Here is a 54920-nt window from a genome sequence, read left to right as displayed (position 1 = left end):
TCATGCTCTTCCTCTACGGGCCGACCATCACCATCGGCATCCTCAGCTTCCAGGGCGAGGGCGGCGGGCTGACCTTTCCGATGCGCGGCGTCTCGCTCTACTGGTTCCACGACCTCTTCCAGGAGCAGGCGGTTGGCGACATCTGGGGCGCCTTCCGGCGGTCCTTCGCGCTGGGGCTGATGGTCATGGTCACGACCGTCGTGGTCTCGGTGATGGGCGGGCTGGCCTTCCGCAAGCGCTTTGCCGGGTCGGGGATGCTGTTCTACCTGATCATCGCCTCGCTGGTGATCCCCTCGATCCTGATCTCCCTGGGGGTCGGGCTGATCTTCAACCAGTTCGGGCTGAAGATCCACTGGGCGACCAGCGGCTTCGGGGCGCAGCTGACCTGGACGCTGCCCTTCGGGCTCCTGATCATGTTCGCGGTCTTCAACCGCTTCGACAAGAGCTACGAGGAGGCGGCGCGCGACCAGGGCGCCACGGCCTGGCAGACCATCGCCCATGTCGTGCTGCCGATCATCGCGCCCTCGCTGATCGGGGTCGGGCTGTTCGGCTTCACGCTGAGCTATGACGAATTCGCCCGGACGCTCCTGACCGCGGGCAGCTACAACACGCTGCCGCTGGAAATCTACGGCATGACGACCAATGTGACGACGCCGGTGATCTATGCGCTGGGGACGCTGACGACGATCTTCTCCTTCGGGATCATCGGGGTCTTCATCCTGACGGTCTGGATCATGGGCAAGCGGCGGGCGCGGCTGGGCTCGGATGCGGGGAAGGGCGTCTGAGGTGCGCATCCTCTACCTGAACCCGAATTCCACAGCGGCGATGACCGAGTCGATGGTGGCCGAGGCCGCCTTGGCCGTGCCCGGGCACGAGGTCATCGGCTGGACCAACGCGGCCGGGCCGGCGGCGATCCAGGGGGCCGAGGACGGCGCCGTGGTGGTGCCGCAGCTGCTGTCGCTGCTGCCCGCGGCGGAAGAGGCCGGGGCCGAGGCGATCGTCATCGGCTGCTTCGACGATACCGGCCTCGAGGAGCTGCGCGCCGCCGCGCATTGCCCGGTCATCGGCGTGGGGCAGGCGGCCTATCACATGGCCGCCCTGCGCTGCGGGCGCTTTGCCGTGGTCACGACGCTGGAGGTGTCGGTGCCGGTGATCGAGAGCAACCTGCGCGCGCAGGGCTTTGCCGCGGCCTGCAGCGGGGTGATCGCCAGCGGCATTCCGGTGCTCGAGGTCGAGGAGGGCAGCCCGCGGGTGCTCGACCGGCTGGCGGCCTGCATGACCGGATCGGGGGCGCCCTCGGTGGTGCTGGGCTGCGCGGGGATGGCGCGCCATGCGGGCGTGCTGGCGGCGCGGACCGGGATGGTGCTGGTCGACGGCGTCGCCGCCGCGGCGCGGCTGTCGGTGGCGCTGGCCTAGGGCGCCAGCGCCAGACGGGCCGCCTCGCGCTCTGCCAGCCCCTCTTCGGTGCCGTGGACGAAGACCGCGACGGTCGCGGGCGGCGAGGCCTCGGGATAGTGGTAGACCGCATTCGTCGAGAACGGCCCGCCGCCGGAATGGCCGAAGGCGCGGCCCGCCGCTCCGGCCTGCCCGGTCATCATCCCCAGCCCGTAGCCATGCTCCGTCCAGGGACGCCCCGGCAGCGCGCCGCCAAGCCGGTGCATCCGCGCCATCTCGGCCACCCGCGCGGGCGGCAGCAGCCGGCCCCGGACCAGCGCCTCGAGCAGATGCGCCGCGTCCCCGGCCGTACCCACGAGGCAGCCGTGATAGACCCAGCCGGGATGGTAGCGCCGCGCCTCGGGCCAGAGGATGGCGCCGAAATCCGCGCGGGTCTCCGCCAGCCGCAGCGAGGCGAGGCCGAGCGGCCGGGCCAGCGTTTCCGCGACGAGCGCGGCGAAGGACAGGCCCGCCGCCGCCTCCACCGCCTGCCGCGCCAGCATGTAGCCGGTGTTCGAATAGGCCCAGCCCGCGCCCGGCGCGAAGAGCGGCCCCAGCGCCAGGACGCGCGCCAGCAGCTCGTCCTCGGGCCAGGGCGTCCCGTCCGCCTCGACGGCGCGGCGATAGGCGGCGAGCCCCGGATAGTCCGCCAGCCCCGAGCGGTTGGCCAGCAGCTGGCGCAGCGTGAAGTCCCGCCCGGGCAGGGCCGCATCCAGATCGAGCGCGCCGGCCTCCGCCAGGCGCAGCGCGGAAAGCGCGATCACCGTCTTGGTGAAGCTCCACCAGGGAAACAGCGCCTGCGGATCGCCCTCCTGCCGGATCCCGGCGGCGGTGATCCGGCAGGCATGGATCACGCCGCGGCGATCAGCGCCTCGAGCTCGGCCATCGAGCCGAGCTTGCGCGCGCCCGCCGGGGCCTCGACCTCGCTATAGGGAACGATCAGCACCTGCATCCCCGCGGCCAGCCCGGCCCGGGCGCCGGTGCCCGAATCCTCCATCACCACCGCCTCGGAGGGTTCGACCCCCAGGAGGTAGGCGGCGCGCAGGTAGATCTCGGGATCGGGCTTGCCCGTGCGCACGTCATTGCGGCTGACCGTGGCCATGCCGGGGGAGATCAGCCCCATATGGCCCAGATTGGCCTCGACGATGATCCGGTCGGAATTCGAGGCCACCGCCTGCTTCATCCCGGCCGCCTCGGCGGCCTGCCAGGCCTCGACCGCGCCTGGCATCGCCTTCAGCATGCCGACGCCCTTCATGTAATGGCCGTACTTGATGCGGATCCACTCGTCGAAGGGCAGCGACAGGCCGGCCTCGGCGCAGAGCCACTCGTAGACCGCATCCGCCGCCATCCCCAGCACCTTGTCGTGCATGTCCGGATCCGGCGCGATGCCGAGCGATTTCAGCGCTTCCGCCAGCGCATGTTCGTGCAGGGGCTCGCTATCGATCAGCGTGCCGTCCATGTCCCAGAGAAGCGCTTTCATGCTCGTCACCTTTCGGCCTTCGTTGCGGCTGTTACCGCTGACACCAAAGCCGAAAGCGCGGCGGAAGGAAATGCGGCCTTTGATCTGGGCGTTTTGCCGGTGGACGCGGCGGGGGGCTTGGCTAACATCGGGCCGACCCTGCTAGAAGGACCTCCGCGATGACCGATCCCGCTGCCGACCGCGCGCTCCTGACCCGCCTCTTCGAGGCCGCCGTCGCGGCCGCCGACCCGGCGCAGATCCTGCCGCGGCACCTGCCGCCGAAGCCCGCCGGGCGCACCGTGGTGATCGGCGCGGGCAAGGGCGCGGCGCAGCTCGCCGCCGCTTTCGAGGCCGTCTGGGACGGGCCGCTCGAGGGCGTGGTCGTTACCCGCTACGGCTATGCCGTCCCCTGCGAGCGCATCCGCGTGATGGAGGCCGCCCATCCCGTGCCCGATGCCGCCGGGCTGGCGGCGGCCGGGGCGCTCTTCGCCCAGCTCGAGGGGCTGACGGAGGACGACCTGGTCGTCGCGCTGATCTGCGGCGGCGGCTCGGCGCTCCTGCCCGCGCCGCCCGAAGGGCTCGATCTCGAGGACGAGGCGGCGCTGAACAAGGCGCTTCTCGCCTCCGGCGCGCCGATCTCGGCGATGAACGCGATCCGCAAGCATCTCAGCCGGATCAAGGGCGGGCGGCTGGCCGCGGCGGCGCATCCGGCGAAGGTGGTCAGCCTGATCGTCTCGGACGTGCCGGGCGACGATCCCGCCCAGGTCGCCTCCGGCCCGACCGTGCCCGACGCGGTCAGCCTGGCCGATGCGCTGGCGCTGGTCGAGCGCTACCGCATCGCGCTGCCAGACCGGGTGGCGGCGGCGCTGGCGCAGGCGGAGCCCGCGCCGCATCCCGGCGATCCGGTCTTCGCCGGGCACGAGGTGCATGTGATCGCCTCCGCCGGCCTGTCGCTGCGCGCCGCGGCCGATGCGGCCGCCGCCGAGGGCCTGCCCGCCGCGATCCTCTCGGACGCGCTCGAGGGCGAGGCGCGCGAGGCCGGGCGCTTCCATGCCGCGCTGGCTGCCCATGCCGCCCGCGAGGGCGCGCCCTTCGGCCCGCCGGTGGTGATCCTCTCGGGCGGCGAGACCACCGTCACCCTGACCGGAGAGCCGGGCCGGGGCGGGCGCAACACCGAATTCCTGCTTTCCGCCGCGCTCGATCTCGACGGGGTCGAGGGCGTCACCGCGCTGGCCGCCGACACGGACGGGATCGACGGCTCGGAGGAGAATGCCGGCGCCTTCGCCGACGGCACGACGGTCGCGCGGATGCGCGCGGCCGGGATCGACCCGGCGGCGCATCTGACGGGCCATGACGCCTGGAGCGCCTTTGACGCGATCGGCGATCTCTTCGCGCCCGGCCCGACCGGGACCAATGTCAACGACTTCCGCGCCTTCGTGCTGCGCGGGCGGGGCTGAGCCATGGAGGCGACGCTGGCGCTCGGCACTTTCGGGCCGGAGCATCTCCCCGCCGCCTGCGCGCTCTCCCGCGCCGAGGGCTGGCCGCATCGCGAGGCCGACTGGGCGCTGATCCTCGGACTTTCGGAAGGGCTCGCGATCACCTCGGGCGGCAGGCTCCTCGGCTGCGGCATGCTCACCCGCTATGGCGGGGCGGGGCGGCTCTCGATGATCCTCGTGGCGCCGGAGGCCCGCGGCCGCGGGCTCGGCCGCCGCCTCCTTGCCGCGCTGCTTGATCTGGCCGGGGACCTGCCGCTTTCGCTCTGTGCCACGGAAGCGGGCGCGCCGCTCTATGCCAAGGCGGGTTTCCGCGCGAGCGGCGTGGTGGAGCAGTGGCAGGGTGAAGTGCCTGCCGCGGCCGCCGCGCCGGATCCCGCGCCGGGCGATCCCGCGGCGGCGCTGGCGCTCGACCGGCGCGCCACGGGCTGCGACCGGCAGGCGCTTCTCGCCGCGCTCGGGCGCGAGGGCCGGCTGCTCGGCGCACCCGGCGGCTACGCGCTGCTGCGGGCCTTCGGCCATGGCCATATGCTGGGCCCGGTGGTGGCGCCGGACGCGGCGGCGGCGCTGGATCTGGTGCGCCGGGGCGCTGCTCTCGCGGCGGGCGGCTTCCTGCGGACGGACCTGATGGCGGGCCATGTGCCGGCCGCCGCGCTGACGGCGCTCGGCCTGTCGCTGCGGGACCGCGGAACGGTCATGGCGCGGGGCGATCTGCCCCCCGCCGAGGGCGTATTCGGGCTGGCATCGCAAGGCTTTGGCTAAGTTCAAGAGGCCATGCGCCGGCTGCAAACCGGGATGGCGGATCCGGCATTGGTGTTTTCACAGTGCACGACTTATGTGCATCCCGAAGGCAGGAATGGCCCTCATTTCTGCACTGTGAAAACTCTCGGAGACATCCAATGACCACCGCTACCCTTGCCGCGCGCAAGCCGTCCTACACGCTGCGCATCTATGACACCCTCGCCGCCGGCTTTGCCCGCGCTGCCCGCATCGAGAAGACCCGCCGCGCCCTGAACGCGCTGTCCGACGAGACGCTGCGCGACATCGGCCTGTCCCGCGACGAAATCGACAGCGCCGCCGCACGCGCCGTCCGCTGAGACCGCGCTTTGCGCCGGCCGGCGCAAGGCATCCGGTAAGATGTTCCCGCAGCGTCGCTGCGGATGCCAATGGCGGCCCCTTCGGGCCGCCTTTCTCGTTTCCGCCGCCCCGTGCCGCCGCCGGGCCCTGCAGGCTGGCCCGATCCGGCCGGCCTCGGGCCTCCGGGCGCAAGGGCAGCCGGGTCGGGCCTTGCTCCGCTCTGCCCCCGCGATATGCTCGCCGGGACAGCCGAGGCGGAGACCGAGATGACCCCGGACCAGGACCCCATCGTCACCCTTGCCAGCGGCGCCCTGCGCGGCCGGATCCGCGACGGCGTGGCCGCCTGGAAGGGCATTCCCTTCGCCGCCCCGCCGCTGGGTCCGCTGCGCTGGCGCGCGCCGCAGCCCGCCGCGCCCTGGAGCGGGCTGCGCGAGGCCGCGGAGTACGGGCCCGACTGCATGCAGGTTCCGGTCGATATCGATGCCGCGCCGCTCGGCGCCCGGGTCGACGAGGACTGCCTCTACGCCAATATCTGGCGACCGGCCGCGCCCGCCGACGGCCCGCTGCCGGTGCTCGTCTGGATCCATGGCGGCGCCTTCGTCAATGGCGGCGCCTCGCCCGCGGTCTATTCCGGCGCGCCGCTCGCGTCGCAGGGCATCGTCTTCGCCAGCTTCAACTACCGGCTCGGCCGGTTCGGCACTTTCGCCCATCCCGCGCTGACCCGCGCGGATGAAGAGGACGGGCTCCTCGGCAATTACGGACTGCTCGACCAGATCGCCGCGCTGGACTGGATCCGCGCCAATATCGCGGCTTTCGGCGGCGATCCGGAGAATGTCACCCTGATGGGCGAAAGCGCCGGCGGCGCCTCGGTGCATTTCCTCGCCACCTCGCCGCGCGCGCAGGGGCTCTTCCACCGCGCGGTGATCCTCTCGGGCACGGCGGGCACCCGTCCGGGCAGTGCCACCCTGGCGGAAATGGAAACCGTCGGCGCCGAATTTGCCAGCCGCCACGGCATCGCGGGCGACGGGCCCGAGGCGCTGGCGGCGCTGCGCGACCTGCCCGCCGAGGCGGTCTGCGGCGGGCTCAACTGGATGACCATGGGTCCCGAGGCGGGGCGCAGCTGGGCCGGGCCCTTCGTCGACGGCCGCATCCTCGCCGATCCCGGGGCCGCCTATGCGGCAGGGGACTGCGCCCATGTGCCGGTGATGATCGGCGCGACCGATGACGATCTGGGCGGGCGGCTCGGCTACATGATCGCCGGCGCGCGCCATGCGGCGCGGCGCTTCGCCCGGCTCGGCCTGCCGGTCTGGCACTACCGGTTCGGCTATGTGCCCTCCTCGGTGACCGCGGCCGGGGCGGGCCATGCCTCGGACATCCCCTTCTTCCTGGCCACCCAGGCCGCGCGGCTCGGCAGGGCCGAAACCGCCCGCGACCGCCAGGCCGCCCGGCAGATCAGCGGCGCGCTGCTGCGCTTCGTCAAGACCGGCGATCCGAACGGGCCGGGGCTGGCGGAGTGGCCGTGCTTTGCCGAGGGGCAGGACTGGATGATGGACTTCGCCCGCGACGGTAGCGCCACGGCCGGGCCCGACCCCTGGGGGGCGGAGATCGACGCCGCGCCGCCGCCGGACAATCCCGATCCGGTCGCAGCGCGGCGCTGAGCCGGGCTCAGCGGTTCAGGCCGAGCGCGGCGAAATCGCCGCCCGTCGCCGCATAGAGATCCTCGGTGGAATCGTAGAGCAGCTCCAGCGCGTAATGCGGATTGTGGACATGGATGCCGTGATCGGCATTCACCACCTTCCAGTTATAGGCGGCCTTCAGCATCCGCGGCGTCCAGGCATTGTAGCGGACCGGCTTGCCAGCGGCCTGGTCGACCAGACCGTCGCCATTGGCGTCGGCGAAGAAATACGGGTGATGCGCGCCGTCATAGACCACCGGAACCCCGGCCACGCCGGCGGCATAGGCCTCGATCGCGGACATCAGCACGGCGGAATTGGCCTTGATGTCCTCGTAGATCCCCTTGCTGGTATCGCCGCTGCCGTCATAGCTCTGGCGCGAGATGCGGATCGCCTTGTCGTCGCCGGTCTGGTGGCAGATCAGGCAGGTGTCCTGGGTGACTTCCAGGCTGTGCGGGTCATGGCAGCTCAGGCAGCCCGAGACCGGCTTGGCATGCAGGAAGCGCCCGGTGTAGTCCTTGCCGTCGTACTGGTAGCCGAGCTTGCCGTAGCTGCCGAAATTCGACGCTGCCGCCCCGGCGTAATGCGGATTGACGAAGCCCAGATCGGCGCCCACCTCGTCCTCGCCCAGATCGCCGGCCGCCTTGGTGACGCTGGCGCCCGAGCTGCGCGCCTGGTGGCAGGTGACGCAGGCTGCCTCGGCCGAGGAGGTCACCGGATGCATCACCCCCGAGGGCAGCGCGACTTCGGTGATCCGTCCCAGCCCGGGATCGTGGCAGGTGCCGCAATCGACCACCCCGCCGGTCGGCACCGGCGCCTCGGGCAGGCCCGGGGCCGAGCCGTCGAGCCCGTGATAGCTGCGGAAGCCCGCGCCCGAATGGCAGACCGAGCAGTTCGGCGGGATCGCGCCATCCTCGTCCCAGTGCACGAAGGCCTCGGAGGAGGCGTCGGAATGGCCCGACCGGATCCAGGCGGCAATAGCGCGGGCATTCGGGATCTCGATCCGGTCCGGGGAATAGGGGCCGCTGCGCGGCATCACGAAGGTCGAGACGCTGCCGCCGCCCGTCTCCGGGGCGGCCTCCTGGGCAAGGGCGGCTGAGGAAACAAACAGCCCGGCAAGGGCGATGAAAAGGGCGGAAAAACGTGTCCGTATCGGCATGGCAATATCGCTTGACGACTTTCGGTTAGGAGTTGTTAACATGCTGGCATCGGTCGGGAGTCGTTTCAAGATGTATCTAAGATACGGATTTGAAATGGAATTCGCAGGCCTCAACTGTTGCCGTATCCTTGGGAGAGGGCTGTGCCGGGTTTCTGGTCAAAGGGTTTGACGGTCGGGCCGCGAGGTCCCGGCTTTGTTGCGCAACCGGAGACGGTCCTGACCGACGAGGCCTCGCTCCTGGCGGAGCTTTCCGAGGATCTGCGGGTCGAGCCGCTGGCCGGGGAGGATGACCTGGTCGCGCAGGGCGCGCCGCTCCTGCGGCTGCGCAATCCCGCCGGAACGGTGCTGGCCGCGCCGATGGCCGGGCGGGTCGGGCATCTGGATCTGGGCCCGGGCAACCGGCTGCGGCGGATCACGCTCTTTGCCGAGGCGGCGGGCGGGCGGCACCGCCACGCGCTGCCCGGCGAGGGCGATGCGGCCGCGCTGCGCGGGCTCCTGCAGGGGGCGGGGCTCTGGGGCGGCTTCCGCTCGCGCCCCTTCGGCCGGATGCCGGGCACCGAGGAGGCCCCGGCGGCGATCTTCGTCATGGCGCTCGACAGCCGTCCCGGCGCGCCCGACCCGCGCGAGGCGATCCGCGGCGCCGAGGAGGCCTTTGCCCGCGGGCTCGCCGCGCTGAAGCTGCTGGCGCCGGGCCATGTCTTCCTCTGCCGCGGCGAGGGGCCTTTCCTGGCCGGGGAGGACGATCCGGAGCTGCGCGTTCTCGAATGCCGCAGCCTGCATCCGTGGGGGCTCGCGGGCTTCCAGATCCACCATCACTTCCCCGCCGCGATCGGCCGCCCGGTCTGGGACATCGCCGCCGAGGAGGTCGCCGCGATCGGCGAGCTTCTGGCCACCGGCCTGCTCCGGCCGACCCGGCTGGTCTCGGTCACCGGCGACGGGCTGCGCGACCCGCGGCTGCTGCGCTGCCAGCCCTGGGCGGATCTGCGCGGGCTGGCCCAGGGCCATCTGCGCCCGGGGCAGAGCGTCATCCTCTCGGGCTCCGTGCTCGAGGGGCGGGAGTCGCGCTGGCTGCGCCCCGGCGACCGGCAGGCGACGGTGGCCCGGCCCGCGCTGCCTGCGGCGCGCAGCCACTGGTTCCTGCGCGCGCTAAAGGGCGCCTCGCGGCCGCTGCCCTTGATCCCGACCGCCGCGGTGGAGCATGCGCTTGGCGGCGCGCTGCCCGCGATGGCCTTCCTGCGCGCGCTCTCGGCGGGCGACAGCGAGGCGGCGGCCAGGCTCGGCGCGCTCTCCTTCCTGGCCGAGGACATGGCGCTGGCCGACTATGTCACCTGCGCCGAGCCGCGGCTCTCGGCGCTGCTCGGCGGGCTCCTGGCGCGGATCGAGGCGGAGGAGGCGGCATGACGGCGCGCGGCATGTGGCATCGCGAGACGGTGGCGGAGCTCCTGCTGGCGTCGCTCCTGCCGGTGGCGCTGGTCTGGCTCGGCCTGGCGGGGGGCGCGGGGCTCCTGCGGCTGGCGGTCTTCCTCGTCGTGGCGGGCATCTGGCACGTGATCTGGATGCTGGCCCGGGCGCAGCCGCCTTCGCTGGCCGGGACGGTCACCGCGCTGGCCCTTGCCGTGCTGGCGCCGGGCGATCTGGGCCTGCTGGCGCTGATCCTCTCCACCAGCTTCGGCGTGGTGGTGGCGGAGCTCGCCTTCGGCGGCTGGGGGCGCAACGTGCTGAACCCGGCCACGGTGGCGCTGGCCTTCATGGGCTTCGGCTTCCCGGCCGCGCCCTGGCCCGAGCTGCCGGTGCAGATCGGCTGGGCGGCGCTGCCGGCGCTGGCGATCGGGCTCGGCACCGGGATCATGGCGCCGGGGCTGGTCCTCGGCGCGCTCCTCGCGCTCGGCGCGGGCTGGGCGGCCGGGCTGCCGGTGGCGGCGGTCTTCCCGGCGGCGGCCGGCGTTCTGGCGCTTCTCGTCGCCGATCCGGTGGCCTCGGCCTCGACCCGGCTCGGGCGCTGGCTGAACGGGCTGCTCTATGGCGGGCTCGTCTCGCTCTTCCTCGCGCTCTGGACCGGCGCGGCGGCGGTGCAGCTCGCGGTCTATGCCGCGCTCTTCGTCTCGCTCGCCGCGCCGCTCTGCGACGAGATCGCGATCACGCTCTGGCTCCTGCAAAGGAAACGGCGACATGGCTGACCTGAACCCGATCCGCGCCTGGCAGCGCCTGCTGGCGCAGCCCAATGACAGCCGCGGCAAGACCGTGCTGGTGGCGGTGCTGACCGCGCTTTTCTGCACGCTGCTGGTCTCGGGCGCGACGGTGGTCCTGCGCCCGGTCCAGACCGCCAACCGCGCGGCCGAGACCCAGGCGCGGCTGGAGGCGCTGCTGGCCGCGATCCCCGGCATGTCCGAGATCCTCGAAGCCTCCGAGGACGCGGTGCTGGGCACGGTGGTCGTCGATCTCGACCGCGGCCGCGCGGCTCAGGGGATCACGCCCGGGACGCTGGAGACCGCGCTGGCCGACACCGCCAACTGGACCGCGCTGAGCCCCGAGGAGGATGTTGCGGGCATCGGCTCGCGGCCCGATTTCGCCCAGATCTACCTCCTGCGCGAGGGCGGGGCGGTGGCGCTGATGATCCTGCCGATCTCGGGGGCGGGGTTCAACGGCGCGATCGACGCGATGCTGGCGGTCAATGGCGACATGGAGACCATCGCCGGGATCGCCATCCTGTCGCAATCCGAGACCCCGGGGCTCGGCGCGCGGATCGAGGAACCGGCCTGGCAGGCGAGCTTCGCCGGCACGCGCTGGCAGGACGCCTCGGGCGAGATGCGCTTCGAGGTCGCCCGCGGCCGCGCCGCCTCGGAATTCGAGGTCGACGGCATCACCGGCGCCACCCGCACCAGCTCTGCGATGGAGCGGATCGTGCGGTTCTGGCTGGGGCCGAAGGGCTACGGGCCGCTGATCGCGGCGGTGAAACGGGGGGAATTCTGATGGCGCTGCCACGGCTTTTGACCCTGCCCCTGATCGGGCGCAACCCGGTGACGGTGCAGATCCTCGGCATCTGCTCCTCGCTGGCCGTGACCACCTCGCTGGAGACGGCGGCGACCATGGCTGTGTCGCTGACCGTGGTGCTGGTCCTCTCGTCGCTGATCATCAGCCTGATCCGCCGCCACCTGCCGAACTCGATCCGGCTGATCGTGCAGATCGTCATTGTCGCCTCGCTGGTGATCGTCATCGACCAGATCCTGCAGGCCTACCTTTTCGCGATCAGCCAGCGGCTGTCGGTCTTCGTCGGGCTGATCACCACGAACTGCCTGGTGCTCGGCCGGACCGAGGGCTTCGCCCGGTCGAACCCGCCGGGCCCGGCGATGCTCGACGCGCTCGGCAACGGGCTGGGCTATTCCCTGATCCTGGTCGCCGTCGGCGCGGTGCGCGAGCTCTTCGGCCAGGGCACGCTGATGGGGCTGACGGTGCTGCCGACGGTCGACCAGGGCGGATGGTTCACGCCGCTCTCGCTGATGCTGCTGGCGCCCTCGGCCTTCTTCCTGCTCGGCTTCGTGGTCTGGGGGCTGCGCAGCCTCTATCCCGAGCAGCAGGAGGCGCCCGAGACCGAGCCCCCCTCCGTGGCGGAGGCGCGGACATGAGCGGATATGCCGATATCTTCCTCAAGGCGATGTTCGTCGAGAACATGCCGCTGGCCTTCTTCCTGGGGCTCTGCACCTTCCTGGCGCTGTCGAAGCGGCCGGGCACGGCGGTCGGGCTCGGCATCGCGATGATCGGGGTGATGGGGATCACCGTGCCGCTGAGCCAGATCATCTACACCGCCGTCCTGGCGCCGGGCGCCTGGGCCTGGGCGGGGCTGCCCGAGGTCGATCTGAGCTACCTGTCGCTCCTGTGCTTCATCGGGCTGATCGCGGCGGCCGTGCAGATGCTCGAGATGCTGCTCGAGCGCTTCGCCCCCGCGATCCACGCCGCCTTCGGGGTGTTCCTGCCGCTGCTGACCGTGCAATGCGCGATCCTGGCGGCGAGCCTCTTCATGGTCGAGCGGCGCTACACGCTGCCTGAATCCTTCGTCTTCGGCATCGGCAGCGGCGCGGGCTTCGCGCTGGCCGTGGTGATGCTCTCGGCGGTGCGGGCGCGGCTGGCCTATGCCGACCTGCCGGGCGGGCTGCGCGGGCTGGGCGTGACCTTCATGCTGGCCGGAATGATGTCGCTGGGCTTCTCGGCCTTCGGCCAGATGGTGGCGCCATGACCGAGATCCTGCTGGGCCTCCTGGTCGTCCTCGGCCTGCTCCTGCTGCTGACGCTGGTGCTCCTGGGCGCGCGCGAGCGGCTGCTGCCCGGCGGGGGGGCGACGGTGACGGTCAATGGCGGGACCCCGGTCGAGGCGCGCCAGGGCGACACGCTGCTTCTGACGCTGCAGAATGCGGGCTTCGGCATTCCGGCGGGCTGCGGCGGCAAGGGCAGCTGCGGGCTGTGCCGGGTGACGGCGCAGGGGCCGGGCGCGGGCGAGCCGGGCGCCACCGAGAAGGGCATGCTCTCGGCCCGCGAACGGCGCGACCATGTGCGGCTGGCCTGCCAGGTCTCGGTCAAGGGCCCCTTGGAGGTCGAGCTGCCCGCGGGCCTTCTCGGCGCCGAGACCCGCGCCTGCCGCGTGGTCTCGAACCGGATGCTGGCGCCGCTGATCCGCGAGCTGGTGTTGGAGCTGCCGGGCGAGGAGGATCTGCAGTTCCGCGCGGGCAGCTTCATGCAGCTCTCGGTGCCGGGCTACCGGCTGCCCTTCTCGCAGATCGAGATCCCCGAGGCCTTCCGCGAGACCTGGGAGGATGCCGGCTGGCGCGGCCTGGTCGCCTCGTCGCCGGGGCCTGCGACCCGGGCCTATTCCATCGCCAACCGGCCGCAGGACCGCGGCCGCGCGGTGTTCAACATCCGCCTGGCCGTGCCGCCGCCCGGGCGGGAGGAGAGCGTGCCGCCGGGGCTGGTCTCGAGCTACCTCTTCGGGCTGAAGCCCGGCGATCCGATGGAGCTTTCGGGGCCCTATGGCGATTTCCATGCCCAGCCGACCGGCCGCGAGATGGTCTTCGTCGGCGGCGGGGTCGGCATGGCGCCGCTGCGCGCGCTGATCCACGAGCAGGTGGCGGCGGGCGCGCCGCGCAAGATGACCTATTTCTACGGCGCGCGCTCGGCCATCGACCTGTTCTACACTGCGGAATTCGACGCGATCGCGGCGGCGCATCCGGGATTCTCCTGGGTTCCCGCGCTCTCGGACCCGGCGCCCGGAGACCGCTGGACCGGGCCGACGGGCTTCATCCACAACACGCTGGCGGGCTTCCTGCGGGAGCATCCGGCGCCGGAGGACTGCGAATACTATCTCTGCGGCCCGCCCCTGATGATCGCCGCGGTGCGCCGCACGCTCGACCAGGCCGGGGTGGAGCCGGAGCGGATCTTCAGCGACGATTTCGGGGGGTGAGCGATGGCCGGGGGTGACGAGACGATTGCCGCGGTGATGCGGCGGGATTTCCTGGCGCTGCGCCCGGATCTGCCGATGCGCGAGGCGGTGGCGCAGCTGGTGGCGGCGCGGGCCTCGGCGGCGCCGGTGATCGGGCCCGCGGGGCAGCTGGCGGGGATCCTGACGCAGAAGGACTGCTTCGGCCCGGCGCTGAGCGCGGCCTACTACCAGCGCTGGTCCGACACGGTGGCGCAGCACATGAGCCGCGAGGTGGCGGTACTCGATGCCGGAACCGAGATCGTGGCGGCGGCCGAGCAGTTCCGCGACCTGCCCTACCGCGCCTTTCCGGTGATCGAGAACGGCCAGGTGGCGGGGATGCTGAGCCGGTCCGACCTGCTGGCAGCGCTGCTGGCGCGCGGCTGAGCCATCTGGTGGCGGCGGCGAGGACCGCCTGACCGGGCTGGCGGTCGGGCAATGGGCCCGGCCCTGCAGGCTGGCTCGGATCGCATCTCGCCCTGCTGCCCGGGGGGCTTGTTCCTTCGGCGGACCGCTCGTTTCGCACGGGCTGGCCAATGCGGCGAGGCGCGACGGCAGCGGTTCGCGTGGCCGGCGCGCCGGGACGCCGGGATGTCGCGCATGTCCCGGCTTCGCCGGTCGATTTCGCGCTCCGGGACCGGGCCGCCTGGCTGCGGCCGGGGCCCGACCCGGCTACCGGCAGCGCGCCGCCCCGGCCGGTCGCGGTCGGGCCAGCACGTTCGCCTGCGCGGGGGTGCCGCCTGGCCGGCCGGGTCAGGTGCCGAGCGCGGCCGAGATCTCGCCGCGCAGGACGGCGAGCGGCACCGGCTTGCCCAGCACCTTCGCATCGGCGAAGCCCGGCGGCCGCGCCGCCTGCTCGCCATGGCCGGAGAAGAAGATCAGGGGCAGGCCGGGGCGCCGCGCGGCGATCTCGGCGGCCAGGGCGAAGCCGTCCATCTCCCGCGTCAGGCCGATATCGGTCAGGACCAGGCCGATCTCGGGGTGGGCGTCGATCTGCTGCAGTGCCTCCGCCCCTGTGGCGGCCTTGACGGCGGCGAAGCCCGAGGCGGTGCAGGCCATGGCGAGCATGTCGAGCAGCATCAGCTCGTCATCGACGAGGAGCACGGATCTGGCAGCGGTGGACATGCGGGTTCCCCTCTTGCGGCGGGCGCGCAGAGCGCCGGCCCGGGGAGGCTACCGGAAAACCCGTCGCCAAAGGCTTAATGCGGGGCGGCCGGGCGGCCGCCCCGCCCGGATCAGAGCAGGTCCTCGATCATCACGGGGAAGCGCCGGGCGCGGCGGCCGGTGGCGTGCCAGACCGCGTTGGCGATCGCCCCGACCGTGCCGGTGATGCCCAGCTCGCCCACGCCCTTGACGCCGAGCGCGTTGACGAACGGGTCCTCCTCGGGGACGGTCAGCGCCTCGATTGATGCCAGATCGGCATTGACCGGGACGTGGTAGCCCGCGAGATCGCCATTCACCAGCCGCCCGCTGCGGCGGTCATGCACGGCCTCTTCCTGGAGCGCGAAGCCCAGCCCCCAGACCATCCCGCCGAAAAGCTGGCTCTCGGCGAGCCGCGGGTTGATGATCCGCCCGGCGGCGAAGGCGCCGACCAGCCGGGTGACGCGGATCTGGAAGAGATCCGGATCGACCGCCACCTCGGCGAAGACCGCGCCATGCGAGAACATCGCATGCGCCCCGGCGGCCTCGGGGCTGCGCGCGCCGCGGCCATTGCCGGCGAGCGTCTCGAGCCCGGCGCGGGCGAGCACCGCGGCATAGCTTTCCGAGCGCGAGGGATCGCCCTCGAGCATCAGCCGCCCGCCCTGGGCGCGCACCGCCTGGTTGCCCGCGCCATGAAGCGGCGAGGCCGGGTCCTCCACCGCCAGCCGGACGAGCTGGGCGACGGCGTCCTGCCCGGCGGAGAAAAGCGCGCTGCCCGCGGTCGCGGTATGGCCCGACCCGCCGGCCACGCCGCCATCGGGCAGCTCGGAATCGCCCGAGCGGAACTCCACCTGCGCCAGGTCGAGCCCGAGCCCGTCCGCCGCGATCTGCGCCAGCGCGGTCCAGGCGCCCTGGCCCATGTCGGCGGCGGCGGTCTCCACCAGCGCGCTGCCGTCAGCGCGCAGCGTCGCGCGCGCCAGCGCCTGGGACATCGGCGCGGGGAAGAGCGACGTGCCCATCCCCCAGCCGAGCAGCCGCCCTTTGGCGTCGCGCATCTGCCCTGGCGCCATCGGCCGGCCGGCCCAGCCGAAGCGCTCCGCCCCGAGCCGGTAGCATTCGCGCAGCGCCTTCGAGGAGAACGCCCGGCCGGTCGCGGGATCGGTCTCGGCATAGTTGCGCAGCCGGAACTCCAGCGGGTCGAGCCCGGCCGCCTCCGCGGCCTCGTCCATCGCGCATTCGAGCGCGGCGGAGCCGGTGGCCTCGCCCGGGGCCCGCATCGGCCCCGGCGTGCCGATATCCCAGCGGCTGCCGGAATGGCTCGCCGAGATCGCCGGGCTGGCATAGGTGTTCAGCGAGGCATTGGCCGCCGGTTCCAGGAAGTCGTCGAAGCTGCTGGTGGCGGAGACCGAGTGATGCGCCAGGGCGGTCAGCCGCCCCTCGGCATCGGTGCCCAGCCGCAGGGTCTGGCGGGTGGCGCCGCGATGGCCGACGGGGCCGTACATCTGCGCCCGGCTGAGCACCAGCTTGACCGGCCGGCCCGTCTCCCTGGCGGCGAGGCAGGCGAGGATCTGCGGGCCGTTCAGGATCGCCTTGGAGCCGAAGCCGCCCCCCAGATAGGGGCTGCGGATATGGACGTCCTCGGGGGCGATGCCGAAATACTCGGCAAAGAGCGGGCGGGACATGACGATCGCCTGGTTCGGCGTGTCGATGACCAGACGGCCGTCCTGCCACTGGGCGACGATGGCATGGGGCTCCATCGCGTTGTGGTACTGGGGCGGGGTCTCGATCTCGACCTCGGTGATCCGTTCGGCGGCGGCGAAGCCGGCCTCCAGATCGCCGACCGAGGTGGCGGGATTGGCGCCGATGCCGACCGTGGCCGCCTCGAAGGGCTCGCCGTCATCAAAGCCGATCCGGACGGGAAGGGGCTCCACCTCGGGCGCGAGGAGCCGCGCGCCCTCGGTCGCCGCCTCCAGCGTCTCGGCCAGCACCAGCGCGACCGGCGCGCCGGCATAGCGGATGGTTTCGCTCTGCAGGATGTCGATCTTCCAGGCGAAGACATGCGCCCTTGCATCGGGGTCCTGCTGCAGCTCGGCGCGGTTCTGCGGCGTGATCACATGGACGACGCCGGGATGGGCGAGCGCCGCGCCGGTATCGAGCGAGGCCACGCGGCCGCGCCCGGCCGGGGCGCCGGCATAGACCGCCCAGAGCATCCCCTCCGGGGCATTGTCGGCGGCATAGGTCGCCTGGCCGGTGATCTTGGCGAGCCCGTCGAGCCGGGTCTGCGGCTGGCCGGAATTCGATCCCAGGCGGACATGGGAAGCGGGGGCGAAATCGTCAGGCATGGGCAGCCTCCGTGTCGCTGTCATCGAGGACGGAGCCCGGCAGGGCGGGCATCCGGGCGGGGGTTCCGGCCGCTGCGGCGGCCAGGGCGCGGGCGAGGATGCGGCCCGCCAGCGCGATCTTGAAGCCGTTGGCGCCCGAGGGCGCGGCCTCGGCCAGCGCCGCCTCGGCGGCGGCGGCGAAGGTCTCGGGCGCGGGGCGCGCGCCGGCCAGCAGGGTCTCGGCCGCCGTGGCGCGCCAGGGCCGGGCGGCGACGCCGCCGAGGGCCAGCCGCGCTTCGCGGATCACGCCGTCTTCGAGCCGCAGCGCCGCCGCCGCCGAGACGATGGCGAAGGCGTAGGAATTGCGCTCGCGCAGCTTGAGATAGCGGGCATGGCCCGCGAAATCCGCCGCGCCGGGCGGCAGGCGCAGCGCCAGGACGATCTCGCCGGGGGCAAGCTGCGTGGTCAGATGCGCCTCCTCGCCGGGCAGCAGGTGGAACTCGGCCAGCGGCAGCTCGCGCAGGCCGTCCGGGCCCGCGATCTCCACGATCGCGCCGAGCGCCGCGAGCGGCACGCAGAAATCCGACGGATGGGTGGCAATGCAGGCCGGGCTCCAGCCGAGGATGGCGTGATTGCGGTTGGCGCCGTCCTTCGCGTCGCAGCCCGTGCCGGGGGCGCGGCGGTTGCAGGCGGCGAACGGGTCCTGGAAATAGGCGCAGCGGGTTGCCTGCATCAGGTTGCCGCCCACCGTGGCGGCGTTCCGCAGCTGGCCCGACGCGCCCGAGAGCAGCGCCTCGGCCACCATCGGGAAGGCGGCGGCGAAGCCCGGATCGCGGGGCAGGGCGGCATTGCGCACCAGCGCGCCGATCCGCACCGTGCCGTCGGGCAGGGTCTCGATCCGGTCGAGCCCGGGCAGCCGGGTCAGGTCGACGATCTTCGACGGACCCGCGACGCCCAGCTTCATCAGGTCGAGCAGGTTGGTGCCGCCGCCAAGCGCCGCGGCATCGGGATCCGACAGCGCAGCGAGCGCCTCGTCAAGGGTGTCGGGGCGGAGATAGTCGAAGGATTTCATGCGCCTGCCTCCGTCTTCGCCTTGCGCGCGGCCTCGGCCACGGCCAGGGAGATGCCGCGATAGGCGCCGCAGCGGCAGATATTGCCGCTCATCCCCTCGCGGATGCGTTCGATATCGGCGCCGTCCTCGCCTTCGGCGATCAGCCCGGCGGCGCTCATGATCTGCCCGGGGGTGCAGTAGCCGCACTGGAAGGCGTCATGCTCCAGGAAGGCGGCCTGGACGGGGTGCAGCCCGTCCGCGGGGGCGAGCCCCTCGATGGTGACGATCTCGGCCCCGTCCTGCTGGACGGCCAGCGCGAGGCAGGCATTGAGCCTCTGGCCGTTGACCAGCACGGTGCAGGCGCCGCACTGGCCGCGGTCGCAGCCCTTCTTGGTTCCGGTCAGGCCCAGACGGTCCCGGAGCAGGTCCAGGAGCGTGACCCGCATGTCATCCAGCGCCAGGTGATGTGGCGTCCCGTTGACGGTCAGCGTGATGGAGAAGGTCATGGAACCTCCTTGATCTAGCGATTTCTGGGAGCCGCGCTATGTTCATTGTAAGGCAGTCAGGGCTAGATTGGCCATGGATGCGCGGCAGCCCGAATATACGGAGGCTGCCTCCGTTTTGCAAGTGCGGAAGATGACGAAAGGGAAGAATGGGCCAGGAGGGCGCGAAAACCGGCCGAAAGCCGCGGGCTGACGGGCTGAGGAACCGCGAGACGCTGATGGCTGCGGCGCGCGAGGTGTTCTCGGCGGGCGGTCCGGATGCCAGCCTCGAGGCGGTCGCGCGGCGCGCCGGTCTGGGGATCGGCACGCTCTACCGGCATTTCCCGACGCGCGAGGCGCTGTTCCAGGCGGTCTACCTGCGCGAGGTCGACCAGATGGTCGCCCTGGCGGACGAGCTGGAGCGGCTGGAGCCCGAGGCGGCGCTGCGCGCCTGGGTGCGGGCGTCGATCGGCATGGTGGCGACCAAGAAGGGCATGCTGACGGCGCTGTCGCCGAGTTTCGACGGGAACTGCCAGACCTTCGCCGAGGCGGCCGACCGGATGCGCGCCGCTGCCGGGCAGCTGATGGCGCGCGCGGCGGCCGCGGGGAGGATCCGCGATGACGTCACCGGCGAGGAGCTGATGCGCGCCCTCGTCGGCATCTGCTACACCCGCGACACGCCCGACTGGCAGGAGGTGGTGACGCGGCTCCTCGACATCTTCATCGACGGGCTCAGCTGCCCGTCGCGGCGGGACTGAGCTCCGCGCCGCCTTCCGTCCCGGTCCGCCCGCCTGCCACCGAGGCGGCCAGCAGCGAACGGGTATAGGCATGCTCCGCCTCGCCGCGGCGCAGCTGCTCCACCTCCAGCATCTCGACGATCCGGCCCGACTGCATCACCGCCAGCCGCTGGCAGAGATGGCCGACCACGGCGAGATCGTGCGAGACCATCACGTAGGTCAGGCCGCGCTCGGCGCGCAGATCGGCGAGCAGGTTGAGGATCTCGGCCTGGACCGAGACATCGAGCGCCGAGGTCGGCTCGTCGAGCAGCAGGAGCCGCGGCTCGCCCGCCAGCGCCCGGGCGATGGCGACGCGCTGGCGCTGCCCGCCCGACAGCTGGTGGGGATAGCGGAAGCGGAACTTCGCCCCCAGCCCGACATCGTCGAGCAGCTTCGGCACCCGCCATTCGATCCGGTCCATGCCGTGCAGCTTCAGCGTCTCGCTGAGCACCCGGTCGACCGAATGGCGCGGATGCAGCGAGGCATAGGGATCCTGGAAGACCATCTGCACGGTCTTGTAGAAGTCCCGGTCGCGGCGGTCGCGGTAGATCGTGCGGCCGTCGACATCGACCCGGCCCGACCAGTCGGGCGCCAGCCCGGTGATCGCCCGCAGGATCGTCGACTTGCCCGAGCCGCTTTCGCCGACCAGGCCGAAGCTCTCGCCGGTCTCGACATAGAAGCTCGCCCGCTGCACCGCGTTCACCCGGTTCGCGGGGGCGCCGAACCAGACGTTCAATCCGTCGACATCGAGCATCAGGCATCTCCTCCGGCCCAGGCGGGATCGCGGGCCAGCACCTCCAGCCGGTCCTGCGGCTGGTCGAGCCGCGGCAGCGAATTCAGCAGCCCGCGGGTATAGGGATGGCGCGCCTCGTGCAGCCGCGCGGCCTCGCAGGTCTCGACGATCCGCCCGGCATACATGATCAGCACCCGGTCGCAGAATTCCGACACCAGGTTCAGGTCGTGGCTGATGAAGATCAGCCCCATGCCGCGTTCGCGCACCAGGGTGTCCATGATCGACAGCACCCGGCGCTGCACCGAGACGTCGAGCGCCGAGGTCGGCTCGTCGGCGATCAGGATGCGCGGATCGGGGATCAGCATCATCGCGATCATGATCCGCTGCCCCATCCCGCCCGAGACCTCGTGCGGATAGGCCTTCATCACCCGCTCGGGGTCGCGGATGGCGACCGCCTCCAGCATCTCCAGCGCCTTGCGGCGGGCGGCGCGGCGGCTGTCGCGGGCATGCAGCAGATAGGCCTCCATGATCTGCTCGCCCACGGTCATCACCGGGTTGAGCGAGAATTTCGGGTCCTGCATCACCATCGAGATCCGCCGCCCGCGCACCTTGCGCATCTGGCGTTCGGACAGGCTCTGCAGCTCCTCGCCCTCCAGCGCCATGCGGTCGGCCTCCACCCGGCCGGGCGGGCGGATCAGGCGCAGGATCGCGCGGCCGGTCATCGACTTGCCCGAGCCGCTCTCGCCGACGATGCCCAGGCGTTCCTGCCCGAGCGTGAAGGAGATGCCGCGCACCGCCTCCACCACGCCCTGGCGGGTGTCGAAGGAGACGCGCAGGTTCTCCACGTCCAGAAGGCTCATTGCGATCCCCCCGTTTTCGGGTCGAGCACGTCGCGCAGCCCGTCGCCCAGAAGGTTGAAGGCCAGCGACACGGTGAAGATGGCGAGGCCCGGGACCGTGGCCACCCACCAGTGGTCGAGGATGAAGCGGCGCCCCTCGGAGATCATCGCGCCCCATTCCGGCGAGGGCGGCTGCGCGCCGAGCCCGAGGAAGCCCAGCCCGGCGGCGGCGAGGATGATCCCCGCCATGTCGAGCGTGACGCGGACGATCAGCGAGCTGAGGCAGAGCGGCCAGATATGCTGGGTGATGATCTGCACCGGCCCCGCGCCCTGCAGGCGGATGGCGCTGATGAAGTCGGAATTGCGGATGGTCAGCGTCTCGGCCCGGGCGAGGCGGGCATAGGGCGGCCAGGCGGTGAGGCTGATCGCCAGCACCGCGTTCTCGATCCCGGCGCCGAGCGCGGCGACGAAGGCCAGCGCCAGGACCAGCCGCGGGAAGGCGAGGAAGATGTCGGTGATCCGCATCAGCACCGCGTCCCAGGCGCCCCCGGCATAGCCCGCCACCGTGCCGACGAGCAGGCCCGCGACCGGCGCGATCAGCGCCACCAGCGTGACGATGTAGAGCGTGATCCGTGACCCGAAGATCAGCCGCGAGAGGATGTCGCGCCCCAGGCTGTCGGTCCCGAGCAGATGCCCCGGCGTGCCGAGCGGCTTCAGCCGCATCGCCAGATCCTGGGCATAGGGATCATGCGGCGCGATCCAGGGCGCCAGCGCGGCGCAGAGCAGAAGCGCCACGAGGATGCCGAGGCCGACCATCGCCAGCGTGTTCTCGCGGAAGGTCAGCCAGCCCGCATAGAGCCGGCCCAGCCGCGCCTGCCGCCGCGAGGCGGGACTGTCGGACAGAAGCCACTCCCTCATCGCGCCCTCGGGTCGAAGACCTTGTAGAGCAGGTCGCTGAGCATGTTGAGGATGATGAAGATCGTCCCCACCACGACCGTCCCGCCCAGCACCGCGTTCATGTCGGCGGCAAGCAGCGCGTTGGTGATGTAGAAGCCGATGCCCGGCCAGGAGAAGATGATCTCGGTCAGCACCGATCCCTCCAGGAGGTTGGCGTAGCTCAGCACGATCACGGTCAGGAGCTGCACGCGGATATTGCGGAAGGCATGGACCCAGACCACGCGCCATTCGCTCATGCCCTTGACGCGGGCGGTGGTGATGTACTCGGCCGACAGCGCCTCCAGCATGAAGCTGCGGGTCATGCGGCTGATATAGGCCAGCGAGAAATAGCCCAGCAGCGAGGCGGGCAGGATGATGTGCGACAGCGCGTTTCCGAAGACCATCCAGTCGCCCGCCAGCGCGGAATCGACCAGGATCATGCCGGTCACGCTGGGCACCAGCCCGTCATAGAAGACGTCGAGCCGCCCGGGTCCGCCGACCCAGCCGAGGATGCCGTAGAAGACCAGGAGCCCGATCAGCCCCAGCCAGAAGATCGGCATCGAATAGCCGACAAGCGCCACCAGCCGCGCGACCTGGTCGATCCAGCGGCCGCGGTTGATCGCCGCCAGCACGCCGAGCGGCACGCCGAAGAGCACGCCGATCAGGACGCCTAGCGTCGCCAGCTCCAGCGTCGCGGGGAAGACCCGGGCGATGTCGTCGACGACCGGCCGTGCGGTCAGCAGGCTGGTGCCGAAATCGCCCTGGGCGACCTCGCGCAGGTAGTACCAGAACTGCACCGGCAGCGGCTCGTCGAGCCCCAGCGCCTCGCGGGCGGCGGCATAGACCTCGGGCGAGCCGCGCTCGCCGACCACGGCGAGGACCGGGTCGATCGGCATCACCCGGCCGATGATGAAGGTGACGAAGAGCAGCCCCAGCACGGTGACGGCGAGCGAGCCCGCCGTTGCCAGCGCGCGGCCGAGAAAGCCTGCAAGGGGCGCCGGCAGGCGCCCCCCCGTTGTCGCGGTGCGCGGCATTACTTGGTGACGGGCCAGTAGGCCGCGGAGCTGATCGCGTCGCCGAGATTGAGGTTCTCGACATTGTCGCGCACCGCCGTCTGCCGCGCCTGCTGGAACAGGATGGCGAAGGGCGAGGTGTCGCGGAATTCGGCCTGGATCTCGTGGTACATCTCGACCCGCTTCTCGGTGTCGTTCTCGATCACCGCGGCATCGACCTGCGCGGTCAGCGCGCCCGGATCCCAGGCGTTGCGCCAGGCCAGGATGCCGGTCGCCCCGGCTTCCACCGAATTGTCGGGGTTCCAGGCGAAGGTGGAGGCGTTGGTATGCGGGTCGGGATAGTCCGGGCCCCAGGTGCCGACATAGACATCGAGGTCGCGCGCCCGGTAGCGGCCGAGGATCTGCGCCGCGGTGCCGACGGTGATGTCGAGCTTGATGCCGACCTGGGCCAGCGCGTTCTGGAAGCTCTGGGCGATCTCGATGCGCTCCTGCGCCTCGCGCACGCCGGCTTCGATGGTGAAGCCCTCGGGCACGCCCGCCTCGGCCAGCAGCGCCTTGGCCTTCTCGATGTCGAGGCTGAACGGGTTCTCGTCGACCGCGCCGAGGAAGGTCAGCGGCAGGAAGTTCTGCTGCACCGCCCACTGGCCCTTGAGGAAGGAGTCCGCCATCCCGGCATAGTCGATCAGGTACTTCATCGCCTCGCGCACTTCGGGCTTGGCGAGTTCGGGATTGTCCTGGTTGAAGGACAGGTACATCAGCTGGCCGCCCAGCTCCTCGTCGATGCGGATGCCCTCTTCGCCCGAGATGCCCGCGATGTCCTCGGGGTTGAGGTTGCGTGCCACGTCAATGTCGCCGCGCTCCAGCATCAGCCGCTGGCTGGCGCTTTCCTGGACATGGCGGACGATCACCCGCTTCATCGCCGGCTCGCCCTTGTAGAAGCCGGGATTGGCGTTCAGCGTGACGTTTTCGTTCGGCTGCCAGGCGGCCAGGGTATAGGCGCCGCCGCCGGCCGAGTTGGTCTTCAGCCAGGTGTTGCCCATGTCGCCGTCGGCCTCGTGCTCCATCACCAGCTTGCTGTCGACGATGGCGCCGATCGTGGCGGTCAGGCAGTTCAGCACGAAGGAGATCGCATAGGGCTTGTCGGTGGTGATCGAGACCGTGCCGTCCGCGCCGGTGATCGTCTCCTCGACATTCTCGGCGGTGAAGCCGAACTGGGTCAGGATGAAGCTCGGCGTCTTGTTCAGCAGGACCGCGCGGCGCAGGCTGTAGACCACGTCATCGGCGGTCACCGGATTGCCCGAGGCGAAGCTCAGGCCGCTGCGGATATTGAAGGTGACGGTCCTGCCGTCCTCGGAGACGTCCCAGCTTTCCGCGATCTCCGGCTGGTAGCCCGCGGACATGTCCATCGGGTCGAGATTGACCAGCTTCAGGTACATGTTGCGGATCACGTCGGCGCCCGAGAATTCGAAGCTCTCCGCCGGGTCGAGCGAGGTGATGTCGTCGATCCGGTTGGCGATCACCAGCATGTTTGGCGGCGTCTCCGCCATCGCGGCGGGAAGCCCGGCCGCGAGGACCGCGGCCCCCAGGGCGGCGCTTGCCATAAGGCGGCTGAAAGCACTCATCAAATTTCCTCTCTGTCGCTCCGGGGCGGCGTCGCGCGGGTCATGCCCCCCAGGTTTTTTCCAGCACCCGCAGCCAGTTTCCTTGGCAGAGCTTCTCGGTCAGCTCCGCGCCGTATCCGTGATCGGCCATCGCCTGGCGCAGCACCGGCAGATCGGCCAGCGTCGTCAGCGCCTCGGGCACCACCGCCCCGTCATAGTCCGAGCCGATGCCCACCCGGTCCTCGCCGAGGATCCCCATCAGGTGGTCGAGATGGCGCAGGCAGGTCTCCACCGGCACATCGGCGATCATCTTGCCGTCCTCGCGCAGGAAGGCGGCGGCCAGGTTCAGCCCGACCATGCCGTCGCTTTCCGCGATCATCTTCAGCTGGTCGTCGGTCAGGTTGCGGCTGTGCGGGCAGATCGCATGGGCGTTCGAATGGCTGGCGACCAGCGGCGCGTCCGAGATCCGCGCGACATCCTCGACGCCCTTCGCGTTGAGATGCGACAGGTCGATCATGATGCCCAGCTCGTTGCAGCGGCGGACCAGCCGCGCGCCCGCTTCGGTCAGCCCCTCGCCGGTATCGGGCGAGGAGGGGAAGCGGAACGGCACGCCATGGCCGAAGATCGTCGGGCGGCTCCAGACCGGGCCGAGCGAGCGCAGCCCGCGGGCGTAGAGCGCGTCGAGCTCCTCCAGATCCGGGCCGATCGCCTCGGCGCCCTCGATATGGAAGATCGCGGCGATCTTTCCCGCTGCCATGGCCGCGCGGATCTCGGCCACGCTGCGGCAGATCGCCAGCGTGCCAGCGGCCTCCAGCGCCTCCAGCACGGCGATCTCGGCCTCGGCGGCGGGGACGGCGTGGTCGTAGGGCACCGGGGCGGGCAGCGGCATCGCATAGCTGTCGCGCGTCATCTGGTCGAATTTCAGCGCCGGATCCGAGGGCGAGGCGATCCAGATGGCGAAGAATCCGCCGCCGAACCCGCCGGCCTGCGCCTTTGGCAGGTCGATGGCGCCCTCGCAGCCCTGGGCAAAGCGCTCTGCGGCAAGCGCGGGGCCATAGGGGAGCAGCTTGGTCAGAACATCGTTGTGACCGTCGAAAACGGGGGGAAGGAGGGATTGCAAGGGAGCTCCGTCGGCAGTGTCCCCGGAAGGCTAGCAGAGCCGAATCCGCGGGGGGAAGGAAAATGTTGACGTGTGAACGACTTGCCCCGACGGCGCGCCGAAAATGCAGGCACAGTGCGAACGCCGGCAGGGCCGTGCCGCCCCGCAGGAGCCCCGCAGGCGGCGCGGAGCGGAATTCCGCCCTGAATCGCGATCAATTCCTCGACGCAGGGGCAGCCGGCATTTGATCCCTGCGCGGTTCCGCCCTAAGAGCCGCTGCCATGACCGCCACGACCCGCCTGTCCGACCGCGGCCCCGACGGGGCCGGAACGCCGCCCGCGATCCGGGATCTGGGCGGGCTGCCGCCCTGGGACGCGGCCTGCCGGCTCTGCCGCTGCGCGGGCTTCGCCTTCCTCGACTCGGGCGGGGACCATGGCGCGCTCGGCCGCTGGAGCATCATCGGGATCGAGCCCTTCGGCCGCTTCGCCGCCAGCGCGGGCCAGGCCGCCTGGAACGGCGCGCCGGAAGAGCTCCCGCCGCTCGAGGCGCTGCGCGCGCGGCTCGCGGACTGCCGCATGGCGCCGGTGCCCGGGCTGCCCTTCGCCGGCGGCGCGATCGGACATATCGACTACGAATTCCGCGACGGCGGCCGCGCGGGCGGGCTCTCCTTCGGCTTCTACGACCTGGTGCTGGTCTTCGACCGCGCCGAGGGCCGGGCCTTCGCCATAGCCTCCGATACGGGCGGGCGCGATCCGCAGGCGCTGCAGGACCGGCTCCGCGATCTGCTGGAACAGCCGCCGGCCGAACCGGGCCCGGCCGCGCTCGGTCCCTGGTCCTCGGATTTCGACGGGCCGGGCTATGCCGCCGCGGTCGAGCGGGTGCGCGCGCATATCCGCGACGGCGACATCTACCAGGCGAATATCTCCCAGGCCTTCCGCGCGGATTTCTCGGGCGATCCCTGGGCGCTCTATGCCGCGCTGCGCCGCGCCAATCCCGCGCCCTTCGCCGCCTGGCTTTCGGACGGGGAGCAGGCGATCCTCTCGGCCTCGCCCGAACGCTACCTGGAGCTGCGCCGCGGCAAGGTGGAGGCGCGGCCGATCAAGGGCACGCTGCCGCGCCATCCCGACCCGGAACGCGACCGCGCCGCCGCCCTGCAGCTGGCGGCCTCCGAGAAGGACCGCGCCGAGAACGTGATGATCGTCGACCTGATGCGCAACGACATCTCCCGCGTCTGCCGTCCCGGCACGGTCGAGGTGCCCGAGCTCTGCACGGTCGAGAGCTACGCCTCGGTGCACCACCTGACCTCCGCCGTCACGGGCCGGCTGGCCGCGGGCGAGGATGCGGTGTCGCTGATCGCCGCGACCTTCCCCGGCGGATCGATCACCGGCGCGCCGAAAGAGCGGGCGATGCAGATCATCCGCGCGATCGAGGGCCGCGACCGCGGCGTCTATTGCGGCGCGATCGGCTATCTGGGCTTCGACGGCGACATGGATCTGAACATCCCGATCCGCACGGTGATGATCCGCGGCGGCGAAGCGGTGGTCCAGGCCGGGGGCGGGGTGACGCTCCTGTCCGAGGGAATGTCGGAATATTCCGAGACTCTGGACAAGGCGGCCCGTATCTTCGACGCGTTTGCGCCCTTCGCCCCGGACCCGGCATGATCCTGATCCTCGACAACCATGACAGCTTCACCCACAACGTGGCGCGCTATTGCGCGGAGCTGGGCCATGCGCCGCATGTGGTGAAGAGCGACGGGATCACGCTCCGGGAGATCGCCGCGCTGGCGCCCGCCGCGCTGGTCGTCTCGCCCGGGCCGGGCCGCCCCGAGGAGGCCGGCGTGTCGATGGCGGCGATCCGCGAATTCTCCGGCCGGCTGCCGATCCTCGGCGTCTGCCTCGGCCATCAGTGCATCGGCGCGGTCTTCGGCGGCGGGATCACCCGCGCGGCCGAGCCGATGCATGGCCGCGCCTCGGCCATCGAACATGACGGCACCGGCCCGTTCGAGGGCCTGCCCGGACGGGTGCGCGTCGGCCGCTACCATTCGCTGATCGTCGCGCCGACGCCGCAGATGGAGGCCGCGCTGCGGATCACCGCGCGCTCGGAAGCGGGCGAGGTCATGGCGCTGGCGCATCGCAGCCACCCGACCTTCGGCATCCAGTTCCACCCCGAATCCATCCTCTCCGAGCATGGCCACCGGATGATCGGCAATGTGCTGGCCCTGGCCAATGGAGGCGCCGATGCGCTGGTGGGCTGAGGGCAGGCTGCTCGACGGGCCGGAGGCGCCCTTCGACCTGACCGATCGCGGGCTGCTGCTGGGCGACGGGCTCTTCGACACCGCCATGGTGGCCGACGGGCGGGTGGTGCGCGGGGCCGCGCATCTCGACCGGCTGGCGGCGGGCTGCGCCGCGCTCGGCATGCCCTTCGACCGCTCCGCGGCCGGGACCGCCTGGGCGGCCGTCTGCGCCGGGATCGGCCGGGGCTCGGTGCGGCTGACCGTGACCCGAGGCTCCGGCCCGCGCGGGGTCGCGCCGCCGCCCGCGCCGCGCCCGCGGATCTTCGCCAGCGCCTCCGAGGGCCTGCCCGCGCCCTTCGCGCCGGTGCGCCTCGCCACCGCCCTGATCCGCCGCAACGACAGCTCGCCCGCCGCCCGGCTGAAGACGACCGGCTATCTCGACGCGGTCCTCGCCACCGAGGCCGCGCGGGCGGCCGGCGCTGACGAGCCGCTTTTCCTCAACACCCGCGGCAATGCCGCCTGCACCGGCATCGGCAACCTGGTGATGATCGCCGGCGGCCGGCTGGTCACGCCGCCGGTCAGCGAGGGCATCCTGCCCGGCATCCTGCGCGCCGAGCTGCTGTCGCTTGCGCCCGAAGCGGGGCTCGCCGCCGAGGAGCGCGCCGTCGATCCGGCGGAGCTGCTGCAGGCCGAGGCGCTTCTCGTCACCAATTCGCTGCGGCTGGCCTCGCCGGTCACGCATCTGGACGGCCTTGCGCTGCCGCCGCTGCCCGCCGCCGCCCATGCCCTGTTCGGCGCGCTCGCCCGCGCGCTTGCCCCGGAAACCGGCCCCCTGGCCGTCCCGTCCATGGAGGACATCCCATGACCGATCGCGTTTTCGTCTCCAATCTCTGCCTGCATGCCCATCACGGCGTCTTCCCTGAGGAAAAGCGGCTGGGCCAGAAGTTCTATCTCGACATCGATTGCGGCCTCTCTGTCTCGGGCGCGGCGGACGAGGACGATTACGGCCAGACCGTGTGCTATGACGGGCTGTGCAAGCTGGCCGAGGAAGTGTCCCAGGCCGGGCCCTTCGACCTGATCGAGACGCTGGGCGACCGCATCGCCGGCGCCGTGCTGGAGCGCCATCCGCTGGTCTCCTCGGTCAAGGTGGTGATCCGCAAGCCCGCCGCGCCGATCGCCGCGATGCTCGACCATGTCGGCATCGAGGTCTCGCGCCGCCGCCGCTACCGCGTGGCCTTCTCGCTGGGCACCAACATGGGCGAGAAAGAGCACAACCTGCGCACCGCGCTGGCGCATCTCGTCGCCCAGGACGGGGTGGAGATCGACACCGTGTCGAAATTCCACAAGACCGCGCCCTGGGGCAAGATCGACCAGGACTGGTTCCTCAATGCCTGCGCCACCGGCTGGAGCACGCTGGAGCCGCTGCAGCTGATGAAGCTCTGCAAGCGGATCGAGCTGGTCGTCGGCCGCGTGCCCTCGGACCGCTGGGGGCCGCGGATGATCGACATCGACCTGCTGCATGCCGACAACCTGAAGATCGACACGCCCGAGCTGACGCTGCCGCATCGCGAGATGTTCAACCGCGCCTTCGTGCTGGAGCCGCTGGCCGAGATCGCGCCCGATCTGGTGATCTGCGGCCGCCGCGTCGCTGCCGAGGCCGACCGCCTGGTGCAGGAACAGCTCTGAGGCGGGGCAGGGGCGCCCGGCGGCGCCCCTTTCCGTCAGGCCGCGCGCGAGGCGCCCGGCATCAGGTCGCTGAGCTCGACCACGCGCTTCTCGGCGATGGAGATCTGCGCGGCCAGCCCCATCAGCACGGCCATCCGCCCGTCCTGCAGGCTGACCTCGGGCGTGCTGCGGCTGCCGCGGACCAGTTCCAGGAACTTCTGGTGCTGGTAGAAGGTGGAGCCGTTATGGTCCCCGGCCTCCAGCAGCGCCGGATCGACCGGGATCTCGCGCAGCTCGGGCCCCTTGGGGTGGCGCGGGCTGACGACGAGCTGCGGCACCGGCGGATGGCCCAGCTCGGCCGGCCAGAACCGGCCCGGCCCGGGCACGAAGGCCTCGATCTTGCCCGCGGGCCCGACCGCGGCGACCTCTTCCTGGTAGCGCGCGCCCTCGGCGAACATGCACAGCTCCAGCATCGCCCGGGTGCCGTTCTCGAAATCGACGATGACATAGCCGTTGTCGAGGATGTCGGGCACCTCGTCGCCGACACGCTCGTCGAGATGGTTCACGTCCTGCCCGCCCGAGGCCATGATCCGCACCGGCTCGGAGCCGAGCGCCAGCCGCATCAGGTCGAAGAAATGGCAGCATTTCTCGACGAAGGTGCCGCCCGACTGGCGGTTGAAGCGGTTCCAGGCGGCGACCTTGTCGAGGAAGGGGAAGCGGTGCTCGCGGATGGTGAGCATGCGGATGCCCCCGGTCGCGGCCGCCGCGGTGTCGAGGAAGGCGGCGATCGGCGGCATGTAGCGGTATTCCATCGCCACCCAGACCGGCGCCGGATAGGCGTCGAGCGCCGCGGCCAGCCGGTCGAGATCGGCCGTCTGGGTAAAGAGCGGCTTTTCCACCAGCACCGGCAGCGGCCGCATCCGGGCGATGGTCTCGAGCTGCTCGACATGGCGGAAATTCGGCGAGGCGACCAGCAGGCAGTCGAGCCCCGGCACGCTCAGCAGCGTTTCCAGGCTGTCGCAGAAGACCGCGGCCGGGGCCAGCGCCGCGGCGCGGGTCCGCATCCCCGGATCCGGCTCGAAGATCGCGGCGACTTCCGTGTCCGGAAGAAGCGCGATGTTCCTCAGATGCTCCTGTCCCATCATGCCGCAGCCGATGATGCCGTAGCGCGTGGTCATGATCCGCTCCCTTTCCCGCCCGTCATTTCAGGCGCTGCACATAAATGGACCGGTCCGGATCGAACCAGGTCCGCGAAAACTCCACCGGATGGGCGGCCTGCGCCCAGCCCAGCCGCTCGATATAGCCCACTATGGCCCCGGAGGGCTTGCCGAATTCCTGCGGCGCCCAGCCGGGCACCTGCCCGAGGCTCACCCGGTCCTCGGCGCGGCTGATCCAGATGCCCAGCTCGATCTGGTAGAAGCGGTAGAGCGAATCCGCGACCTTGCGCGGATCGACCCGGCCGCTGTCGCCGTCGAGCCAGATCTCCTCCACCGCGATCGGCTGGTCGTCGAGGAATCGCAGCCGCCGGAACCGGGTGCCGCGCGCCGAACTGCCGAAGGCGGGCAGGCCGGCGGGCTTCTCCATCTCGTCGATGCCGAGGATCCGCGCGGTCGGCAGGCCGCCGCCGCCGGGCAGCTCCAGCCGGAACATCGAGTAGATGCTCTTCACGCTGTCATCCATGCGCACGTAGTTGCCCGAGCCCTGGACGCGGTTCAGCAGCCCCTGGCGCTCGAGTTCGGCAAGCCCCTTGCGCAGCGTGCGCACGGTCGTGCGGAACTGTCCGGCCAGCTCGCGCTCGGGCGGCAAGCGGGTGCCGTCGGGCAGGCGCCCCGCGGCGATGTCGCGGTAGATGGACTCCGCGATCTGAAGGTAGAGCGGGATGGCCGCTGCGCTGTCTCCGGTCTCCGCCACGGTCTCCCCGATTCCCCCCGGCCGAAAATTGATGCACCATTGATCTACATCAAGGACGCTGCTACGCAAGCGCAAATCGCAGACGGCCCTGGGGAGGAATCGATGACCATCGTGCCCGTCACATCCGCGGATCTCGACGCTGCCGAAGTGTCGTGGTTTGCCGCGCTCTGCTCCGACGACTACCAGTTCCTGGGCGTGCCGGACGGCGACCTGCGCTCGTCCTGGGCGCATTGCTCGGAGATCGTGAAGACCGCCGAGCGGCAGGGGTTCCGCAACATCCTGTGCCCGTCCTCCTACCAGGTGGGGCAGGATACGCTGAGCTTCGTCGCCGGCTGCGCGCCGATCACCTCGAAGATCAACATGCTGGCCGCGGTGCGCTGCGGCGAGATGCAGCCGATCATGCTGGCGCGCACCATCGCCACGCTCGACCACATGCTGGAAGGGCGGCTGACGGTGAACATCATCTCCTCGGACTTCCCCGGCGAGAAGGCCGAGAGCACCTTCCGCTACCAGCGCTCGCGCGAGGTGGTGGAGATCCTCAAGCAGGCCTGGACCCGCGACGAGATCGACTACGAGGGCCAGGTCTACCAGTTCAAGGGCCTGACCACCGATCCGGCGAAGCCCTACCAGACCGGCGGGCCGCTGCTCTATTTCGGCGGCTACTCCCCCGATGCGCTGGAGCTCTGCGGCCAGCATTGCGACGTCTACCTGATGTGGCCGGAGAAGGAGGAGGAGCTGGCCGGGCGGATGCGCGCGGTCAACGAGGTCGCCGCCCGTCACGGACGGACGCTGGATTACGGGCTGCGCGTGCATGTCATCGTCCGCGACACCGAGGCCGAGGCGAAGGAATACGCCGACTACATCGTCTCGAAGCTCGATGACGCGCAGGGCGCGGCGATCCGCGAGCGCGCGCTCGACGCCGGCTCGCTGGGCGTCAGCCACCAGGCGAAGAACCGCGAGCTGGCCGATGGCGAGGGCTTCATCGAGCCCGGGCTCTGGACCGGCATCGGCCGCGCCCGCTCGGGCTGCGGCGCGGCGCTGGTGGGCTCGGCCGACCAGGTGCTGACAAAGCTCGAACGCTACCGCAAGATGGGCATGCGCGCCTTCATCCTGTCGGGCTATCCCCATCTCGAAGAGGCCGAACAGTTCGGCAGCCGGGTCCTGCCCGAGCTGAAGACCTGCTCGCTGCCCGAAGCCTATGGCCGCGTGCCCGCAAGCGCGCCGGCCACCCCCCTAGCTGCCGGAGTCCGCCGCTGATGGAACGCGTTTCCCTGACCCCCGATCTGTCCTTCTCCCGTCTCGTCTACGGGATGTGGCGGATCGCCGATGACGAGGACACGTCGCCGGTCCATGTCCAGGCGAAGATCGAGACCTGCCTCGAACAGGGCATCACCACCTTCGACCAGGCCGACATCTATGGCGGCTACACGGCCGAGGCGGTGCTGGGCGGCGCGCTGAAGGCGGCGCCGGGGCTGCGCGAGCAGATGGAAATCGTCACCAAATGCGACATCGTCGCGCCGGCGGGGCGCCATGCGGCGGCGAAGGTCAAGCATTACGACACCAGCCGCGCGCATATCGAGGCCTCGGTCGAGGCCAGCCTGCGCGATCTCGGCACCGACCGGATCGACCTGCTGCTGATCCACCGGCCCGATCCGCTGATGGACCATGACGAGACCGGCGCGGCGCTCGACGGTCTGGTCAAGGCGGGCAAGGTCCGCGCGGTCGGCGTGTCGAATTTCCGGCCCTGGGACGTGGAGCTGCTGGAATCGGCGATGTCCGCGCCGCTGGTGACCAACCAGATCGAGATCTCGCTGTCGCGGATCGCGCCCTTCACCGATGGCGACCTGGCCTTCCACCAGAAGCGCCGCGATGCCGTCATGGCCTGGTCGCCGCTGGGCGGCGGCAGCCTGATGACCGGCAAGGACCACGTGACCGAGCTGCTCGACGGCATCGCCGCGGCGCAGGGCGTCGACCGCGCCGCGGTGGCGGTGGCCTTCCTCCTGCGCCACCCGGCGAAGATCCTGCCGGTGCTCGGCACCAACAATCTCGGCCGGATCGCCAGGATCGGCGACGCGATGAAGGTCGAGCTCGACCGCCAGGCCTGGTTCGCGCTCTACGAGGCGGCGCTCGGGCACGAGGTCGCGTGATGGCCGGCGAACTCGAGGAGGTCCGCAGCTTCGTCCCGGAGCCGGAGAATGCCCGGCTCCTGCGCGATGCCTTCGGCCGTTTCGCCACTGGCGTGGCCATCGTCACCGTCGCCGGTCCCGAGGGGCCGGTGGCGATCACGGTGAACAGCTTCTCCTCGGTTTCGCTCGATCCGCCGCTGGTGCTGTGGTCGCCCGACCGCCGCTCGCGGCGCTTTCCGCATTTCGAGGCGGCGGAGCATTTCGCCGTCCACATCCTCGAGGCCGGGCAGGGAGAGCTCTGCTGGAAGGTGGTCAAGGACGCCTATGCGCTTTCGGGCCTGGGGCTCCTGCCGAACAGCCACGGCGTGCCGGTGATCCCGCATGTCCTGGCCCGCTTCGACTGCCGCAGGGAGGCCGTCTACGAGGGCGGCGACCATGCGATCATCCTGGGGCGGGTGGAACAGGCGGAATTGCGCGAAACCGGTGACGCGCTTGCATTTTTTCGCGGACAGGTAGGGCGCTTCCTGTCCGCGTGAGCTAAGAGGGGTCAGCAAATGACCCCCTTGGAGGGAGGACACCGCATGAAGCCGTTGATTGCGGCGACCCGCGCCTTGAGCGCGGTCAACAGCCTGCTCCTTGCGGCAGGCCGGACGCTCGGCGTCCTGGCGATTGCCGCGATGGTGGCGGCGACGCTGCTGCAGGTCTTCTGCCGCTACGTTCTGGGAAATGCGCTGCCCTGGCCCGACGAGGCCGCGCGGTTCTGCATGCTGTGGATGACCGGGCTGATGGCGCCCACGGCCTTCCGCGCCGGCGGCTTCGTGGCGATCGACTCGCTCGACGCGCTGCTGCCGGGGATGGCCTCGCGGATCCTGCAGCTGGTCTTCCTGGCGATCTCGCTCATCGTGCTGGCGGTCGGGCTGCAGATCGGCTGGAAGGAGATCACCGGCATCGGCGGCCGCTTCGCCACCGCCTCGCTCTACGTGCCGGTCTCGCTGGGCTTCGACCAGTGGCACCGGGTGCCGCGGAGCTGGATGATGCTGTCGCTGGTGGTGGGCATCGTGCTGCTCCTCCTCGTCAATATCGAGCTGGTCCTCAGGCGGCTGGCGGCGCTCATGGGGCAGGAGGCGGCGCTGCCGCCCGTCCCGGGCGCAGAGATCGGGGGCGCGGAATGACGCTGATCTGGTTCCTTCCGCTCTTCCTCGTGCTGCTGCTGGCCGGGCTGCCGGTCTTCTTCGGCCTCCTCGCGGCGCCCGGCGCCGTGCTGTGGCTGAACGGGCAGGAGCGCGACATCACGCTGCTCTACCGCAATCTCTACAACGGCATGGACAGCTTCCCGCTGATGGCGATCCCGTTCTTCATGCTGGCGGGCGAGCTGATGAACCGCGGCGGCATCACCCTGCGGCTGGTCGAATTCTCGCAGGCGCTGATGGGCCATCTGCGCGGCGGGCTGGCGCATGTGAACGTGCTTTCCTCGATCCTCTTCGCCGGGCTCTCGGGCTCCGCGGTGGCGGACACCTCGGCGCTCGGCTCGATGCTGATCCCGGCGATGGAGAAGCAGGGCTATACCCGCCGCTTCGCCGCCGCGATCACTGCGGCAAGCTCGGTGATCGGGCCGATCATCCCGCCCTCGGGGATCATGATCATCTACGCCTACGTGATGGGCGAGAGCGTCGCGGCGCTGTTTCTCGCGGGCATCGTGCCGGGGGTGCTGATCGGGCTGGGGCTGATGGCGATGGTCAAGATCATGGCCGACCGCTACGACTTCCCGGTCGCCTCGCGGAAATACAGCTGGGGCGAGCGCGGCCAGGCGAGCCTGAAGGCCTTCTTCCCGCTGCTGACGCCGGTTATCATCCTCGGCGGCATCCTCGGCGGCGTCTTCACCCCGACCGAGGCGGCGGCGGTCGCGGTGGCCTATGCGCTGCTGATCGGGCTCTTCGTGCTCAGGACGCTGAAATTCCGCGACCTGCCGGACGTGCTGACCCGGGCGGGGCTGACCTCCTCGGTGGTGCTGCTGCTCGTGGGCGCGGCGATGTCCTTCAAGACGGTGGTCTCGCTCAGCCACGCGCCCGAGAGCCTCGCGGCCTTCATCCTGGCGCTGACCGAGAACCCCTACCTGCTGCTCTTCCTGATCAACCTGCTGCTCTTCGTCGTGGGCATGTTCCTCGATGCGGGCCCGGCGATCATCATCCTCGGCCCGATCCTCGGCCCGGTCTTCGCCGGACTCGGGGTGGAGCCAGTGCATTTCGCCATCATCATGTGCGTGAACCTGACCGTCGGTCTCGCCACGCCGCCGATGGGGCTGGTGCTCTTCGTCGCCGCCGCGGTCAGCCGCGAGAAGGTGGCGACCATCGCCCGGGCGATCCTGCCCTTCCTGGCGGTGGAGATCGCGGTGATCTTCCTGATCACCTTCGTGCCGGCCCTGTCGCTGACCGTCCCGCGCCTCGCGGGATTCCTCGACTAGGGGCGGGAAGACGCGCAAGGCGGCATCCCGCTGTTGCCTTTCGCGGCCAGAATGGCGATCCGGGTCCGCACGGGGCGGCGCACCGGACGCCGACATGCTATGACCGAGCATCAAGGGGAGGAACCGATATGCTCAAGACCCTGAAGACGGCGACGCTCGCCGCGCTGCTCGCCGGCACGGCGCTGTCCGCCCAGGCCGCGGATGTCACGCTGCGCGCGACGGCGAATTCCAACGAGAACGACGAGGACTACGACGGGCTCGTGGTCTTCAAGAACTATGTCGAGGCGGCCTCGAACGGCGCCATCGCGGTCGATCTCTTCATCGGCACCCAGCTCTGCTCGAACGGCGCGGAATGCCTGCAGGGCGTGGCCGACGGCTCGATCGACATCTTCGTGTCGACCTCGGGCGGCGCGGCGGGGCTCTTCCCCTATGTGCAGGTCCTGGATCTGCCCTACCTGATGTCCGACGACCGGATCGCCGAGACCGTGCTCTCGGGCGAATTCCCGCGGGTGATGCGCAAGATGGCGCTGGAGGATTCCGGCGACACGATCCGGCTGATGACGATCGGCAATACCGGCGGCTGGCGCAACTTCGCCAATACCAAGCACCGCGTCGAGACGCCCGCCGATCTCGAGGGGCTGAAGATCCGCACCGTCGTCGCCGACCTGCCGCAGGAGCTGGTCAAGGCGGTGGGCGCCTCGCCGACGCCGATCCCCTGGCCCGAGCTCTTCACCTCGCTGCAGACCGGCGTGGTGGAAGGCACCAAGAACGGCATCACCGACATCATGGGGATGAAATTCCCCGATGCCGGGCTGAAATACGTCACGCTCGACGGCCATGCCTACATGGGCGCGCTGTGGTGGATGTCGAACCAGACCTTCCAGGATCTGCCCGAGGATCTGCGCCGCGTCGTGGTCGACGGCTTCTACGCGCTGCAGCAGGCCACCTTCGCCTCGCCGAAGCGCAAGTCGATCGCCGCCTACGAGCAGTTCGTCGCCGATGGCGGCGATCTCTACGTGCCGACGCCCGAGCAGAAAGAGGAGTTCCGCCTGGCCGCCGAGCCGGTCTATGACTGGTTCCGCGAGAATGTCGGCCGGGGCGACGAGATCTTCTCGGCCTTCGCCGCCGCGGTCGAGACCGCCGAGACCGAGGTCGCCGAGGAACGCGCCGCCGAACTCGAATGAGCGGACCGCCCTCCCTCTCCCCCGCCGGGGGAGAGGGCCGGGGTGAGGGGGCGTTCCGGGGCGCGCGCGCGCTCCGGGCCGCCGCGCTCAGCCCAGCCGCGCCAGCAGGCCCAGGCAGAGCCCGAGCTGCTCGAGGCTGACATATTCGTCGGCCTTGTGCGCCTGCTCGATCGAGCCCGGGCCGCAGATCACCGCATCCATGCCGAGCGACTGGAACAGCCCGGCCTCGGTGCCGAAGGGCACCACCCCCGCGCCATTGCCGCCGGTCAGCTTCAGCACCAGGTCGCGCGCCGCGTTTTCCGCCATCGGGGTCAGCCCGACCACCTCGCCGATCGTCTCGGTGGAGATGTCCGCCGCGGTGGCGACCCGGCGCATCTCGGGCAGCAGCACGTCGCCTGCGAAGGCCGCGATCTCGCGCTTCACGAAGTCCAGATCCTCGGGCACCACCGGCCGGGTCTCCCACTCGAGCACCGCGCGGCTGGCGATCACGTTATGCGCCACCCCGCCATGCAGCCCGCCGACATTGATCGTGCTCCAGGGCGGATCGAAGCGCGATCCGGCCGGGGCGCGGTCCATCAGCGCCTGGCGCAGCTCCAGCAGGCGGCCGATATAGCGGCTGGCATATTCCACCGCGTTCACGCCCAGCTCGGGGGCGGAGCCGTGCCCGGCCGTGCCCTCGAAGGTCACGGTGTATTCGCAGCAGCCCTTGTGGCCCTCGATCACCTGCATCATCGTCGGCTCGCCGATGATGGCGAGCTGCGGCAGCACCTCGCGGGTCTTCAGCACCTCGACCAGAGACTGCGCGCCGAGGCAGCCGACCTCCTCGTCATGGGTGAAGGCGAAATGCACCGGGCGGCCGCAGGCCTTCAGCGTCTCCAGCGAGGCCAGGCAGGCGGCGATGAACCCCTTCATGTCGCAGCTGCCGCGGCCGTAGAGCCGGCCCTCGCGCTCGTCCATGGCAAAGGGATCCCCGGTCCAGTCCTGGTCGGCGACCGGCACCACGTCGGAATGGCCCGAAAGCAGGATCCCGCCCGGCCCGCCGCCGCCGAGAACGGCGTAGAGATTGGCCTTGGTCCCGCTGGCATCGGCCATGATCTCCACCTCGGCCCCTTCCGCCTCGAGCCGGTCTGCGATCCAGTGGATCGCGGCCAGGTTCGATTGCGAGGAGACCGTCGGAAAGGCGATCAGCTCGCCGAGATAGCGGCGGCAGAGGTCGAGTGTCGTCATTGTGCGTCAGTCCTTCACGAAGAGCTTGCGCGGCACGTTCGACAGGGTCTCGGCCGGGCCGTCCTCGCGGATCAGGATCGTCTCCGTGGTTTCCATGCCCCAGTCCTCCATCCACAGGCCGGGCATGAAATGGAAGGTCATCCCCGGCTCTAGCACCGTCTCGTCATAGGCGCGCAGGCTGACGGTATGTTCACCCCAATCCGGCGGATAGCTCAACCCCACCGCATAGCCGCAGCGGTTCGGCCGCTCGATGCCGACCCGGGCGAGCTCGGCGTCGAGCGCGCGGGCGATGTCGCAGGCGCGGTTGCCGGGGCGCGCCACCTCGATCCCGGCATTCAGCCCCTCGGTCAGCGCGGCGGCGGCATCGGCCATGTATTGCGGCGGCTTGCCGAAGAAGATCGTCCGGCAGAGCGGCGCGTGGTAGCGCCGGTAGCAGCCCGACTGCTCGATGAAGGTCGCCTCTCCCTTCTTCAGCGCCTCGCCGTTCCAGGTCAGGTGCGGCGCCGAGGCGTCCCTGCCCGAGGGCAGCAGCGGCACGATCGCCGGATAGTCGCCCCAGCTGTCGGCCTCGCCGGTCACGGCGGTCTTGTAGAGCTCGCCGACCAGCACGTGCTTCTTCATGCCGGGCTCGGCCAGCTCGACGGCGCGGTCGATCACCAGCTCGGATATCCGCGCGGCGCGGCGCATGAAGCCGAGCTCCTCCTCCGACTTCACCAGCCGCTGCCAGTTGACCAGGCTCGAGGCGTCCATCATCTCGGCCGCGGGCAGGCATTCGGCCAGCGTGGTGAAGGCGCGGGCGGAGAAGAAATAGGTCTCCATCTCGACGCCGATGCGCTTGTTGCCATAGCCCATGATCCGCAGATGCGAGGCCAGATCCTCCATCGGATGGCTGTCGGCGGACTGCACGTAGCGGTCGGGATAGGGCAGGATATGGTCGTCCTCCATCCAGACCGTGCGGCGCGCGCCATTGGCGTCCATGAAGCGGCCCCACCAGTAGGGATCGCCCTCGAGCGGCAGGATCACCCCTTGGTGGACATAGAAGGACCAGCCGTCATAGCCGGTCAGCCAGTACTGGTTCGACGGATTGGTGACGAAGAGCACGTCGATGCCCAGATCGGCCATGGTCTCGCGGGTCTGGCGGAGGCGCCGGTCGTATTCGCTCCGGGAAAAGGGCGCGTTCTCTATCGGCATGGGGCACTCGTCCTTGCTTGAAACCAGTCGCGGCGGGGCGGATCCGCGGGCACCGGCCTCCAATCGTGGAGGCGGCTGCGGCAGGGTCAACTCGAAACCGGTTAACGGCGGCAAGCCATGGCCGGGGCGGGGCGGGCTGCCGAAAGCTTGGGCGCTTCGCGCAGGCGGGGCTCCGGGCCGATCTCTGGGCGGAACGCCGCCCGCAGCGCCCGCCGGCAGTTCCCAAGCGCCCCCGCTCCGCGTAGCATGGCGCCGCATGCAGAGGAGGAGGAGGACATGCAGATTGCAGTGGAGACGCTGGTGCACGCGCCAGTGGAGACGGTCTGGGCCTGCTGGACGACCCCGGGGGACATCCTGGAATGGAATGCGGCCTCTCCGGACTGGCACACGACCCATGCCGAGCTGGATCTGGTGCCCGGAGGACGCTTCCGGTCGCGGATGGAGGCCAGGGATGGCAGCACGGGCTTCGATTTCGAGGGGACGTTCGTGCGGATCGAGGAGATGAGCCTGATCGAATCGACTTTCGGCGGCCGTCGTCTGAAGGTCTGGTTTCAGCCAGCTCCGGGGGGAACGCTGGTGCGCGAGGTCTTCGATCCCGAGGACGAGCATCCCGCCGAGATGCAGCGCCAGGGCTGGCAGGCGATCCTCGACAATTTCGCCCGCCATGTCGAAGCGAAGATGGCGGCGGAGGCCGGCTAGCCCGGCCGGGGAGGCCCCGGATCCGCTTTGCGGTCCGGGGCAGGTCCGTCAGGAGCGGCGGCGTAGGAGCAGGACTCCTGCGGCGGCCGCGACGGCCAGGACCGCGACCAGGCCGCCATGGGGATGCAGATGCGCGGCCTCCGCCCCGTGGGCGAGGGCGGGCAGCGGCAGCAGCGCGGCGAGGGCGGCAGAGAGGGTCTTCATTTGTCGAACTCCGCTTTGCGGGACATCAGGACGTCGCGGATATCGGTCACGACTTTCTCGTCCATGGAGACATAGACCAGCGCCATGTTGGTGCGGTCGGTGATCATCGGCCCCGGGAAGGGCAGGTAGCTGAGCTCGCGCGAGCCGAAGGAGGGCGAGGCGGTGCCGACCTGCCATTCGGTCTTCAGCTCGACATCGACGAGCTTGAGCGCGGTGGCGCCGCCGGCGCCGGGCTTCTCGAAGGGCACGCCCGCGAGGCGCAGATAGGCCTGCTTGTCCGCCGCCTGCACGAAGCCGTCGATGAACTGCGTGGCCAGCACCTGCAGATCGGCGGCCTCGTCATGGGCATGCATATGCGACCGCAGATGCTCGCCATGGGCATGGTTGTGGCCGGGACCATGGGCATGGCCATGCGCGTGGCCGTGGCCGTCGGAATGGCCGTGATGGTGGTGGTGGCCGTGCGGGTGGTCATGCGGCATGCTCTGCCCCTTCTGCCCTGGGCCGCGCCGGGACGGCGGCGCGGCGGATGCGGGAAATCGCGCGGCTCATTGCTTGTTCGACCAGCGGTTGCCGGAGAACTCGCCATGCGGGATCGCGACCGGCTTGTCGATATGCGCCTTGTGCTTGCCCATCGTCCCGGCCGCGACCATCGAGCCGAGCACGTCGACGATCACCCGCGTGCCCATCAGCGCAGTGATGTCGGAGGTGTCGTAGGGCGGGGCGACCTCGACCAGCTCCATGCCGCAGAGCCCTTCGGCCGCGACCTTGGAGGCCAGCGCCAGCGCCTCGCGCGGCAGGAAGCCGCCCGGTTCGGGCCAGCCGGTGCCAGGGACGAAGCCGCAGTCGATGCTATCGATGTCGAAGGACATGTAGACCATGTCGACCCCGTCCCAGGCCATCTCCAGCGCCATCTCGGCGGTGCGGTCGACGCCCATCCGCTCCATGTCGGACATGGTGATGATGTTGGTCTCGCGCTCGCGGGCGACCTTCACCGCCTCGCGCGGGACCTGCCAGCCGCCGATGCCGACCTGGACCAGGTTCTTGGCGGGCACGTTCGGCAGGTTCGTCGAGTGGAACCAGGGCGTGGTGTGCATCCGCTCGTCCAGGTCCTTTTCCTGGATGTCGGCATGGCGGTCGAAATGCACGATGCCGATCTTCTTCGAGGTGCATTCGGCGATGCCGCGCACGCAGGGGAAGCCGATCGAATGGTCGCCGCCGATCATCACCGGGAAGCTGCCCGAGCTGAAGACATGGCTGACCGCGCGGCTGATCTGGTCGAAGCTCTTCTCGATATTGGCCGGGATGGTGAAGACGTCGCCGGCGTCGCAGAGCGTCATCTGCTCGCGCAGGTCGACGCCCATCTCGTAGTTGTAGGGGGTGTAGATCGCCGAGATCTTGCGCAGCCCCTGCGGGCCGAAGCGGGTGCCCGAACGGTAGGTCGTGCCGCCGTCGAAGGGGATGCCGAGCACGGTCGCGTCGTAATGGGCGACCTCCAGCACGTCCTCGGCATAGGGCGCCTTGAGGAAGGTGTTGATGCCCGCGTAATGCGGCAGCTCGCCCCGCGCGAAGGTCGGGATCGACTTGTCCTCGATCGAGTCCGCGCCGGTGAGGCCCATGCGCAGCGCCCAGCGGCGCTCCTCGTCCCAGCGGCCCTCGGGCAGCTCGCCCTCCTTCATCATCGCCTTCCAGCCGAGCAGCTTGGTCAGATCCGGGTGATGGGCGCGGCGGCCCCGCGCGGCATGGCGGGCCAGGGCGTCCTGGGGATGGTGCGACCGGGTCGCTCTGGGGTCTGAAAACATCGCTGTCTCCATCATGTCGGGGCGTCTGCCCCTTTGGGATCCGGACCTTGGCGAGGTCCGCGCGGAGGGTCCGGGGTCGCGCGCGGTCCGTGGGTTCACTCCGCGGCGCGGAGCGAGGGGTACCTGTCGAGCAGCCCCTGGAAGGGGATGCCGCCCTGGCGGGCGTCGAAATCGTAGGTGATGGTCGCGCCGAAGGCGGCCGGGTCCTGCGGGTCCCAGCGCGGCTTGTCGAAGACCAGCACCCGGTCGCCGAGCTTGAAGCCCTCGCCGAGGTCATGGGTGACCATGAAGACGGTCATCGGGCTCTCGGCGCGCAGCTCGGTCAGGAAGTCGTGCATCTGGATGCGGGTGCCCGGATCGAGCGCGCCGAAGGGCTCGTCGAGAAGCAGGATCCTGGGCCGCGCGGCCAGCGCCTGGCCGATGGCCAGCCGCTGCTGCATGCCGCCCGAGAGCGTGGCGGGGTAGGTCTGCGCCACATGGGAGAGGCCGATGCGCTCCAGGATGGCATCGGCGCGCTCGCGGGCGGCCTTCAGCCTGGCGCCGCGGAACCGGCCCCAGGCGGTGTCGAAGGCCTCGCCCGCGACGATGTTGTCGCGCACGGTCATGTGCGGGAAGACCGAGTAGCGCTGGAAGACGACGCCGCGCTCGCGGCCGGGCTCTCGGGCGCGGGGGCCGCCCTCGATGCGGATCGCGCCGCGGGTCGGCTGCTCCTGCGCCAAGAGGAGGCGCAGGAAGGTGGACTTGCCGCAGCCGGAGGCGCCGACGATGGAGATGAACTCGCCCTCCTCGACATCGAGATTGACGCGCTCGAGGATCGGCCGGCCGTCATAGGACTGCCAGATGTCGCGGGCGGTGACGAAGCTCATGGGCGGGTCTCCTGTCCTTGGGGCCTGCGGAAGGGCCGGGACGGCGAAGGCTGCGCGCGGGGGCGCCGCCCCGCGGGCCCCGTGCCGTCTGAGGGAGCCAGCGCCATGGGTCCTGCGGGCAGGCGGCATGGCCCGGAACAGGGCCGGGCCGCTGCGGGAACGGGCGCGGCGGTCACAGGCCCGCTCCCATCCAGGGGAAGGCGCGCTCCGAGATCCGCTTGAGCACCCAGTCGATGAGGAAGGCGAGGAGGGTGATCCAGATCACGTAGGTCAGGATGATGTCCATCGCGAGATAGCGGCGCACCAGGAAGATGCGGTAGCCGAGTCCGACATCCGCCGCCACCGCCTCGGCGGCGATCAGGAAGAGCCAGGCGGAGCCCAGCGACAGCCGCACGGCGGAGATCAGCCGCGGCAGCACCTGCGGCAGCGCCACGCGCAGCGCGATCACGAAGGAGGAGGCGCCGAGGGTCTGGGCCTTGACGATCTGCTCGACCGGGATGTCGAGCACGCGCTGGCTGAGATCGCGGGTCATGAAGGGGGTGATGCCGATGACGATCAGCACGACCTTCGAGACCTCGCCGAGGCCGAAGACGATGAAGAGGATCGGCAGCAGCGCCAGCGGCGGCACCATCGACAGGACGGCGACGAAGCCGGTCAGGCTCTTCCTGGCATAGGGCAGCAGCCCGACCGCCATGCCGATCGACAGCGACAGGGCCGCGGCGATGCCCACCCCGAGGAAGAGACGGCGCAGGCTGGCGAAAGTGTCCTGCCAGAGCAGGATCTCGCCCGAGCGCTTGTCGGCCTCGGTGAAGAGGCGCACGGCGGTGGCGCGGATCGTGTCGAGCGCGGGCAGAAGCTTGTCCGCGGGGTTGGCGGCGAGGCGGATCTCGGAGCCGATCGCATAGGCGGCGAGGATCGCGGCGAAGGGCAGGGCGGCCAGAAGCAGGGCCGTGGGCCGCGAGGGAACGCGGTTGATCAGGCGCATGGGCAATCTCCGGTCGGGGAGGTCCCGGCGCGGGGGCCGGGACGGGACAGGTCAGAGGCTGCCTTCCGCGGCCATCTGCATGTAGGTGGCGTCGAAGCGGAACTGGACATTGCCGGCATCGCCGGTAACCGTGCCGCCGGGATATTCGACGCCGATGAAATCCGCCGAGGGGGCGCCGACGCCGAGGATGCCCTTGTCGAACAGGAAATCCGCGACGCTGGTCATGGTGGCGGGCAGCTCGGGGCTTTCGGCCTGGGCGACGGCCTCGGCCGGGTCGTAGAACATGCGCGTGGCGGCAAGCTGGGCCTTGTAGCCCTCCAGATCGGTGCCCGAGGCTTCGGCCATCGCGCCGAGCGCGGCCTCGTCGCCCGCGGCCATCAGCCCCATCACCTCGTACCAGGCCCCCGCCAGCGCCTTGCCGAAATCGGGATTGTCGGCCAGCGTCGCGGTATTGACCACCATCAGATCGAGGATCTCGCCGGGGATCATCGAGCTGTCGAAGATGTTCGCGGCGTCGGGGTTGGCGCCGAGGATTTCCGAGACCAGCGGGTTCCAGGTGACGACCGCGGTCACTTCGGGCGCGGCAAAGGCGGCGATCATGTCGGCATCCGAGGTGTTCACCACCCCGTCGAGATCGGCCTCGGCCAGCCCCGCGCTCTCGAGCGCGCGGGCCAGCAGGTAGTGGGAGACCGACAGCTCCACCAGGTTGACCTTCTGCCCGGCGAGATCGGCCACGGACCCCTCGCCCTTGAGGATCACCGCGTCATTGCCGTCGGAATAGTCGCCGATGATCAGCGCTGTGGTGTCGACGCCGCCGCCTGCGGGAATCGACAGCGTGTCCATGTTGGTCGCGACCACCCCGTCGAATGCGCCGGCCGTGTACTGGTTGATGGATTCGACATAGTCGTTGATCTGCACGATATCGACGGAGATGCCGTATTTCTCCGCCCATTTGTCCATGATCCCCGAGTCGGAGAGATAGCCCCAGGGCATCCAGCCCACATAGATGGACCAGGCCACCTTGAAATCGGTCTTCCCGGCGGCCAGGGCAGGCGCTCCGAGCGCGGCGGAAAGGATCGTCGCAGACAGAATCGTCGTCTTCAGCATGTTCTGCTCCCTGTGTTCCGCCATTGTCTTTTGATGGATCGCGGGCGGAACGGAGAAACTGAGACGCGGGCGAACCAACGCAGTACTCTCCCGGGATTTTGGCCCGCCGTGTACTTCCGCGGAATTTGCCGCGCAAGCGGCGCTTCTCGGACCTGCATCCCTCTTGGCGGAGGCGACCGGAACCCTAAGCACCCTGCGCCTTCAGATAAGCCGCCTGCCGCGGCATCTGCCAAGGCGTTTTTCCCGGGCCTGCGGCTGCGACAGCGCTTTCGCAGGCGACTGCCCGAGATTTACGCGAATAAAGTTACAGAAAGGCCGTTGGTTGAGCAGGGAAATTGCCCGTTCCGGCGGCAATGCCCGGGGGCCGGCGCCGCAATGCGGCACCGGGCGCTAGTCGAGGGCGATGATCTGGCGGTTCGCCTGGCGCAGCCGGGCGGCGAGGCTGCGGGAGAGATTCGCATAGACTGCCGCGGCGAGGGCGGGCCGCGCGGCGAGAAGCTCGCGCAGCGCGGCGGCGGGGAAGGCATAGCACTCCGCCGCTCCGGCGGCATCGGCATGGGACGCGCGCGGCGCGTCCTCGAGCAGGGCCATCTCGCCGAAGGACTGGCCGGGCCCGACTGCGCTGACCCGCCGCGCGGTGCCGTCCGGGGCGACGGCCGAGATGTCGACCTGGCCCGCGGCGAGGACGAAGACCGCGCGGGCGGTGTCGCCCCTGGCGATGATGCGCTCGCCCGGGGCGAAGGACAGGCGAACCGCCATCCGCTCGAGCGCGGCCAGATCGGCGGGCGCGGCCCCGGCGAAGAGCGCGGCGCCCGAGAGCCGGGCAAGCCGCGCCTCCCGCGGCGGCTGCGCGCGGGCGATCAGCGCCTCCTCATGCGCCTCGATCGCCTCGGCGATGCCGGCCGGCCGGGTCACATGGCCCGCGGGCGCCTCTTCCAGCTGCCGGGCGAGGCCGGAGCTCTCGTGGCGCGGCCCCAGGCCGGTGACGCAGAGCTGGCAGCCGCGCCCGGCCAGGGCGGCGGGCAGCTGGCCGAGAAGCGCGGCGGCCGCGCGGTCGATGCTGCCGGCATGGTGGAAATCGAGGACCAGCGTCCCGCCGCGTTCGGCCAGCGCCCCGGCGCGGCGCACCGCCTTCTCGGCCGAGGCGAAATAGAGCGGCCCCTGCAGCTCGATCACCCGCAGCGCGGCGCCCTCGCGTTCGAGCAGCGCGCAATCGGCCTGCGGGCGCTCGCGGCAGGAGGCGACCTCGGCGCTGCTGTATTCCCGCCGGATGACCGCGCCGGGGTCGAGATGCGGGGCGAAGGCGTGCAGGCCGAAATCCGCGGCGATCCGGCGGCAGGCCTCGATGCCGCGCACCGAATTACCGACCGCGTCGAGCCGCGGCGACCAGACCGCCAGGCCGAACTGGCCCGGCACCACCGCGCAGAGCATCCCCGAGACGCCGCTTTTGGCGGGCAGCCCCACGTCGAAGATCCACTGCCCGGCATAGTCGTACATCCCGCAGGTCGCCATCACCGACAGGATGTCCTGCGCGACGGGCGCGGAATAGACCTGCCGCCCGGTCAGCGGGTTCGCGCCGCCATTGGCCAGGGTCGCCGCCATCACCGCGAGGTCGCGGCAATCCGCCAGCACCGAGCACTGCTTGAAATAGAGGTCGAGCACCGCGTCGGGATCGCCCTCGATCATGCCGGAATTGAGCATCAGCCAGGCGATGGCGCGGTTGCGGTGGCCGGTCTCCTTCTCCGAGCCGAAGACGGTCAGGTCGATCTCCAGCGGCCGCCCGGCGAGGTCGGAGAAGAGGCCCTGCATGCGCAGCTCGTCCTCCGCGGGGCTGCCGTCCGACAGCAGCGCCGAGACCGCGATCGCCCCGGCATTGACCATCGGGTTGAAGGGGCGGTTGTTCTCCTCGTCGAGGAGGATGGCGTTGAAGCGCTCGCCAGTCGGCTCGACGCCGACCCGCGCCATCACCGCCTCGCGGCCGAGCGCCTCCAGCGCGGCGCCGTACATGAAGGGCTTCGAGACCGACTGGATCGTCACCTCCTCGGCCGCGTCCCCGGCGGCGGCGAGCGTGCCGTCGACCATGGCCAGCGCGATGCCGAACCCCTCCGGATCGGCACGGCCCAGCTCGGGGATATAGGTCGCGACCTCGCCCGCGGAGAGGCCGCGCAGCTCGGAGCAGAGCCGTTCCAGGTAGTCCTGCAGCAGATGCCGGGCCCCGGGGCCCGTGGCGGCGTCTGTCTCGGGCATCGCGGTCTCCTCCTGCGCTCCGGCTCCTCACGTTACCGTCGGGCCGCAGCGCCAGGGAATGCGCCTCTCTGCCCGGGGCTACGCGGTTGCTGCCGGGCAGGCGGGCGCGCTGCGGCCCGCCATCTCGCGCCAGCGCGCGGCATAGGCGGCCAGCGGGCCGGTCTCGCCGGGCGCGACCCGGCGCGTGCCGGGCGGCGGGGCGTCTGGCAGGAGCAGCATCGCCGCGCCGATGCTGGTGCCGGTGGCCGAGGCCGCGGTCTCCACCCCGGCGGGGCGCAGCGCGGCGAGCATCTCCAGATAGGCGGGATTGGCGGCGAAGGGACCCTCGACGATCACCGGCCCCTCGGCCCCGGCCAGGCCGAGGCAGGTATCGGTCATCAGCGCCAGGTACCAGGCCAGCGCCAGCATCCGCGCGCCGTCGGTGGGCGGCGGGGCGGTCCAGCCGCCGCAGGCGCCGGGGAAAGGGCCGCTGCCGGGCTCGACCGAGGGCAGCAGCATCAGCCCGCCCTCCAGCACCGCGCGGCGGTCGGCTTCCGAGGGGCGCGCGTCGCTGCCCTGGCGGACGATCTCGTATTCGCGCCCGCCCATGAACCGCGCCGAGGGCACCGGGTCGCCCATCGCGTTGACATTGACCAGCGTGTCCCGCGCCGGATCGCGGGCGCCCGCGGCGCCGCCGATCGCCATGCAGACGACCCAGGTGCCGGTCGACACGACCGAAAAGGCGCCCTGGCGTCCCAGGAGATGCGGGTAGAGCGAGGCGTTGCTGTCATGGATGCCGCAGGCGACCGGCGTGCCCTCGGACAACCCGGTCCGCGCCGCGATCTCCGCCGAGACGCCGCCGAGAATGTCCGAGGAGCGGTGCGGCGGCGCCAGCCTGCCCTCGAGCCCGAGCGCGGCGACGAGCGGCGAGAAGCGCCGCGCCGCCGGGTCCCACAGGTCGGTATGGCAGCCGAGCGAGGTCACGTCGGTCGCCAGCGCGCCGGTCAGGCGGAAGCCCCAGTACTGCGGATAGGTGACGACATGGGCGGTCCTTGCCCAGGCGCCGGGCTGGGTGACGGACAGGTAGTGCAGCTTGGCGCCCAGGTTCAGCCCGAAGGGCAGGCGCGGGCTGCCGGTGACGGCGAAATCCGGGCGCAGCCGGTCATAGGCCCCGGCCGTTTCGGACAGGTCGTGCTCGTAATCCAGCATCGGCGCGGCAAGCCGGCCCTCGGCATCCAGCATCACCGCGGCAGCGCCATGGGTGGTCACCGAGATCGCGTCGATCCCGTGGCTCGCCTGGAAGGCGGCGAGATGGCCGAGGAAGAAGTCCCAGTGCCCTTCCAGGTCGTAATGCGGATAGGGCGGGGCGGGCAGCACCTCGTTCGGGCGCTTGACCACGGCGATTTCCGACAGGGTCGCGGCATCGACCAGCGCCAGCTTGGCATTGGTCTTGCCGACATCGATCACGGCGATATGGCGGGGCGTGGTCATGGCAGGTGGAACACCGTTTCCAAGGGAACCGAGACCGGCTCGTTATCGGGATGGGTCTGCATGATGTCGGCCATATGCGCCCACCAGCGCTTCATCACCTCATGGGCGGGCAGGGCGTCCATGCCGTGATCCTCGCGCCGCCAGAGCACGCCGAAAAGCGCGTTGGTCCCGGGGTCGTGGTGGATCGAGTAGTCCTCCACCCCGGCGTCTTTCAGCAGCGCGACGAGCTCGGGCCAGATCTCGTCATGGCGCTTGCGGTATTCGTCGAGCTGCCCGGGATGGAGCATCATGCGGAAGGCGATCTTCTCCATCATGCCCTCCGCAGCTTGGCGGCGAGCCGCGGCACGGCGATGACGCCGATCAGCATGCAGCCGATGAAGATCGACATCACGATGCCCGGCACGTTCAGCAGCCCCAGCCCGAAGGTCACGAGCCCCATCAGCACCGCCGCGATCACCACGCCCGGGATCGAGCCCGAGCCGCCGAGGATCGAGACGCCGCCGAGCACGACCATGGTCACGACTTCAAGTTCCATGCCCGAGGCGATCGAGGGCCGGGTGGAGCCCAGCCGCGAGGTCAGGCAGACCGCGGCGAGGCCGGACATCAGCCCGGTCATCAGGAAGAGGATCATCTTCACCCGCGCGACGCGGATGCCCGAGAAGAGCGCGGCGGTCGGGTTGTTGCCGATGGCATAGACCTGGCGGCCGAAATTGGTCTTGTGGAGCAGCACGCCGAAGGCGAGGGCCAGCAGGACGAAGATCACCATCTCCACCGTGATCACCCAGAAGACATAGCCCTGGCCGAACCAGGCCAGCCCCGCCGGGTAGCCGCGGAAGGCGCCGTCGCCCAGCACGATGTAGGAAAGGCCGCGGAAGAGGCTCATCGTGCCGATCGTCACCACGATCGAGGGCAGGCCCAGCCGGGTGACGAGCACGCCGTTGAAGGCGCCGCACAGAAGGCCGGTGGCCAGCCCCGCGGCGACGATCAGCCCGGTGCCGCCCCCGGCCTCCATCACCAGCCCCATCGCGGTCGAGGCCAGCGCGATGATCGAGGCGACCGACAGGTCGATCTCGCCCGAGATGATCAGGAGCGCCATGGCGAAGGCGATCATCGCCTTCTCGGTGAAGTTGAAGGTCGCGTCCGAGAGGCTCCAGGCATCCAGGAAGTAGGGCGAGGCGAAGGAGTTCAGGATGAAGACCGCCACCGCGACGAGCAGCAGCAGCGCCTCCCAGCTTTTCAGGATCTTCGCGGCGGGGGTGCCGAGGCGGTCGGGGATGTTGCGGGGGACGGGGGCCATGTCGGGATCTGCCAGGCTCATGCTGCATGCTCCGCGGATTTGAGGATGACGCGGCCCTTGGCGCGGCCGGCGCGGGCGTTGAAGGCGACGGCGATCAGGATGGCGGCGCCGGAGATGGCGAGCTGCCAGAAAGGCGAGACATCGACCACCGGCAGGGCGTTCTTGATGACGCCGAGAAAGAGCGCGCCAAGCACCGCGCCGGCCACCGTGCCGACGCCGCCGGCGATGGAGACGCCGCCGATCACGCAGGCGGCGACGACGTCCAGCTCGAACCCCCCGGCGATGTCGACATAGGCGACGGCATAGCGGGCGATCCAGAGATAGCCGGTCAGCCCCGCCAGCGCGCCCGAGATGACGAAGGCGGCGCATTGCGTGCGGCCGACATCGATGCCGGTATAGGCGGCCGCATGCGGGTTGGAGCCGGCCGCGAAGATCGAGCGGCCCAGCGTCGTGCGGCTCATGTTCAGCGCCATGGCGGCGATGGCGGCGATGGCGATCCAGGCCAGCAGCGGCAGGCCGAGCAGCGTCAGGCGCGGGAAGCCGGTGAAGCTGGCGCTCATCTCGTGGGCATTGACCCACTGCCCGTCCGAGATCAGGAAGATGATCCCGCGGAAGATCGTCATCGTGCCGAGCGTGACGACGATCGAGGGGATCTCCAGCTTCCAGACGAGCAGGCCGTTCACCGCGCCCATCAGCGCGCCGAGCCCGATGGCAAGCAGGATCGTGACGGCGACCGGCAGCCCGGGCGCGACGGTGTTCAGGAGCGCGACGACCATGCCGGTCAGCGCCAGGTTGGCCGCGACCGAGAGGTCGATGCAGCGCGTCAGGATCACCGCCATCTGGCCGAGGGCGAGGATCATCAGCGGCGCGGTATCGGTGAAGACCGAGACCAGGTTCTGCGGCGCGACGAAGCCCGGGAAGCGCGAGGCGATCAGCGCCAAGAGCGCGGCGATCACCGCGACGAGCAGGGTCTCGCGATGTTTCAGGATGCTCATGCGGCCTCCGCGGCGCTGATCCCGGCGGCGTGCCGGACAAGGGTTTCGGGAGAGAGCGCCTCGCCTGCCAGCTCGGCGGCGATGCGGCCCTCGCGCATGACGATGACGCGGTCGGACATGCCGAGAATCTCGGGGATCTCCGAGCTGACCATGATGACCGACAACCCCTCGGCGGCAAGCTCGGACATGAAGTCGTGCACCGCGGCCTTCGAGCCGATGTCGATCCCCTTGGTGGGCTCGTCGAGGATGATGACCCGCGGCTTCGTCGCCAGCCATTTGGCGATCACGACCTTCTGCTGGTTGCCGCCCGAAAGCGCGCCCACCGGCGTGTCCAGAGAGGCGGCGCGCAGATCCAGCCGCTGCGTGTACTCGCGCGCCAGCTTGAACTCCTCGGCCATGCGCAGGAAGCCGTTCCGCGACGTCCGCCCCAGCGAGGGCAGGGTGACATTCTGGAAGATCGGCAGCTGGGTGATGGCGCCCTGCCTGCCGCGGTCCTCGGGGACATAGACGATGCCCGCCTCGATCGCCTCCGCGGGCGAGCGGATCGCCAGCACCTTGTCGCCCATCTTGACGACGCCCTTCGACGGCCGCGTCAGCCCGATCAGCGCCTGCATGAATTCCGAGCGCCCGGCGCCGACGAGACCGTAGAAGCCCAGGATCTCGCCCTTGCGCAGGCCGAAGCCGATATCTTCGAACTCGGTCGGGTGGCAGTAGCCCGCGACGCGCAGCACCTCTTCGCCGATCCGCGGGGCGCGCTTGGGGAAGATCTGTTCGACCGAGCGGCCGACCATCATGCGGACCAGATCGGCCTCGGTGGTGTCGTACATGTGCCCCTGGCCGACGAACTGGCCGTCGCGGAACACGGTGTAGCGGTCGGCGATGCGGAAGATCTCGTCGAACTTGTGCGAGATGAAGAGGATCGCCTTGCCCTGGCGCTTCAGCTCCTCGACCAGTTCGTAGAGCTCCTCGATCTCCTTGTGGGACAGCGCCGCGGTGGGCTCGTCCATGATGACGACGCGGGCGTCGATCGACAGCGCGCGCGAGATGGCGACGAGGTGCTTCGAAGCGATGCCCAGATCCTTCAGGAGGACGTCCGGGTCGATCTCGGCGCCGATCCCCTTGAGGATCGCGGCCGCCCGGCGGCGCATCGCGGCCCTGTCGATCAGCCCGAACCGCGTCTTCGGCGCGTGCCCGAGGAAGATGTTCTCGGCGACGGTGAGATCGTCGAACAGGACGGTCTCCTGGTGGATCGCGGTCACGCCCGCCGCGGCGGCAGCCTGCGGCGTGTCGAAGCGGACCGGGGTGCCGTCCAGCCGGATCTCGCCCTCGTCGGGCTGGTAGATGCCGGTCAGGCACTTGACCACGGTGGACTTCCCGGCGCCGTTCTCGCCGATCAGCGCGGTCACCTCGCCCGCGTGGAGCTCCAGCCTCACGCCGTCGAGCGCGCGCGTGCCGGGGAATGTCTTGACGATGCCGGATAGTTCCAGGACCGGCACGGGGCTTGCCTCGGCCATGCGGGCCTCCCTCTTCGAAGCTGTGGACCCGTGATGCGCGGGGAAAGCTCCCCGCGCATCCCGCTCTTGGAGGAGCTCGGGATCAGAAGATGTCCTTGAAGTCGTCGATATTCGAGCTGTCGTAGACGAAGGGGTCTGCCATCGCGCCCTCGTTGTTGTCGTCGAGCGTGACCTCGCCCAGCCGGCCCATGCCGATGGTCGCGCCGGGGGCGGCCTCGTCATCGCCATTGGCCAGGTTGTAGGCGATCATCGTCGCGGCATAGCCCAGGTCGATCGGGTTCCAGATCGCGAAGCTCTTCGAGGCGCCCGACTCGATGGCGCCGGCCATCTCGGAGGGCAGGCCCAGCCCGGTGACATTCACCTGGCCGATCTTGCCGGCATCGGCCACGGCCTGCGCCGCGGCGACGATGCCGACCGAGGTCGGGGCGATGATCGCGTCGAGATCGGGATAGGACTGCATCAGCCCCTGCGCCTCGCGGTAGGACTTGTCGGCCAGGTCGTCGCCATAGACGGTCGCCACCAGGTTGATGCCCGGATAGTCCGGCATCACCTTCTTCATCTCGTCGATCCAGATGTTCTGGTTCGTGGAGGTCGTCGTCGCCGACAGCACCGCGACATCGCCGCCCTCGGGCAGGTTGTCGGCGGCGAGCTTGATGATCATGTTGCCGATCAGCGGGTTCGAGGACGGGTTCAGGTGCATCTGCCGGCCCTCGGGCGCGACGCCCGAATCCCACGAGATCACGGTGATCCCGCGCTGCATCGCCTTCTTCAGCGTCGGCACCAGCGCGTCGGTGTCATTGGCCGAGACCGCGATCGCGTCGACCTTCTGGGCGATCAGCGAGTTGATGACCTCGATCTGCCCCTCGGCCGTGGTGTCGGTCGGTCCGGTATAGATGATCTCGACATTGCCGAGCTCGCCTGCCGCCTCTTCGGCCCCCTTGGCCGCCGCCTCGAAGAAGCCGATGCCGAGCGCCTTGACCACCAGCGCGATGCGCATGTCCTCGGCCGAGGCGCCGCCGGCCAGCAGCCCGAAGGCCGCCGCCGTGGCGAGAAGCTTTGCAATTGGTTTCATTGTCTTCCTCCCTAGTGTTTCCCTGTCAGGGCGCGGAGCCCCGCTCCCGGATGACTGCGGCCAGCCCCTCCGCCAGCCGCGCATGCGCCTCTGCCGTCAGGTGGATGCCGTCCTGCGGATCCACCCGGGCGACGAGGCCCGCATCGTAGAATTCGGTGCCCATGGCCTTCGCCATGGCTTCCATCGCGCCCGCCAGTCCCCGCGACTTCTCCGCGCCGCCGACCATGTGCGGCGCAGGCACGCCGGTCTCGATGATCGGCGTCGGCGCGACCATCAGGATCTGCGGCGCGCCGCCCCCGGGGCCGCACTCCTGTCGGCGGATCTCGGTGACGAGCCGGCCCGCGCCCTTGGCGATGTCGGCGGCAGTGACGCTGAAGCGGGTCTTCAGGTCGTTGGTGCCGAGCATCAGCACCACCAGATCGACGGGCTTGTGGCTGCGCAGCACGGCCGGCAGGATGCGCAGACCGTTCATGAACGCGCCCTCGAACGGGTCGTCGAGGCAGGTGGTGCGCCCCGGCAGCCCCTCCTCGATCACGCGGTAGCCCGGCCCCAGATCGGCCGCCAGCCGCATCGGCCAGCGCGTCGCGGTGTCGTAGCGGTACCAGCTGCCGTCATCGGCAATCGCCGAGGTGCCGTGGGTGTTCGAGTCGCCGTAGCAGAGGATCACGCGCTCGCTCATGACACGGCCTCCTCGCGGGTGCCGGTGGGCGTGGCGACGACCAGCGTGACGCCCGCCGCCTCCAGCATCGCGGCGGCGCGGTCGGAAATGCCGTCATCGGTGACCAGCGTGCCGATCCGCTCCAGCGGGCAGAGGACCAGCGAGGAGCGGTTGTCGAATTTCGAGCTGTCGACCAGCACGACCAGCTCGTCGGCCTGTCCGATCAGCTTCTGCTCGGCCTGGATCAGCAGCGGATCGGCC

At 70.5% G+C, this 54920-nt stretch carries 56 protein-coding genes and 1 pseudogene (1 of these 57 running past the window's edge); 25 read left to right on the top strand and 32 right to left on the bottom strand.

Features of this window, described 5'->3' with window-relative positions; genetic code table 11:
• Positions 1–785: the 3' portion of an ABC transporter permease gene (locus tag FGX59_RS23780; protein WP_138469623.1), read on the top strand. It extends 52 nt beyond the left edge of the window; 785 of the gene's 837 nt are visible here — the last part of the coding sequence; its start codon lies beyond the left edge, outside the window; its stop codon occupies positions 783–785.
• A gap of 1 nt (position 786) precedes the next feature.
• On the top strand, positions 787–1416 hold the full coding sequence (locus FGX59_RS23775; protein WP_138469622.1) for an aspartate/glutamate racemase family protein: 630 nt from the start codon (positions 787–789) through the stop codon (positions 1414–1416).
• Here the strand turns inward: FGX59_RS23775 and FGX59_RS23770 are convergent.
• Both FGX59_RS23770 and FGX59_RS23765 read right to left on the bottom strand, forming a co-directional pair.
• A complete protein-coding gene (locus FGX59_RS23770; protein ID WP_138469621.1) occupies positions 1413–2288 on the bottom strand; it encodes a serine hydrolase in 876 nt (291 codons plus the stop codon). The two genes, FGX59_RS23775 and FGX59_RS23770, sit on opposite strands and share 4 nt — an antisense overlap.
• Complete coding sequence (locus FGX59_RS23765) at positions 2285–2914, bottom strand: HAD family phosphatase (protein ID WP_138469620.1); 630 nt, start codon at positions 2912–2914, stop codon at positions 2285–2287. The genes FGX59_RS23770 and FGX59_RS23765 overlap by 4 nt, the downstream gene beginning before the upstream one ends.
• 158 nt (positions 2915–3072) lie before the next feature.
• On the opposite strand from FGX59_RS23765, the gene FGX59_RS23760 reads away from it, so the two are divergent.
• The 4 genes from FGX59_RS23760 to FGX59_RS23745 all read left to right on the top strand — a co-directional run bounded on the left by FGX59_RS23760 (position 3073) and on the right by FGX59_RS23745 (position 7121).
• Positions 3073–4350, top strand: coding sequence for a glycerate kinase (locus tag FGX59_RS23760; protein WP_138469619.1), 1278 nt, complete (start codon positions 3073–3075; stop codon positions 4348–4350).
• Between the two features lie 3 nt (positions 4351–4353).
• The gene (locus tag FGX59_RS23755) at positions 4354–5148 is read left to right on the top strand and encodes a GNAT family N-acetyltransferase (protein WP_138469618.1); all 795 of its coding nucleotides are present in this window, start codon (positions 4354–4356) and stop codon (positions 5146–5148) included.
• A 137-nt stretch (positions 5149–5285) separates the two neighbouring features.
• Positions 5286–5483: a DUF1127 domain-containing protein gene (locus FGX59_RS23750; RefSeq protein ID WP_138469617.1), complete on the top strand. Its 198-nt coding sequence runs from the start codon at positions 5286–5288 to the stop codon at positions 5481–5483.
• 246 nt (positions 5484–5729) lie between these two features.
• Positions 5730–7121, top strand: coding sequence for a carboxylesterase/lipase family protein (locus FGX59_RS23745; protein ID WP_206078424.1), 1392 nt, complete (start codon positions 5730–5732; stop codon positions 7119–7121).
• Between the two features lie 7 nt (positions 7122–7128).
• Here the strand turns inward: FGX59_RS23745 and FGX59_RS23740 are convergent, their stop codons facing one another.
• A complete protein-coding gene (locus FGX59_RS23740; protein WP_206078423.1) occupies positions 7129–8295 on the bottom strand; it encodes a cytochrome c3 family protein in 1167 nt (388 codons plus the stop codon).
• A gap of 141 nt (positions 8296–8436) precedes the next feature.
• Here FGX59_RS23740 and FGX59_RS23735 point away from each other — a divergent pair, with 141 nt between their 5' ends.
• Genes FGX59_RS23735 through FGX59_RS23705 form a run of 7 tightly spaced genes read left to right on the top strand, consistent with a single transcriptional unit; the run spans position 8437 to position 14145 of the window.
• Positions 8437–9696 (top strand): Na(+)-translocating NADH-quinone reductase subunit A, encoded by a 1260-nt coding sequence (locus tag FGX59_RS23735; protein WP_138469615.1) that lies wholly within the window; start codon positions 8437–8439, stop codon positions 9694–9696.
• Complete coding sequence (locus FGX59_RS23730) at positions 9693–10472, top strand: RnfABCDGE type electron transport complex subunit D (protein ID WP_206078422.1); 780 nt, start codon at positions 9693–9695, stop codon at positions 10470–10472. Before FGX59_RS23735 ends, FGX59_RS23730 begins: the two co-directional genes overlap by 4 nt.
• Positions 10465–11265 (top strand): FMN-binding protein, encoded by an 801-nt coding sequence (locus tag FGX59_RS23725; RefSeq protein ID WP_138469614.1) that lies wholly within the window; start codon positions 10465–10467, stop codon positions 11263–11265. The genes FGX59_RS23730 and FGX59_RS23725 overlap by 8 nt, the downstream gene beginning before the upstream one ends.
• Complete coding sequence (locus tag FGX59_RS23720) at positions 11265–11918, top strand: NADH:ubiquinone reductase (Na(+)-transporting) subunit D (protein ID WP_138469613.1); 654 nt, start codon at positions 11265–11267, stop codon at positions 11916–11918. Before FGX59_RS23725 ends, FGX59_RS23720 begins: the two co-directional genes overlap by 1 nt.
• Positions 11915–12526 (top strand): NADH:ubiquinone reductase (Na(+)-transporting) subunit E, encoded by a 612-nt coding sequence (nqrE, locus tag FGX59_RS23715; protein WP_138469612.1) that lies wholly within the window; start codon positions 11915–11917, stop codon positions 12524–12526. The genes FGX59_RS23720 and nqrE overlap by 4 nt, the downstream gene beginning before the upstream one ends.
• Positions 12523–13743, top strand: a complete 1221-nt coding sequence (gene nqrF / locus FGX59_RS23710; protein WP_138469611.1) for an NADH:ubiquinone reductase (Na(+)-transporting) subunit F — start codon at positions 12523–12525, stop codon at positions 13741–13743. The genes nqrE and nqrF overlap by 4 nt, the downstream gene beginning before the upstream one ends.
• Before the next feature lie 3 nt (positions 13744–13746).
• Complete coding sequence (locus FGX59_RS23705) at positions 13747–14145, top strand: CBS domain-containing protein (protein WP_138469610.1); 399 nt, start codon at positions 13747–13749, stop codon at positions 14143–14145.
• A gap of 366 nt (positions 14146–14511) precedes the next feature.
• Here FGX59_RS23705 and FGX59_RS23700 read toward each other — a convergent pair whose 3' ends face one another.
• The 4 genes from FGX59_RS23700 to FGX59_RS23685 all read right to left on the bottom strand — a co-directional run bounded on the left by FGX59_RS23700 (position 14512) and on the right by FGX59_RS23685 (position 18776).
• A complete protein-coding gene (locus tag FGX59_RS23700; protein WP_138469609.1) occupies positions 14512–14883 on the bottom strand; it encodes a response regulator in 372 nt (123 codons plus the stop codon).
• Between the two features lie 110 nt (positions 14884–14993).
• Complete coding sequence (locus FGX59_RS23695) at positions 14994–17240, bottom strand: xanthine dehydrogenase family protein molybdopterin-binding subunit (RefSeq protein ID WP_138469608.1); 2247 nt, start codon at positions 17238–17240, stop codon at positions 14994–14996.
• Complete coding sequence (locus tag FGX59_RS23690; RefSeq protein ID WP_138469607.1) at positions 17233–18291, bottom strand: xanthine dehydrogenase family protein subunit M; 1059 nt, start codon at positions 18289–18291, stop codon at positions 17233–17235. The genes FGX59_RS23695 and FGX59_RS23690 overlap by 8 nt, the downstream gene beginning before the upstream one ends.
• Positions 18288–18776, bottom strand: coding sequence for a (2Fe-2S)-binding protein (locus FGX59_RS23685; protein ID WP_138469606.1), 489 nt, complete (start codon positions 18774–18776; stop codon positions 18288–18290). The genes FGX59_RS23690 and FGX59_RS23685 overlap by 4 nt, the downstream gene beginning before the upstream one ends.
• A 146-nt stretch (positions 18777–18922) precedes the next feature.
• On the opposite strand from FGX59_RS23685, the gene FGX59_RS23680 reads away from it, so the two are divergent.
• On the top strand, positions 18923–19510 hold the full coding sequence (locus tag FGX59_RS23680) for a TetR/AcrR family transcriptional regulator (protein ID WP_138469605.1): 588 nt from the start codon (positions 18923–18925) through the stop codon (positions 19508–19510).
• Here FGX59_RS23680 and FGX59_RS23675 read toward each other — a convergent pair.
• The 6 genes from FGX59_RS23675 to FGX59_RS23650 are packed head-to-tail and all read right to left on the bottom strand — an operon-like array spanning position 19485 to position 25769.
• On the bottom strand, positions 19485–20282 hold the full coding sequence (locus FGX59_RS23675; protein ID WP_138469604.1) for an ABC transporter ATP-binding protein: 798 nt from the start codon (positions 20280–20282) through the stop codon (positions 19485–19487). The genes FGX59_RS23680 and FGX59_RS23675 overlap by 26 nt on opposite strands.
• Positions 20282–21121 carry an ABC transporter ATP-binding protein gene (locus FGX59_RS23670; protein ID WP_138469603.1) on the bottom strand — a complete coding sequence of 280 codons (840 nt, stop codon included), beginning with the start codon at positions 21119–21121 and terminating at the stop codon, positions 20282–20284. Before FGX59_RS23670 ends, FGX59_RS23675 begins: the two co-directional genes overlap by 1 nt.
• A complete protein-coding gene (locus tag FGX59_RS23665) occupies positions 21118–22017 on the bottom strand; it encodes an ABC transporter permease (RefSeq protein WP_138469602.1) in 900 nt (299 codons plus the stop codon). Before FGX59_RS23665 ends, FGX59_RS23670 begins: the two co-directional genes overlap by 4 nt.
• A complete protein-coding gene (locus FGX59_RS23660; RefSeq protein ID WP_138469601.1) occupies positions 22014–23069 on the bottom strand; it encodes an ABC transporter permease in 1056 nt (351 codons plus the stop codon). The genes FGX59_RS23665 and FGX59_RS23660 overlap by 4 nt, the downstream gene beginning before the upstream one ends.
• Positions 23069–24670, bottom strand: a complete 1602-nt coding sequence (locus FGX59_RS23655) for an ABC transporter substrate-binding protein (protein ID WP_138469600.1) — start codon at positions 24668–24670, stop codon at positions 23069–23071. The genes FGX59_RS23660 and FGX59_RS23655 overlap by 1 nt, the downstream gene beginning before the upstream one ends.
• Positions 24671–24710: 40 nt before the next feature.
• Complete coding sequence (locus FGX59_RS23650; protein ID WP_138469599.1) at positions 24711–25769, bottom strand: dipeptidase; 1059 nt, start codon at positions 25767–25769, stop codon at positions 24711–24713.
• Between the two features lie 260 nt (positions 25770–26029).
• Here FGX59_RS23650 and pabB point away from each other — a divergent pair, with 260 nt between their 5' ends.
• From pabB to folK, 4 genes are read left to right on the top strand one after another with little or no spacing between them, the layout of a single operon-like run.
• Positions 26030–27409, top strand: a complete 1380-nt coding sequence (pabB, locus tag FGX59_RS23645; RefSeq protein WP_138469598.1) for an aminodeoxychorismate synthase component I — start codon at positions 26030–26032, stop codon at positions 27407–27409.
• Positions 27406–28002, top strand: a complete 597-nt coding sequence (locus FGX59_RS23640) for an aminodeoxychorismate/anthranilate synthase component II (protein WP_138469597.1) — start codon at positions 27406–27408, stop codon at positions 28000–28002. Before pabB ends, FGX59_RS23640 begins: the two co-directional genes overlap by 4 nt.
• Positions 27986–28846: an aminotransferase class IV gene (locus FGX59_RS23635; protein ID WP_171060801.1), complete on the top strand. Its 861-nt coding sequence runs from the start codon at positions 27986–27988 to the stop codon at positions 28844–28846. The genes FGX59_RS23640 and FGX59_RS23635 overlap by 17 nt, the downstream gene beginning before the upstream one ends.
• Positions 28843–29667 (top strand): 2-amino-4-hydroxy-6-hydroxymethyldihydropteridine diphosphokinase, encoded by an 825-nt coding sequence (gene folK, locus FGX59_RS23630; protein ID WP_138469595.1) that lies wholly within the window; start codon positions 28843–28845, stop codon positions 29665–29667. The genes FGX59_RS23635 and folK overlap by 4 nt, the downstream gene beginning before the upstream one ends.
• Positions 29668–29702: 35 nt before the next feature.
• On the opposite strand, the gene FGX59_RS23625 is transcribed toward folK, so the two are convergent.
• The gene (locus FGX59_RS23625) at positions 29703–30824 is read right to left on the bottom strand and encodes a Gfo/Idh/MocA family protein (protein WP_138469594.1); all 1122 of its coding nucleotides are present in this window, start codon (positions 30822–30824) and stop codon (positions 29703–29705) included.
• Between the two features lie 22 nt (positions 30825–30846).
• Complete coding sequence (locus FGX59_RS23620; protein ID WP_138469593.1) at positions 30847–31557, bottom strand: GntR family transcriptional regulator; 711 nt, start codon at positions 31555–31557, stop codon at positions 30847–30849.
• 102 nt (positions 31558–31659) lie between these two features.
• Here FGX59_RS23620 and FGX59_RS23615 point away from each other — a divergent pair, with 102 nt between their 5' ends.
• The 6 genes from FGX59_RS23615 to dctP all read left to right on the top strand — a co-directional run bounded on the left by FGX59_RS23615 (position 31660) and on the right by dctP (position 37328).
• Complete coding sequence (locus tag FGX59_RS23615) at positions 31660–32814, top strand: LLM class flavin-dependent oxidoreductase (RefSeq protein WP_138469592.1); 1155 nt, start codon at positions 31660–31662, stop codon at positions 32812–32814.
• Complete coding sequence (locus tag FGX59_RS23610) at positions 32814–33704, top strand: aldo/keto reductase family oxidoreductase (RefSeq protein ID WP_138469591.1); 891 nt, start codon at positions 32814–32816, stop codon at positions 33702–33704. The genes FGX59_RS23615 and FGX59_RS23610 overlap by 1 nt, the downstream gene beginning before the upstream one ends.
• Entirely contained in the window at positions 33704–34219 is a 516-nt protein-coding gene (locus FGX59_RS23605) for a flavin reductase family protein (RefSeq protein ID WP_138469590.1), read from the top strand. Before FGX59_RS23610 ends, FGX59_RS23605 begins: the two co-directional genes overlap by 1 nt.
• Before the next feature lie 45 nt (positions 34220–34264).
• A complete protein-coding gene (locus FGX59_RS23600) occupies positions 34265–34855 on the top strand; it encodes a TRAP transporter small permease (protein WP_138469589.1) in 591 nt (196 codons plus the stop codon).
• Positions 34852–36144: a TRAP transporter large permease gene (locus tag FGX59_RS23595; RefSeq protein WP_138469588.1), complete on the top strand. Its 1293-nt coding sequence runs from the start codon at positions 34852–34854 to the stop codon at positions 36142–36144. Before FGX59_RS23600 ends, FGX59_RS23595 begins: the two co-directional genes overlap by 4 nt.
• A gap of 128 nt (positions 36145–36272) precedes the next feature.
• Positions 36273–37328: a TRAP transporter substrate-binding protein DctP gene (gene dctP / locus FGX59_RS23590; protein ID WP_138469587.1), complete on the top strand. Its 1056-nt coding sequence runs from the start codon at positions 36273–36275 to the stop codon at positions 37326–37328.
• Positions 37329–37415: 87 nt separating this feature from the next.
• On the opposite strand, the gene argE is transcribed toward dctP, so the two are convergent.
• Entirely contained in the window at positions 37416–38555 is a 1140-nt protein-coding gene (gene argE / locus FGX59_RS23585; protein WP_138469586.1) for an acetylornithine deacetylase, read from the bottom strand.
• 6 nt (positions 38556–38561) lie between these two features.
• Complete coding sequence (locus FGX59_RS23580; protein WP_138469585.1) at positions 38562–39746, bottom strand: M24 family metallopeptidase; 1185 nt, start codon at positions 39744–39746, stop codon at positions 38562–38564.
• Positions 39747–40022: 276 nt separating this feature from the next.
• Here FGX59_RS23580 and FGX59_RS23575 point away from each other — a divergent pair, with 276 nt between their 5' ends.
• A complete protein-coding gene (locus FGX59_RS23575; RefSeq protein WP_138469584.1) occupies positions 40023–40445 on the top strand; it encodes an SRPBCC domain-containing protein in 423 nt (140 codons plus the stop codon).
• Between the two features lie 48 nt (positions 40446–40493).
• On the opposite strand, the gene FGX59_RS37735 is transcribed toward FGX59_RS23575, so the two are convergent.
• The 15 genes and pseudogenes from FGX59_RS37735 to FGX59_RS23505 form a co-directional block, all read right to left on the bottom strand.
• Complete coding sequence (locus tag FGX59_RS37735; protein ID WP_171060800.1) at positions 40494–40649, bottom strand: hypothetical protein; 156 nt, start codon at positions 40647–40649, stop codon at positions 40494–40496.
• On the bottom strand, positions 40646–41128 hold the full coding sequence (locus FGX59_RS23570) for a hypothetical protein (RefSeq protein ID WP_138469583.1): 483 nt from the start codon (positions 41126–41128) through the stop codon (positions 40646–40648). The genes FGX59_RS37735 and FGX59_RS23570 overlap by 4 nt, the downstream gene beginning before the upstream one ends.
• Positions 41129–41194: 66 nt before the next feature.
• Positions 41195–42448, bottom strand: coding sequence for an agmatinase family protein (locus FGX59_RS23565; RefSeq protein WP_138469582.1), 1254 nt, complete (start codon positions 42446–42448; stop codon positions 41195–41197).
• Between the two features lie 95 nt (positions 42449–42543).
• Positions 42544–43314 carry an ABC transporter ATP-binding protein gene (locus tag FGX59_RS23560; RefSeq protein WP_138469581.1) on the bottom strand — a complete coding sequence of 257 codons (771 nt, stop codon included), beginning with the start codon at positions 43312–43314 and terminating at the stop codon, positions 42544–42546.
• 172 nt (positions 43315–43486) lie between these two features.
• Positions 43487–44299 carry an ABC transporter permease gene (locus FGX59_RS23555; RefSeq protein WP_138469580.1) on the bottom strand — a complete coding sequence of 271 codons (813 nt, stop codon included), beginning with the start codon at positions 44297–44299 and terminating at the stop codon, positions 43487–43489.
• Positions 44300–44350: 51 nt separating this feature from the next.
• The gene (locus FGX59_RS23550; protein WP_171060799.1) at positions 44351–45406 is read right to left on the bottom strand and encodes a putative urea ABC transporter substrate-binding protein; all 1056 of its coding nucleotides are present in this window, start codon (positions 45404–45406) and stop codon (positions 44351–44353) included.
• 390 nt (positions 45407–45796) lie between these two features.
• Positions 45797–47653, bottom strand: coding sequence for a glutaminase A (glsA, locus tag FGX59_RS23545; RefSeq protein WP_138469579.1), 1857 nt, complete (start codon positions 47651–47653; stop codon positions 45797–45799).
• 78 nt (positions 47654–47731) lie between these two features.
• Positions 47732–49123 carry an FGGY-family carbohydrate kinase gene (locus FGX59_RS23540; protein WP_138469578.1) on the bottom strand — a complete coding sequence of 464 codons (1392 nt, stop codon included), beginning with the start codon at positions 49121–49123 and terminating at the stop codon, positions 47732–47734.
• Positions 49120–49434, bottom strand: a complete 315-nt coding sequence (rhaM, locus tag FGX59_RS23535) for an L-rhamnose mutarotase (protein WP_206078420.1) — start codon at positions 49432–49434, stop codon at positions 49120–49122. Before rhaM ends, FGX59_RS23540 begins: the two co-directional genes overlap by 4 nt.
• Positions 49434–50441, bottom strand: a complete 1008-nt coding sequence (locus tag FGX59_RS23530; RefSeq protein ID WP_138469576.1) for an ABC transporter permease — start codon at positions 50439–50441, stop codon at positions 49434–49436. Before FGX59_RS23530 ends, rhaM begins: the two co-directional genes overlap by 1 nt.
• Positions 50438–51415 carry an ABC transporter permease gene (locus tag FGX59_RS23525; protein ID WP_138469575.1) on the bottom strand — a complete coding sequence of 326 codons (978 nt, stop codon included), beginning with the start codon at positions 51413–51415 and terminating at the stop codon, positions 50438–50440. The genes FGX59_RS23530 and FGX59_RS23525 overlap by 4 nt, the downstream gene beginning before the upstream one ends.
• Positions 51412–52929: a sugar ABC transporter ATP-binding protein gene (locus FGX59_RS23520; RefSeq protein ID WP_138469574.1), complete on the bottom strand. Its 1518-nt coding sequence runs from the start codon at positions 52927–52929 to the stop codon at positions 51412–51414. Before FGX59_RS23520 ends, FGX59_RS23525 begins: the two co-directional genes overlap by 4 nt.
• An 82-nt stretch (positions 52930–53011) precedes the next feature.
• Positions 53012–54001, bottom strand: coding sequence for a rhamnose ABC transporter substrate-binding protein (gene rhaS, locus FGX59_RS23515; RefSeq protein WP_138469573.1), 990 nt, complete (start codon positions 53999–54001; stop codon positions 53012–53014).
• Between the two features lie 25 nt (positions 54002–54026).
• On the bottom strand, positions 54027–54680 hold the full coding sequence (locus FGX59_RS23510; protein ID WP_138469572.1) for an SGNH/GDSL hydrolase family protein: 654 nt from the start codon (positions 54678–54680) through the stop codon (positions 54027–54029).
• Positions 54677–54920, bottom strand: a pseudogene (locus FGX59_RS23505) (DeoR/GlpR family DNA-binding transcription regulator); the annotation flags it as partial. The gene FGX59_RS23510 and the pseudogene FGX59_RS23505, both read right to left, overlap by 4 nt.

The organism is Poseidonocella sp. HB161398 (assembly GCF_005870025.1).
Lineage (GTDB): Bacteria > Pseudomonadota > Alphaproteobacteria > Rhodobacterales > Rhodobacteraceae > Mangrovicoccus.
The sequence above is the reverse complement of the archived record's forward strand: the minus strand, read 5'-3'. Positions and strand labels throughout refer to the sequence as shown.

Bases quoted from the DNA above. Each gene is read 5' to 3' on its own strand.
- FGX59_RS23765 (WP_138469620.1), bottom strand. From the start codon at position 2,914: ATGAAAGCGCTTCTCTGGGACATGGACGGCACGCTGATCGATAGCGAG.
- FGX59_RS23760 (WP_138469619.1), top strand. From the start codon at position 3,073: ATGACCGATCCCGCTGCCGACCGCGCGCTCCTGACCCGCCTCTTCGAG.
- FGX59_RS23755 (WP_138469618.1), top strand. From the start codon at position 4,354: ATGGAGGCGACGCTGGCGCTCGGCACTTTCGGGCCGGAGCATCTCCCC.
- FGX59_RS23750 (WP_138469617.1), top strand. From the start codon at position 5,286: ATGACCACCGCTACCCTTGCCGCGCGCAAGCCGTCCTACACGCTGCGC.
- FGX59_RS23745 (WP_206078424.1), top strand. From the start codon at position 5,730: ATGACCCCGGACCAGGACCCCATCGTCACCCTTGCCAGCGGCGCCCTG.
- FGX59_RS23740 (WP_206078423.1), bottom strand. From the start codon at position 8,295: ATGCCGATACGGACACGTTTTTCCGCCCTTTTCATCGCCCTTGCCGGG.
- FGX59_RS23730 (WP_206078422.1), top strand. From the start codon at position 9,693: ATGACGGCGCGCGGCATGTGGCATCGCGAGACGGTGGCGGAGCTCCTG.
- FGX59_RS23725 (WP_138469614.1), top strand. From the start codon at position 10,465: ATGGCTGACCTGAACCCGATCCGCGCCTGGCAGCGCCTGCTGGCGCAG.
- FGX59_RS23720 (WP_138469613.1), top strand. From the start codon at position 11,265: ATGGCGCTGCCACGGCTTTTGACCCTGCCCCTGATCGGGCGCAACCCG.
- nqrE (WP_138469612.1), top strand. From the start codon at position 11,915: ATGAGCGGATATGCCGATATCTTCCTCAAGGCGATGTTCGTCGAGAAC.
- nqrF (WP_138469611.1), top strand. From the start codon at position 12,523: ATGACCGAGATCCTGCTGGGCCTCCTGGTCGTCCTCGGCCTGCTCCTG.
- FGX59_RS23705 (WP_138469610.1), top strand. From the start codon at position 13,747: ATGGCCGGGGGTGACGAGACGATTGCCGCGGTGATGCGGCGGGATTTC.
- FGX59_RS23700 (WP_138469609.1), bottom strand. From the start codon at position 14,883: ATGTCCACCGCTGCCAGATCCGTGCTCCTCGTCGATGACGAGCTGATG.
- FGX59_RS23695 (WP_138469608.1), bottom strand. From the start codon at position 17,240: ATGCCTGACGATTTCGCCCCCGCTTCCCATGTCCGCCTGGGATCGAAT.
- FGX59_RS23690 (WP_138469607.1), bottom strand. From the start codon at position 18,291: ATGAAATCCTTCGACTATCTCCGCCCCGACACCCTTGACGAGGCGCTC.
- FGX59_RS23685 (WP_138469606.1), bottom strand. From the start codon at position 18,776: ATGACCTTCTCCATCACGCTGACCGTCAACGGGACGCCACATCACCTG.
- FGX59_RS23680 (WP_138469605.1), top strand. From the start codon at position 18,923: ATGGGCCAGGAGGGCGCGAAAACCGGCCGAAAGCCGCGGGCTGACGGG.
- FGX59_RS23675 (WP_138469604.1), bottom strand. From the start codon at position 20,282: ATGCTCGATGTCGACGGATTGAACGTCTGGTTCGGCGCCCCCGCGAAC.
- FGX59_RS23670 (WP_138469603.1), bottom strand. From the start codon at position 21,121: ATGAGCCTTCTGGACGTGGAGAACCTGCGCGTCTCCTTCGACACCCGC.
- FGX59_RS23665 (WP_138469602.1), bottom strand. From the start codon at position 22,017: ATGAGGGAGTGGCTTCTGTCCGACAGTCCCGCCTCGCGGCGGCAGGCG.
- FGX59_RS23660 (WP_138469601.1), bottom strand. From the start codon at position 23,069: ATGCCGCGCACCGCGACAACGGGGGGGCGCCTGCCGGCGCCCCTTGCA.
- FGX59_RS23655 (WP_138469600.1), bottom strand. From the start codon at position 24,670: ATGAGTGCTTTCAGCCGCCTTATGGCAAGCGCCGCCCTGGGGGCCGCG.
- pabB (WP_138469598.1), top strand. From the start codon at position 26,030: ATGACCGCCACGACCCGCCTGTCCGACCGCGGCCCCGACGGGGCCGGA.
- FGX59_RS23640 (WP_138469597.1), top strand. From the start codon at position 27,406: ATGATCCTGATCCTCGACAACCATGACAGCTTCACCCACAACGTGGCG.
- FGX59_RS23635 (WP_171060801.1), top strand. From the start codon at position 27,986: ATGCGCTGGTGGGCTGAGGGCAGGCTGCTCGACGGGCCGGAGGCGCCC.
- folK (WP_138469595.1), top strand. From the start codon at position 28,843: ATGACCGATCGCGTTTTCGTCTCCAATCTCTGCCTGCATGCCCATCAC.
- FGX59_RS23625 (WP_138469594.1), bottom strand. From the start codon at position 30,824: ATGACCACGCGCTACGGCATCATCGGCTGCGGCATGATGGGACAGGAG.
- FGX59_RS23615 (WP_138469592.1), top strand. From the start codon at position 31,660: ATGACCATCGTGCCCGTCACATCCGCGGATCTCGACGCTGCCGAAGTG.
- FGX59_RS23610 (WP_138469591.1), top strand. From the start codon at position 32,814: ATGGAACGCGTTTCCCTGACCCCCGATCTGTCCTTCTCCCGTCTCGTC.
- FGX59_RS23605 (WP_138469590.1), top strand. From the start codon at position 33,704: ATGGCCGGCGAACTCGAGGAGGTCCGCAGCTTCGTCCCGGAGCCGGAG.
- FGX59_RS23600 (WP_138469589.1), top strand. From the start codon at position 34,265: ATGAAGCCGTTGATTGCGGCGACCCGCGCCTTGAGCGCGGTCAACAGC.
- FGX59_RS23595 (WP_138469588.1), top strand. From the start codon at position 34,852: ATGACGCTGATCTGGTTCCTTCCGCTCTTCCTCGTGCTGCTGCTGGCC.
- dctP (WP_138469587.1), top strand. From the start codon at position 36,273: ATGCTCAAGACCCTGAAGACGGCGACGCTCGCCGCGCTGCTCGCCGGC.
- argE (WP_138469586.1), bottom strand. From the start codon at position 38,555: ATGACGACACTCGACCTCTGCCGCCGCTATCTCGGCGAGCTGATCGCC.
- FGX59_RS23580 (WP_138469585.1), bottom strand. From the start codon at position 39,746: ATGCCGATAGAGAACGCGCCCTTTTCCCGGAGCGAATACGACCGGCGC.
- FGX59_RS23575 (WP_138469584.1), top strand. From the start codon at position 40,023: ATGCAGATTGCAGTGGAGACGCTGGTGCACGCGCCAGTGGAGACGGTC.
- FGX59_RS37735 (WP_171060800.1), bottom strand. From the start codon at position 40,649: ATGAAGACCCTCTCTGCCGCCCTCGCCGCGCTGCTGCCGCTGCCCGCC.
- FGX59_RS23570 (WP_138469583.1), bottom strand. From the start codon at position 41,128: ATGCCGCATGACCACCCGCACGGCCACCACCACCATCACGGCCATTCC.
- FGX59_RS23565 (WP_138469582.1), bottom strand. From the start codon at position 42,448: ATGTTTTCAGACCCCAGAGCGACCCGGTCGCACCATCCCCAGGACGCC.
- FGX59_RS23560 (WP_138469581.1), bottom strand. From the start codon at position 43,314: ATGAGCTTCGTCACCGCCCGCGACATCTGGCAGTCCTATGACGGCCGG.
- FGX59_RS23555 (WP_138469580.1), bottom strand. From the start codon at position 44,299: ATGCGCCTGATCAACCGCGTTCCCTCGCGGCCCACGGCCCTGCTTCTG.
- FGX59_RS23550 (WP_171060799.1), bottom strand. From the start codon at position 45,406: ATGCTGAAGACGACGATTCTGTCTGCGACGATCCTTTCCGCCGCGCTC.
- glsA (WP_138469579.1), bottom strand. From the start codon at position 47,653: ATGCCCGAGACAGACGCCGCCACGGGCCCCGGGGCCCGGCATCTGCTG.
- FGX59_RS23540 (WP_138469578.1), bottom strand. From the start codon at position 49,123: ATGACCACGCCCCGCCATATCGCCGTGATCGATGTCGGCAAGACCAAT.
- rhaM (WP_206078420.1), bottom strand. From the start codon at position 49,434: ATGGAGAAGATCGCCTTCCGCATGATGCTCCATCCCGGGCAGCTCGAC.
- FGX59_RS23530 (WP_138469576.1), bottom strand. From the start codon at position 50,441: ATGAGCCTGGCAGATCCCGACATGGCCCCCGTCCCCCGCAACATCCCC.
- FGX59_RS23525 (WP_138469575.1), bottom strand. From the start codon at position 51,415: ATGAGCATCCTGAAACATCGCGAGACCCTGCTCGTCGCGGTGATCGCC.
- FGX59_RS23520 (WP_138469574.1), bottom strand. From the start codon at position 52,929: ATGGCCGAGGCAAGCCCCGTGCCGGTCCTGGAACTATCCGGCATCGTC.
- rhaS (WP_138469573.1), bottom strand. From the start codon at position 54,001: ATGAAACCAATTGCAAAGCTTCTCGCCACGGCGGCGGCCTTCGGGCTG.
- FGX59_RS23510 (WP_138469572.1), bottom strand. From the start codon at position 54,680: ATGAGCGAGCGCGTGATCCTCTGCTACGGCGACTCGAACACCCACGGC.